The 57,671-nt window shown below is 55.1% G+C and carries 45 protein-coding genes and 7 tRNA genes (1 of these 52 only partly in view); 28 read left to right on the forward strand and 24 right to left on the reverse strand.

Translation table 11 applies throughout. The annotated features are described in order from the left end of the window. Positions 1-650: 650 nt before the first annotated feature. Together mngB and mngA are read right to left on the reverse strand one after the other, a co-directional pair. Positions 651-3,287, reverse strand: a complete 2,637-nt coding sequence (gene mngB, locus AC4OVS_RS15790; protein ID WP_320678668.1) for a mannosylglycerate hydrolase — start codon at positions 3,285-3,287, stop codon at positions 651-653. A 23-nt stretch (positions 3,288-3,310) separates the two neighbouring features. Beyond that, positions 3,311-5,227: a PTS 2-O-a-mannosyl-D-glycerate transporter subunit IIABC gene (gene mngA, locus AC4OVS_RS15795; protein WP_491922556.1), complete on the reverse strand. Its 1,917-nt coding sequence runs from the start codon at positions 5,225-5,227 to the stop codon at positions 3,311-3,313. Between the two features lie 171 nt (positions 5,228-5,398). Here mngA and AC4OVS_RS15800 point away from each other — a divergent pair, with 171 nt between their 5' ends. Then, positions 5,399-6,115, forward strand: coding sequence for a GntR family transcriptional regulator (locus AC4OVS_RS15800; RefSeq protein WP_491922557.1), 717 nt, complete (start codon positions 5,399-5,401; stop codon positions 6,113-6,115). Positions 6,116-6,201: 86 nt separating this feature from the next. Here AC4OVS_RS15800 and sucD read toward each other — a convergent pair whose 3' ends face one another. The 8 genes from sucD to sdhC form a co-directional block, all read right to left on the reverse strand. Further along, positions 6,202-7,071: a succinate--CoA ligase subunit alpha gene (sucD, locus tag AC4OVS_RS15805; protein ID WP_006809578.1), complete on the reverse strand. Its 870-nt coding sequence runs from the start codon at positions 7,069-7,071 to the stop codon at positions 6,202-6,204. Then, positions 7,071-8,237 (reverse strand): ADP-forming succinate--CoA ligase subunit beta, encoded by a 1,167-nt coding sequence (sucC, locus tag AC4OVS_RS15810; protein WP_046618869.1) that lies wholly within the window; start codon positions 8,235-8,237, stop codon positions 7,071-7,073. The genes sucD and sucC overlap by 1 nt, the downstream gene beginning before the upstream one ends. A gap of 96 nt (positions 8,238-8,333) precedes the next feature. After that, complete coding sequence (gene odhB, locus AC4OVS_RS15815) at positions 8,334-9,560, reverse strand: 2-oxoglutarate dehydrogenase complex dihydrolipoyllysine-residue succinyltransferase (RefSeq protein WP_023299612.1); 1,227 nt, start codon at positions 9,558-9,560, stop codon at positions 8,334-8,336. Between the two features lie 14 nt (positions 9,561-9,574). Continuing rightward, entirely contained in the window at positions 9,575-12,382 is a 2,808-nt protein-coding gene (sucA, locus tag AC4OVS_RS15820) for a 2-oxoglutarate dehydrogenase E1 component (protein WP_022647462.1), read from the reverse strand. A gap of 238 nt (positions 12,383-12,620) precedes the next feature. Then, a complete protein-coding gene (locus AC4OVS_RS15825) occupies positions 12,621-13,337 on the reverse strand; it encodes a succinate dehydrogenase iron-sulfur subunit (protein WP_022647461.1) in 717 nt (238 codons plus the stop codon). Positions 13,338-13,352: 15 nt separating this feature from the next. Continuing rightward, a complete protein-coding gene (gene sdhA, locus AC4OVS_RS15830; protein ID WP_023299611.1) occupies positions 13,353-15,119 on the reverse strand; it encodes a succinate dehydrogenase flavoprotein subunit in 1,767 nt (588 codons plus the stop codon). After that, positions 15,119-15,466 (reverse strand): succinate dehydrogenase membrane anchor subunit, encoded by a 348-nt coding sequence (gene sdhD, locus AC4OVS_RS15835; RefSeq protein WP_003858621.1) that lies wholly within the window; start codon positions 15,464-15,466, stop codon positions 15,119-15,121. Before sdhD ends, sdhA begins: the two co-directional genes overlap by 1 nt. Then, positions 15,460-15,864, reverse strand: coding sequence for a succinate dehydrogenase cytochrome b556 subunit (sdhC, locus tag AC4OVS_RS15840; RefSeq protein WP_026080740.1), 405 nt, complete (start codon positions 15,862-15,864; stop codon positions 15,460-15,462). Before sdhC ends, sdhD begins: the two co-directional genes overlap by 7 nt. Before the next feature lie 639 nt (positions 15,865-16,503). On the opposite strand from sdhC, the gene AC4OVS_RS15845 reads away from it, so the two are divergent. Then, the gene (locus tag AC4OVS_RS15845; protein WP_006809584.1) at positions 16,504-17,787 is read left to right on the forward strand and encodes a citrate synthase; all 1,284 of its coding nucleotides are present in this window, start codon (positions 16,504-16,506) and stop codon (positions 17,785-17,787) included. A gap of 84 nt (positions 17,788-17,871) precedes the next feature. On the opposite strand, the gene nei is transcribed toward AC4OVS_RS15845, so the two are convergent. The 7 genes from nei to AC4OVS_RS15880 all read right to left on the reverse strand — a co-directional run bounded on the left by nei (position 17,872) and on the right by AC4OVS_RS15880 (position 23,977). After that, the gene (gene nei / locus AC4OVS_RS15850) at positions 17,872-18,663 is read right to left on the reverse strand and encodes an endonuclease VIII (protein ID WP_491922558.1); all 792 of its coding nucleotides are present in this window, start codon (positions 18,661-18,663) and stop codon (positions 17,872-17,874) included. Between the two features lie 18 nt (positions 18,664-18,681). Continuing rightward, complete coding sequence (pxpA, locus tag AC4OVS_RS15855) at positions 18,682-19,422, reverse strand: 5-oxoprolinase subunit PxpA (protein WP_491922559.1); 741 nt, start codon at positions 19,420-19,422, stop codon at positions 18,682-18,684. Then, on the reverse strand, positions 19,409-20,341 hold the full coding sequence (gene pxpC, locus AC4OVS_RS15860; RefSeq protein ID WP_180256959.1) for a 5-oxoprolinase subunit PxpC: 933 nt from the start codon (positions 20,339-20,341) through the stop codon (positions 19,409-19,411). Before pxpC ends, pxpA begins: the two co-directional genes overlap by 14 nt. Beyond that, positions 20,335-20,991 carry a 5-oxoprolinase subunit PxpB gene (gene pxpB, locus AC4OVS_RS15865; RefSeq protein WP_022647457.1) on the reverse strand — a complete coding sequence of 219 codons (657 nt, stop codon included), beginning with the start codon at positions 20,989-20,991 and terminating at the stop codon, positions 20,335-20,337. Before pxpB ends, pxpC begins: the two co-directional genes overlap by 7 nt. Positions 20,992-21,005: 14 nt before the next feature. Further along, entirely contained in the window at positions 21,006-21,749 is a 744-nt protein-coding gene (locus AC4OVS_RS15870; protein ID WP_003858635.1) for a type 2 GTP cyclohydrolase I, read from the reverse strand. A 10-nt stretch (positions 21,750-21,759) separates the two neighbouring features. Next, positions 21,760-23,172: a deoxyribodipyrimidine photo-lyase gene (phrB, locus tag AC4OVS_RS15875; protein ID WP_126291950.1), complete on the reverse strand. Its 1,413-nt coding sequence runs from the start codon at positions 23,170-23,172 to the stop codon at positions 21,760-21,762. Positions 23,173-23,770: 598 nt separating this feature from the next. Continuing rightward, positions 23,771-23,977, reverse strand: coding sequence for a YbfA family protein (locus AC4OVS_RS15880; RefSeq protein WP_014069366.1), 207 nt, complete (start codon positions 23,975-23,977; stop codon positions 23,771-23,773). Between the two features lie 310 nt (positions 23,978-24,287). Between AC4OVS_RS15880 and kdpF the strand changes: the two genes are divergently transcribed. From kdpF to potE, 9 genes are all read left to right on the forward strand, one after another. After that, on the forward strand, positions 24,288-24,377 hold the full coding sequence (kdpF, locus tag AC4OVS_RS15885; RefSeq protein WP_100148835.1) for a K(+)-transporting ATPase subunit F: 90 nt from the start codon (positions 24,288-24,290) through the stop codon (positions 24,375-24,377). Then, positions 24,377-26,056: a potassium-transporting ATPase subunit KdpA gene (gene kdpA, locus AC4OVS_RS15890; protein ID WP_491922560.1), complete on the forward strand. Its 1,680-nt coding sequence runs from the start codon at positions 24,377-24,379 to the stop codon at positions 26,054-26,056. Before kdpF ends, kdpA begins: the two co-directional genes overlap by 1 nt. A gap of 18 nt (positions 26,057-26,074) precedes the next feature. After that, positions 26,075-28,123, forward strand: coding sequence for a potassium-transporting ATPase subunit KdpB (gene kdpB, locus AC4OVS_RS15895; protein ID WP_023305699.1), 2,049 nt, complete (start codon positions 26,075-26,077; stop codon positions 28,121-28,123). A 12-nt stretch (positions 28,124-28,135) separates the two neighbouring features. Next, positions 28,136-28,711, forward strand: a complete 576-nt coding sequence (kdpC, locus tag AC4OVS_RS15900; protein WP_022647452.1) for a potassium-transporting ATPase subunit KdpC — start codon at positions 28,136-28,138, stop codon at positions 28,709-28,711. After that, positions 28,712-31,399 carry a two-component system sensor histidine kinase KdpD gene (gene kdpD / locus AC4OVS_RS15905; RefSeq protein ID WP_069596364.1) on the forward strand — a complete coding sequence of 896 codons (2,688 nt, stop codon included), beginning with the start codon at positions 28,712-28,714 and terminating at the stop codon, positions 31,397-31,399. It begins immediately after the preceding gene. Then, positions 31,396-32,073 carry a two-component system response regulator KdpE gene (gene kdpE, locus AC4OVS_RS15910; RefSeq protein WP_022647450.1) on the forward strand — a complete coding sequence of 226 codons (678 nt, stop codon included), beginning with the start codon at positions 31,396-31,398 and terminating at the stop codon, positions 32,071-32,073. Before kdpD ends, kdpE begins: the two co-directional genes overlap by 4 nt. A gap of 278 nt (positions 32,074-32,351) precedes the next feature. Then, positions 32,352-32,456: a leader peptide SpeFL gene (gene speFL / locus AC4OVS_RS15915; RefSeq protein WP_003858645.1), complete on the forward strand. Its 105-nt coding sequence runs from the start codon at positions 32,352-32,354 to the stop codon at positions 32,454-32,456. A 255-nt stretch (positions 32,457-32,711) separates the two neighbouring features. Next, a complete protein-coding gene (speF, locus tag AC4OVS_RS15920; RefSeq protein ID WP_491922561.1) occupies positions 32,712-34,910 on the forward strand; it encodes an ornithine decarboxylase SpeF in 2,199 nt (732 codons plus the stop codon). Then, complete coding sequence (gene potE / locus AC4OVS_RS15925; protein WP_045268241.1) at positions 34,907-36,220, forward strand: putrescine-ornithine antiporter; 1,314 nt, start codon at positions 34,907-34,909, stop codon at positions 36,218-36,220. Before speF ends, potE begins: the two co-directional genes overlap by 4 nt. A 110-nt stretch (positions 36,221-36,330) precedes the next feature. Here potE and pgm read toward each other — a convergent pair whose 3' ends face one another. Together pgm and seqA are read right to left on the reverse strand one after the other, a co-directional pair. Next, a complete protein-coding gene (pgm, locus tag AC4OVS_RS15930) occupies positions 36,331-37,971 on the reverse strand; it encodes a phosphoglucomutase (alpha-D-glucose-1,6-bisphosphate-dependent) (protein WP_045621787.1) in 1,641 nt (546 codons plus the stop codon). Positions 37,972-37,995: 24 nt separating this feature from the next. Beyond that, positions 37,996-38,541 carry a replication initiation negative regulator SeqA gene (seqA, locus tag AC4OVS_RS15935; RefSeq protein ID WP_003858650.1) on the reverse strand — a complete coding sequence of 182 codons (546 nt, stop codon included), beginning with the start codon at positions 38,539-38,541 and terminating at the stop codon, positions 37,996-37,998. A 183-nt stretch (positions 38,542-38,724) separates the two neighbouring features. On the opposite strand from seqA, the gene ybfF reads away from it, so the two are divergent. The 4 genes from ybfF (at position 38,725) to fur (ending at position 41,338) form a co-directional block, all read left to right on the forward strand. Beyond that, entirely contained in the window at positions 38,725-39,498 is a 774-nt protein-coding gene (gene ybfF, locus AC4OVS_RS15940; protein ID WP_022647446.1) for an esterase, read from the forward strand. A gap of 128 nt (positions 39,499-39,626) precedes the next feature. Continuing rightward, a complete protein-coding gene (ybfE, locus tag AC4OVS_RS15945; protein WP_003858652.1) occupies positions 39,627-39,914 on the forward strand; it encodes a LexA regulated protein in 288 nt (95 codons plus the stop codon). Positions 39,915-40,069: 155 nt separating this feature from the next. Further along, entirely contained in the window at positions 40,070-40,600 is a 531-nt protein-coding gene (gene fldA / locus AC4OVS_RS15950; protein WP_003858653.1) for a flavodoxin FldA, read from the forward strand. Positions 40,601-40,891: 291 nt separating this feature from the next. Then, positions 40,892-41,338, forward strand: a complete 447-nt coding sequence (fur, locus tag AC4OVS_RS15955; RefSeq protein WP_003858655.1) for a ferric iron uptake transcriptional regulator — start codon at positions 40,892-40,894, stop codon at positions 41,336-41,338. Between the two features lie 92 nt (positions 41,339-41,430). Here the strand turns inward: fur and chiQ are convergent, their stop codons facing one another. The 4 genes from chiQ to nagE all read right to left on the reverse strand — a co-directional run bounded on the left by chiQ (position 41,431) and on the right by nagE (position 47,436). Further along, positions 41,431-41,757 carry a ChiQ/YbfN family lipoprotein gene (chiQ, locus tag AC4OVS_RS15960; protein WP_023299602.1) on the reverse strand — a complete coding sequence of 109 codons (327 nt, stop codon included), beginning with the start codon at positions 41,755-41,757 and terminating at the stop codon, positions 41,431-41,433. Between the two features lie 47 nt (positions 41,758-41,804). Next, entirely contained in the window at positions 41,805-43,202 is a 1,398-nt protein-coding gene (chiP, locus tag AC4OVS_RS15965) for a chitoporin ChiP (protein WP_017694280.1), read from the reverse strand. A 447-nt stretch (positions 43,203-43,649) separates the two neighbouring features. Further along, positions 43,650-45,317 carry a glutamine--tRNA ligase gene (gene glnS, locus AC4OVS_RS15970; RefSeq protein WP_015571127.1) on the reverse strand — a complete coding sequence of 556 codons (1,668 nt, stop codon included), beginning with the start codon at positions 45,315-45,317 and terminating at the stop codon, positions 43,650-43,652. A 169-nt stretch (positions 45,318-45,486) separates the two neighbouring features. Next, entirely contained in the window at positions 45,487-47,436 is a 1,950-nt protein-coding gene (gene nagE / locus AC4OVS_RS15975) for a PTS N-acetyl glucosamine transporter subunit IIABC (protein ID WP_022647444.1), read from the reverse strand. 325 nt (positions 47,437-47,761) lie between these two features. Here nagE and nagB point away from each other — a divergent pair, with 325 nt between their 5' ends. The 12 genes from nagB to AC4OVS_RS16035 all read left to right on the forward strand — a co-directional run bounded on the left by nagB (position 47,762) and on the right by AC4OVS_RS16035 (position 54,627). Further along, positions 47,762-48,562: a glucosamine-6-phosphate deaminase gene (nagB, locus tag AC4OVS_RS15980; RefSeq protein ID WP_003858663.1), complete on the forward strand. Its 801-nt coding sequence runs from the start codon at positions 47,762-47,764 to the stop codon at positions 48,560-48,562. A gap of 55 nt (positions 48,563-48,617) precedes the next feature. Next, on the forward strand, positions 48,618-49,766 hold the full coding sequence (nagA, locus tag AC4OVS_RS15985; protein ID WP_023299598.1) for an N-acetylglucosamine-6-phosphate deacetylase: 1,149 nt from the start codon (positions 48,618-48,620) through the stop codon (positions 49,764-49,766). Between the two features lie 8 nt (positions 49,767-49,774). Then, complete coding sequence (gene nagC, locus AC4OVS_RS15990; protein WP_022647442.1) at positions 49,775-50,995, forward strand: DNA-binding transcriptional regulator NagC; 1,221 nt, start codon at positions 49,775-49,777, stop codon at positions 50,993-50,995. 45 nt (positions 50,996-51,040) lie between these two features. After that, a complete protein-coding gene (nagD, locus tag AC4OVS_RS15995; protein ID WP_003858667.1) occupies positions 51,041-51,793 on the forward strand; it encodes a ribonucleotide monophosphatase NagD in 753 nt (250 codons plus the stop codon). A 250-nt stretch (positions 51,794-52,043) separates the two neighbouring features. Then, positions 52,044-53,708 carry an asparagine synthase B gene (asnB, locus tag AC4OVS_RS16000; protein ID WP_015571128.1) on the forward strand — a complete coding sequence of 555 codons (1,665 nt, stop codon included), beginning with the start codon at positions 52,044-52,046 and terminating at the stop codon, positions 53,706-53,708. 225 nt (positions 53,709-53,933) lie between these two features. Next, positions 53,934-54,010 (forward strand) — tRNA-Met (locus AC4OVS_RS16005). Between the two features lie 8 nt (positions 54,011-54,018). Then, positions 54,019-54,103 (forward strand) — tRNA-Leu (locus AC4OVS_RS16010). A gap of 23 nt (positions 54,104-54,126) precedes the next feature. Continuing rightward, a tRNA-Gln gene (locus tag AC4OVS_RS16015) sits at positions 54,127-54,201 on the forward strand. A 32-nt stretch (positions 54,202-54,233) separates the two neighbouring features. Beyond that, a tRNA-Gln gene (locus AC4OVS_RS16020) sits at positions 54,234-54,308 on the forward strand. Positions 54,309-54,325: 17 nt separating this feature from the next. After that, a tRNA-Met gene (locus AC4OVS_RS16025) sits at positions 54,326-54,402 on the forward strand. 41 nt (positions 54,403-54,443) lie between these two features. Continuing rightward, positions 54,444-54,518, forward strand: a tRNA-Gln gene (locus AC4OVS_RS16030). 34 nt (positions 54,519-54,552) lie between these two features. Next, a tRNA-Gln gene (locus AC4OVS_RS16035) sits at positions 54,553-54,627 on the forward strand. A 379-nt stretch (positions 54,628-55,006) separates the two neighbouring features. On the opposite strand, the gene ubiF is transcribed toward AC4OVS_RS16035, so the two are convergent. Further along, complete coding sequence (ubiF, locus tag AC4OVS_RS16040; protein WP_491922562.1) at positions 55,007-56,182, reverse strand: 3-demethoxyubiquinol 3-hydroxylase; 1,176 nt, start codon at positions 56,180-56,182, stop codon at positions 55,007-55,009. Between the two features lie 135 nt (positions 56,183-56,317). Between ubiF and miaB the strand changes: the two genes are divergently transcribed. After that, positions 56,318-57,671 carry the 5' portion of a tRNA (N6-isopentenyl adenosine(37)-C2)-methylthiotransferase MiaB gene (gene miaB, locus AC4OVS_RS16045; RefSeq protein WP_003858672.1) on the forward strand. 71 nt of this gene lie beyond the right edge of the window, so only the first 1,354 of its 1,425 coding nucleotides appear in the window; the start codon lies at positions 56,318-56,320; its stop codon lies off the right edge, out of view.

Below are 57,671 nucleotides of genomic sequence, written 5' to 3' on the forward strand. Positions count from 1 at the left end.
GAGAGTGAACCCCGTTAGATAAGGATCCACACGCATGCCCCAATACAAAGTTATCTGCTTCCCTTCTTCGTTGCTTATTCTCTACAGGAGGAAAAAGCAATGATGAAAGGTTACAAATACGTTAAGAAAAAACCAAATTGATCCCGTAAATATAATACGCTGCAAAACCCTTACAATAAACAGGTTTTTATTCGAACAGATTTACGTTTTTCGACGGCGATCAATTTATAGCAAAATTACCACTTTTCGGCCATTTTGATCGGGAACAATTTAACGCCTTTTGGAGCCTTTTTCCAAGGATTAAACATTGATTTAAATCAAAAACAGCCGGCACTGTTAATGATGTTTCTTTGTGACATGGATAGTAAAAACCTTGTTAATAACATGTATATTTAAAGGCATTAATGGTTATAAAAGCCAGAAGATAATATAAACAGTTGTGATTTTTATTAACGCGTGTGAAAAAAGACCTTTTTGCAGGGAGAGAAACATATAATGTTATCCGCTTCACAGTATTTTTCTTTCGTTTTACTACCCGCCTAAAAGATTACATTTCATTCACCTTCGCTAATCTTAAAATTAACACCCTTTAGTGACTATTTGATGAAATAAAGGCCGCAGGGGATGCGGCCTTGATATTGTTCTTGAGATTACCTTTCAATTTTTATGCTGAAGGTCCGTGACTGGCCTGGCCTGAAAGGCCCCGTAATGGCTGAGCCCTCCTCCCCTTGCGCTTTGCACACCTCATTCATGTCCGTTTCGCAACAGGCCTGGACCTCACGGTTCACAGACAAAGCCACGTCACAGGAGCGGGTCTCCGAAGGGTTGTACAGACGAAGAATCATCTCGTCACGATCCTCCGCTTTTTTCAGCGCACTGAGTACACATCCGTTAGGCGCCAGCGTTAGCAGGCTATAGCTACAGGGTGTGGTGAAAGAGGCACGGTTAAGCTTCATCGCATCCCACGGAATTTTGTTATAACAGTGCACTGGCGTTAACCACGACTTCGCCTGCTGCGCAACGCCAGCACTGACGGGCGTACCATTAAAACTGAACAGGCTAAAGCGACAGGTTAACTGGCCCCGCATCTGCGAATCAGGCACCGGCATTTTGATCCCGGACGGTCTGCCAGGGCGCAGAAGTAAGTCTTCCTTCCCAAGCAACCCGACGCCGCGAAGCAACGTCAGGGCAAACGTGTTTTGACGCTCACCTGTTACTTCAAATTCGCGCAACCCTTCGGTAAATAGCGCCATCCCGTTACGCCGTTCCTGGAGCACCGCGTAGTTGAGCAGATTCCACACCGGCAGCGGCGCTTCCTTCCATCCCTCCTCCTGCCAGTCTGCCATCGCTTCATCCTGTACAGGGCGCGTCAGCGAACCAAACTGGGTATCGGCTAAGACCGTCTCTGTGGTGAATGGTGTCGGGATCAGCACCCGCACACGGTGGTCATCCGCGTGATTTCCGAGACGTGCCTCAACGTCGATACGTCGGCTGTTATGGCTGAGCGTGACCGTGAGTTCTGCCTCAAGCGTTCCCGTCTGCTGACGCGCAGAACGTTCAACGAGATCCGCTGGCACCGCCATTCGATGGCGGATCACCGCCCTGCTCTGCCAGGCCTCGTGGATCACCTCAACCTCATGTTCGCCCTGCGCGGAAGAGAGTCTCCACTCTTCCCGTGAAGGCGAGTAGTCGTACTCATCGCCGTCATCCGAGCTCTCTTCAATTTCCAGCGCGCGGTCATAGATAAGCCCGGACGCTTTATCGAGCAGACGCAAAGTACCGTCCTCGTTTAACGTTACTTCCCAGAAAGCATTTTCCAGTAACGCCTCCGGCGATTTATCTGGCGTCTGCAGTTTGCCGGCCACGTGCGGCTCGATATAGAGCGTGCGGTAACCCATAGATGGCAGGATCTGGTTGAGCTGGATGTCAAACTCCATGAAGGGATCGTAGTTGCCGTAATGCACTATCTGCCGGTCAATCAGCCCGGGGTCTATCTCACGCGCGCTGCGGAGATAATAAGGGATTTCATTTCCCTTTTCGTCCAACAGGCGGAACTGGCTGGCGCGCAGACGTATCGTGGTGTTAATCACTTCCTCACGCGGCCAGGGCGTGAGGTTAAACATCACCAGTTTGTCTTCCTCGCTCTGCGGCATGTTGTCGACAATCTTGCGCATATAGAAGCACGTCAGGTTATCAGCCATGTCTTCCGCCAGCTCAAAGCGTGACATCACCTCGCGATGCACTTTATCGCTGCAGCAGCAGCCGATACTGTCGTGGGCGTGATTCTTGAGGATCTCTTTCCACATTTTTTCCAGCAAGCCGTGGTGATAGTCAAAGCCCAGCGTCCAGGCAAGCGTAGCCAGCGGCTCAAGGACGTTGACGATTTTATTCTCTATCCGGGCGTGGGCGATTTTGATGTCCATCCGCGTGGAGCCGATCGTCCGGTGCACCCGCATATATTTACCGTCAATAAATTCCCCTTTCAGCGTCGCCAGTTCATCGCGGTGCGCATCGATATGGTCAAACACCTCCTCGAAGCGGCTCATCACAAACTGACGCTGCGGATAGATTTTGCGCAGCTTATCCATCACCGCAAATATGTTCTGCTGGAGCGGCATCTGATCATGGCCGTTAGGCAGCAAAATTTCTTTCGTCACGGAGGCTTTTTCGAGCACCTCGAAGTAGTTGTCGAGCCGTTTGCGCAGTCCGGCTTCATCCTCCGGTAAGTACTTACCAATCGCGTAGCCCAGCGGCAGCACCTGTGCCGTCACTTCGCTGCCGTCCTGGCTTTGCCAGAGAAATTCGGTTTTATCGGTACCGTGCCGCTCGGAACACCCGCGCCAGAACATGGTGCGCGTGATGCCAAAACCGTTGTAAATGTGTGGCAGCTGGGAAGACATGCCGAAGGAGTCCGGCAGATAGCCAATTTTCATCGGCTCGCCAAAGGCCAGACAGTCGCGCATGCCGTACATCAGATTGCGCACAATCGACTCGCCGGAGACAAGGGTGGTGTCCGTCTGGGTATACCACGGCCCGATAATCAGCTTCCCGGCCGCCACCAGCGCCTTCACGCGTGGCCTGTTTTCCGGTTTCACGGCAAAATAATCTTCCAGCACCGCCGTCTGGCCGTCGAGAACGTAGTATTTATACTCTGCGTCCTGCTCAAGACGGGTGAGGATCTCTTCCATATTATTGACCAGAAGAATACGTGACGCTTCGGTGGTGAAGTACCACTCCCGGTCCCAGTGCATATGTGGCGTGATATGAACGCGAGATACAGCTTTCATCTTCGTTTCCTGTCAGTGCGTGTTTAGGATGGTATGTCTTCAGTCACGTAGGTACCGCTCTTCACGGCCTGGCGTCGCCAGAGCAGTAAAATGAGCGTAGAGATTGCGGCGCCCACCAGCGCGGCGCCAAACCAGCCGGCAGCGGCTATCACGCCGCCCAGCCCGGCATCATGCAGTAAGAAGAGAGAGAAAATGCCCGCGCCCGGGGTGGAGAGCCCAATACCCATCGCTCCGACAATCGCTCCGGTCGCCATTGACCCCAGAACAAATGAGCCGATGACTCGCAACGGATCCTCGATAGCCATCGGAATTGCCCCTTCGGTGATGCCCGCCAGCCCCAGCAGCCAGGTGGATTTGCCGGTCTCAATTTCGAACTGTTTAAACAGATTCGGAGCCAGCATCGTTGATGCCGTCACGGTAAAGGCCGAAACCATTTTGACGGAGGCGAAGATCGCATAAGGCCCGTATACGCCGTTGGCCATCGCGCCCAGACAGAACGCGTAAGAGGCTTTGTTGACCGGACCGCCCAGATCGAACGAGCACATAAAGCCCAGGATCGCCCCCAGCAGCAGCGCGTTCGCGCCGGAGAGACCATTAAGCCAGGCGGTCAGAGCGTTATTGATCCAGGCCACCGGTTCGCCGATCACAAACAGCATCAGGCTGCCTGCGCCCAGTACGCCAATCACCGGATAGAGATAAAAGGTCAGAAAGCCGTTGCAGCGGCTACTCAGCCGGATGTGGTTTTTCACCCAGCGCATCAGGTAGCCCGCAATCAGCCCGCCGACGATGGCCCCCAGAAAGCCGGAGCCGATCATATTGGCGGCAAGGCCCGCCGCAAAGCCCGGCGTAAGCGCAGGTTTATCCGCCAGCGAGTAAGCGGTATAGGCCGCCAGAACAGGGACCATCAGAATGCCGAGCATCCCACCGCCCAGTTTGCGGTACATCCACAGCCACGAGTTTTCCTGATCGAACAGGTGCTGCAAGCCCAGAATTTGCGCCAGCAGTACCGACACGGCCAGCACCGTGCCGCCAGCGACAATCAGCGGCACCGCAAAGGAGATACCGCTGAGCAGCGCTTGCTTGAGTTCGGTTTTAACGGACTTTTTCGCGTCCGTGTCGACGTGCGCAGGACGCGCATCGGATACAGGCTGTAGCGCCAGCGCACGCTCAATGAGCGCTTCCGCATGGCGCAAGGGTTCCGCGACGGGCACGGAAATGGCGGGGATCCCCTGAAAACGCTCACGCTCTTTGATCGCCACTTCCGCCGCGAAGATACACGCTTTTGCCTCCTGCAAATGCTGCGCGGTGATGCGCCCCTCAATACCGTTTGCCCCCTGCTTTTCGACCACTACATTGACGCCGAGCTTACGTCCCGCTTTTTCGAGATATTCCGCTGCCATGTAGGTATGGGCGATCCCGGCCGGACAGGCGGTAACGCAGACGATCGTCGGGGCATTCTCTGCGACGGCGGTTTCTTGCGCCTCAGGCGCCGTTTCCAGCGCAGCAAGCACCGCTTCCGCGCTGGTCGCCGTCATCACGTGCGCCCTGAGATCGTCATCCGCCAGGCGGGACGTCAGTTCCGTCAGCACCTGAATATGCGTTGATCCCGCTTGTGCGGGAGGAATGGCGAGCAAAAAAATCAGCTCGACCTCCTCCGGTCCGTCCACGCCTTCCCAGACCAGCGGCTCGCGCAGTGTTGCCACGGCAAAAGCCGCTTCCTTTACTGCCGCTGATTTACCATGGGGTACGGCCAGCCCCTCGCCCAGCGCCGTCGGGCCAAGCGATTCGCGATGGAAAACCTCTGCCAGAAACGTATCGGCGTCGGCTATTTTGCCCAACGCTACCAGCCGCGTCGCAAGCTGACGGATTGCCTCATCACGGCTGGTAAACTGCGCCTGCACGCAGACAGCACGGGGGTCGGTCAGAGTCGTCAGGTTCATAAGATCCTCACCTATCCAAAGTTATTGTCTGGGGAGGATTGTGGCAGACTGGATAATACATTTATGTGATCATTTTCACTAACAACGATATTTGTATTTAATTTGTATTATTTACAAATCAGTCACTGAAGGCATAATTCCCCTAAAAAGGTATTAAAAAGGCGTAACACAATGGGCAATAAACCGATGTACCGGCAGATCGCCGATGCGTTCCGCGAGAAGATTAACGCCGGGGAATTAAAACCCGGAGACGCGCTGCCGACGGAATCCAGCCTTCAGGAGGCATTTAACGTTAGCCGTGTCACCGTGCGGCAGGCTTTGAAGCTGCTCGCCGACGAGCAGATCATCGAAAGCATTCAGGGCAGCGGCTCGTATGTAAAAGAGGAGCGGGTGAATTACGATATTTATCAGCTTACCGGCTTTTACGAAAAACTGGCGGATCGCAACGTTGATACGCACAGCGACGTCAGCGTCTTCGAAGTGGTGAAAGCCGATGAGCGGCTCGCGGCAAAACTGGCGCTCAATCCGGATGATAAGGTCTGGCACGTCAAGCGCGTACGCTTCATCAGGGAAAAGCCGGTGAATCTGGAAGAGACATGGATGCCGCTGGCGATATTCCCCGACCTCACCTGGGAAGTGATGGAACAGTCGAAATACCATTACATTGAGCAGGTCAAAAAGCTGGTTATCGATCGCAGCGAGCAGGAGCTGGTGCCAGTCATGCCATCGGACGAGGCGATTGCCGCCCTGGCGCTCGATCCGGCAAAACCAATTCTTGAAAAAGTTTCCCGCGGCTTCCTGAAAGACGGCCGGGTATTTGAATACAGTCGCAACGTGTTTAATACCGACGACTATAAATTCACTCTGGTGGCTAAACGCAGACAATAAAAAAAGGCCGCTTTACAGCGGCCAACCATGTCGAAACGGACATTTTTTTATACTTCAACGCGCCCCATTCGGGGAGCAGAGAGGACTTACTTAATGATGGATTTCAGTGCTTCACCGATATCCGCCAGGCTGCGAACGGTTTTCACGCCTGCGGCTTCCAGTGCTGCGAATTTCTCATCAGCCGTACCTTTACCGCCAGCGATAATCGCACCCGCGTGACCCATACGTTTGCCTTTCGGCGCGGTCACACCCGCGATGTAACCCACCACCGGCTTGGTCACATGATCTTTGATGTAAGCAGCCGCTTCTTCTTCCGCGCTACCACCGATCTCACCGATCATCACGATCGCTTCGGTCTGTGGATCTTCCTGGAACAGCTTCAGGATGTCGATAAAGTTAGAGCCTGGGATCGGGTCACCGCCGATGCCCACGCAGGTGGACTGGCCGAAGCCGTAATCGGTGGTCTGCTTAACCGCTTCATAGGTCAGGGTACCGGAACGGGACACGATGCCCACTTTGCCCGGTTTGTGAATGTGGCCCGGCATGATGCCGATTTTGCATTCGCCCGGGGTGATAACGCCTGGGCAGTTCGGGCCGATCATGCGCACGCCTGCTTCGTCCAGCTTCACCTTCACGGTCAGCATATCCAGCGTCGGGATGCCTTCGGTGATGGTGATGATCAGCTTAATGCCTGCGTCGATCGCTTCCAGAATAGAGTCTTTGCAGAACGGCGCTGGAACGTAGATCACGGTCGCGGTTGCGCCCGTCGCTTCTACTGCTTCACGCACGGTGTTGAACACCGGCAGGCCCAGGTGCGTGGTGCCGCCTTTACCTGGCGTTACGCCGCCAACCATCTGCGTACCGTAGGCAATCGCCTGTTCGGAGTGGAAAGTCCCCTGGCTACCGGTGAAGCCCTGGCAGATAACCTTGGTATCTTTATTAATTAAAACGGACATTATTTCCCCTCCACTGCGGCAACAACCTGCTGAGCTGCATCCGTCAGACTTTTCGCTGCAATAATATTCAGGCCGCTGTCAGCCAGTTTTTTCGCGCCGAGTTCAGCGTTATTCCCTTCCAGACGTACAACAACCGGAACGTTAACGCCCACTTCTCCTACCGCGCCGATGATACCGTCGGCGATCAGGTCGCAACGTACGATACCGCCGAAGATGTTCACCAGAACCGCTTTTACGTTGTTGTCAGAGAGAATGATTTTGAACGCTTCGGTTACGCGCTCTTTGGTTGCGCCACCGCCCACGTCGAGGAAGTTCGCTGGCTCACCGCCGTGCAGCTTAACGATGTCCATGGTGCCCATTGCCAGGCCCGCACCGTTAACCATGCAGCCGATGTTGCCATCCAGCGCCACGTAGTTCAGCTCCCACTGGGCAGCCTGCGCTTCACGCGGATCTTCCTGAGACTGGTCGCGCATTTCGCGCAGATCCGCCTGGCGGAACAGCGCGTTGCCGTCAGCGCCCAGCTTGCCGTCGAGGCAGATCAGGTCGCCCTGGGTGGTGATCACCAGCGGGTTGATCTCGATCAGCGCCAGATCGCGCTCCAGGAAGATGGTCGCCAGCCCCATGAAGATCTTGGTGAACTGCTGAACCAGCTTGCCTTCCAGACCCAGTTTGAACGCCAGCTCACGTCCCTGGTAAGGCATTGGGCCCGCCAGCGGATCGATTGCCACTTTGTGGATCAGGTGCGGGGTCTCTTCCGCCACTTTTTCGATTTCCACGCCGCCTTCGGTAGATGCCATGAACACCACGCGACGGGAGCTACGGTCTACGACTGCGCCGAGGTACAATTCTTTCGCGATGTCGGTTGCCGCTTCAACCAGGATCTGGTTGACCGGCTGGCCATTCGCATCTGTCTGGTAGGTTACCAGACGCTTGCCGAGCCAATGTTCAGCAAACGCACGGATCTCTTCTTTGCTCTTAACAACCTTCACACCGCCCGCTTTACCACGGCCACCAGCGTGAACCTGACATTTAACTACCCACGGGCCGGAACCGATTTTAGATGCGGCTTCTTCTGCTTCACGCGGGGTAGTACAGGCATAACCCACCGGAGCCGGTAAGCCTGACCTGGCAAACAGCTGTTTGGCCTGATATTCATGTAAGTTCATGTGTTCTATCCATCCTTCAGGGTAATCGTTATCTTCAAACCTGTAGACCGGCGCTACGCTTATCCGGCCTACAGGGCAGGTGATGCTAAATAGTTACTAAACGTCCAGCAGCAGACGCGTTGGATCTTCCAGCAGCTCTTTAATGGCAACCAGGAAGCCTACGGACTCGCGGCCGTCGATCAGGCGGTGATCGTATGAGAGCGCCAGGTACATCATCGGCAGGATCTCAACTTTACCGTCTACCGCCATTGGACGATCTTTAATGGCGTGCATACCCAGGATCGCGCTCTGCGGCGGGTTGATGATCGGGGTAGACATCAGCGAGCCGAACACGCCACCGTTGGTAATGGTGAAGTTACCGCCAGTCAGGTCTTCAACGGTCAGCTTGCCGTCGCGGCCTTTCACGGCCAGCTCTTTGATTTTCTTCTCAATGTCAGCCATACCCAGGGTGTCCACATCACGCAGAACCGGGGTGACCAGGCCGCGTGGGGTAGAAACCGCCATGCTGACGTCGAAGTAGTTGTGGTAAACCACGTCATCGCCATCGATAGACGCGTTCACTTCCGGGTAGCGTTTCAGCGCTTCAACTACCGCTTTCACGTAGAAGGACATGAAGCCCAGACGGATACCGTGACGTTTTTCAAACGCGTCACCGTACTGCTTGCGCAGGTCCATGATTGGCTTCATGTTGACTTCGTTGAAGGTGGTCAGCATCGCGGTGGAGTTTTTCGCTTCCAGCAGACGCTCGGCCACGCGCTTGCGCAGGCGGGTCATCGGCACGCGTTTTTCGCTACGTGCACCCAGAGCTGGCTGTGCCGCTGGTGCTGCCGCAGGGGCTTTCGCTTCCGCTTTCGCCTCTGAAGGCGCTTTTGCCAGATGCTTGTCGATATCTTCGCGAGTCAGACGGCCACCCACGCCGGTACCTTTGATGGCTGCCGGATCGAGGCTGTGCTCAGCCAGCAGGCGACGGATCGCCGGGCTGAGCGCGTCATTGGTTTGCTCTTCCAGAGACGCCTGCTGGCGCTGGGCTGGGGTAGACGCTTTCTCTTCAGATTTCGCGCTGGACTCTTTGCCCGCGCTGTTGCCTTCACGCAGGCGACCCAGGATCTGGCGAGAAGTCACGGTCGTACCTTCGTCTTCCAGGACTGCATCCAGAATGCCATCCGCTGAAGCCGGTACTTCCAGTACCACTTTGTCAGTTTCGATTTCTACCAGCACTTCGTCACGGGTTACCGCGTCGCCTGGTTTTTTGTGCCAGGTGGCGACGGTTGCATCTGCTACGGACTCAGGCAGGTCGGGAACAAGAATATCTACGCTACTCATTATGTATCCTTTAATTAATCGACGTTCAGCGCGTCATTGACCAGATCTTGTTGCTGCTTCTGGTGAACGGACATATACCCTACCGCCGGAGAGGCGGAGGCCGGGCGACCTGCATAACGCAGGGCAGACCCAAATGGAATCACTTCACGGAAATGATGCTGGCTGCAATACCATGCGCCCTGGTTGAGCGGCTCTTCCTGGCACCAGACAAAATCATGAACGTGAGCGTACTGTTTCAGCACTTCCTGCATCGCCTGATGCGGGAACGGATAAAGCTGCTCGATACGCACGATGGCGACATCTTTCTGATCGTTCTTACGGCGCTGTTCCAGCAGGTCGTAATAAACCTTACCAGAACACATTACGACACGCTTAACGGCCTGCGGATCCAGCTCGTCAATTTCACCGATGGCTGGCAGGAAGGTGCCGTTAGCCAGTTCATCCAGGCTCGAAACCGCCAGCGGATGACGCAGCAGGGATTTTGGCGACATGACCACCAGCGGACGGCGCATACCGCGCAGCGCCTGACGACGCAGCATGTGGTACACCTGAGCCGGGGTGGACGGCACGCAGACCTGCATGTTCTGCTCGGCGCAGAGTTGCAGATAACGCTCCAGACGCGCGGAGGAGTGCTCCGGCCCTTGTCCTTCATAGCCGTGCGGCAGCAACATCACCAGACCACACATACGGCCCCACTTCTGCTCACCGGAGGAGATGAACTGGTCGATGACGACCTGCGCACCGTTGGCGAAGTCACCGAACTGCGCTTCCCAGATAGTCAGGGTGCGAGGTTCTGCGGTGGCGTAGCCGTATTCGAAGGCCAGAACCGCTTCTTCTGACAGCACGGAGTCCCAGACCTTGAACTGGCCCTGACCGTTATGCACGTGCTGAAGCGGAGTATAGGTTGAACCGTTAGACTGGTTGTGTACAACCGCATGACGGTGGAAGAAGGTGCCACGACCCGCATCTTCACCGGACAGACGAACCGGAATACCTTCGTCAACCAGCGTCGCATAGGCCAGCGTTTCCGCGCCGCCCCAGTCGAACAGCTTCTCACCCGCCGCCATGGCCTGGCGGTCGCCATAGATCTTGGCCACGCGGGATTGCATCTCGATCGCTTCCGGCACGGTGCTGATGCGTTTAGCCAGCTCCTGCAAACGCTTCATCTCAACCTTGTTCGGGTAGCTCTCGTCCCACTCGTGGTTGAGGTACGGCGACCAGGTAAAGGAGTGCATGTTCATTGGGCGCAGCTCTTTGACCACGCATTCACCCGCGTCCAGCGCGTCGCGATAAAGATTGACCATTTCGGTCGCATCCTCCAGCGTCGCCACTTTTTCGCTTTCCAGCTTGTCAGCATAGATTTTACGCGGCGTCGGGTGTTTTTTGATTTTCTGGTACATCAGCGGCTGGGTTGCACTTGGCTCATCCGCTTCGTTGTGGCCGTGACGGCGGTAGCAGAAGAGGTCAATGAACACGTCGCGCTTAAAGGTGTTACGGAAGTCCAGCGCCAGACGGGTAACGAAAGCAACGGCTTCCGGGTCATCCGCGTTTACGTGGAAGATTGGCGCCTGAACCATTTTACCGATGTCGGTGCAGTACGGGGTAGAACGCGCATCCAGCGGGTTAGAGGTGGTGAAGCCCACCTGGTTGTTGATTACGATGCGAACGGTACCGCCCACTTCATAACCACGCGCTTTCGACATGTTCAGGGTTTCCTGAACCACGCCCTGCCCTGTGACTGCCGCATCACCGTGAATGGTGATTGGCAGCACTTTATTGCTGCTCGGCTCGTCCAGACGATCCAGACGCGCACGCACGGAACCGATAACCACCGGGCTGACGATTTCCAGGTGCGACGGGTTAAACGCCAGCGCCAGGTGAACCTGACCGCCCTCGGTTTCGATATCCGACGAGAAACCCATGTGGTACTTCACGTCACCGGTGCCGAGGTGCTCTTTATGTTTACCCGCAAATTCGTCGAACAGATCCTGCGGTTTTTTACCCAGCACGTTAACCAGCACGTTCAGACGGCCACGGTGCGCCATGCCCAGCACCACTTCGCGCGTGCCGCTCTTACCGGCATGACGAATCAGCTCTTTCAGCATCGGGACTAACGCATCGCCGCCCTCCAGTGAGAAGCGTTTTGCGCCCGGGAATTTCGCGCCCAGATAGCGCTCAAGGCCTTCCGCTGCCGTCAGTTCGCTCAGGAAACGTTTTTTCTCGTCTGCTGAGAAATTCGCGTGACCCGCCACGGATTCGATACGCTGCTGGATCCAGCGTTTCTCTTCGGTGGAGGTAATGTGCATATATTCCGCGCCGATGGAGCCGCAGTAGGTTTGCTTGAGCGCATCAATCAGATCGCCCAGCTTCATCGTGTCTTTGCCGATGGCAAAGGAACCTACGTTAAAGCTTTCCTGGAAATCGGCCTCGGTCAGATCGTGATAAGCCGGATCGAGATCCGCTACACGTTCCTGCTGCCACAGTCCCAGCGGATCGAGATTCGCATGCTGGTGACCACGGAAGCGATAAGCGTTGATAAGCTGCAGGACTTTTACCTGCTTCGCATTGGTGTCAGGGTCGGAAATCGCAGAAGAGTAACGTGAGGCATCCTTCGCCAGACGACGGAAATAATCACGTGTTTTTGAATGGAATTGATCCGGTTTGACCCCTGTACCAGGCAACTGCTGGAACATGGAACGCCAGTTTGCGTCCACTGAGTCAGGATCGGTTAAGAAGTCTTCATAGAGCTGTTCTATCCAGCTCTGGTTTGAACCAGAGAGGTAAGAAGAGTCCAGCCAGGCTTTCATTGCGCCGTTCTGCATCGTGATCCCTTAAGCATTTTTATGCTTACTTTCGCCGTAGAAACTACCACGCACACCACGTGTACGTGCCGGGGTTCACCTGCGAGCTCTTTTCATTTGGCCCGCGAAGGAACCTTTAGAAACTGTCTAAACTTCAGGGCAGTTTTTAAAGGTTTCTGCAATTTGCCCGGTGGCGCTACGCTTACCGGGCCTACTGTTACGTAGGCCGGATAAGCGCAGCGCCATCCGGCGTTGTTACTTACGCACTGCGCTGCAACAACATCGACTTAATATGGCCGATGGCGCGCGTCGGGTTCAGCCCCTTAGGACACACACTGACGCAGTTCATGATGCTATGGCAGCGGAATACGCTGAAAGCGTCACTTAACCCTTCCAGACGATTCTCGGTTTCGGTATCGCGGCTGTCGATCAGGAAGCGATAGGCAGCCAGCAGACCCGCAGGGCCGATAAATTTATCCGGGTTCCACCAGAATGACGGGCATGACGTTGAACAGCATGCACAGAGAATACACTCGTACAACCCATCGAGTTTTTCACGCTGCTCAGGCGACTGTAAGTGCTCGCGAGCGGGTGGATTTTGCCCATTATTCAATAAGTAAGGCTTAATCTTCTCATATTGTGCATAGAATTGCCCCATGTCCACCACCAAATCACGCACGACCGGCAGGCCAGGCAGAGGACGGATGACAATTTTCTGGCCTGCACGCTGTAGCGCTGAAATTGGCGTGATACAGGCCAGACCGTTTTTGCCGTTCATGTTTACACCGTCAGAGCCACATACCCCTTCACGGCAGGAGCGGCGGAACGACAGCGTAGGATCTTTTTCTTTCAGCTGGATTAAAGCATCCAGCAGCATCATGTCACGACCTTCTTCCGCTTCGAGGGTGTAATCCTGCATACGCGGAGCATCGTCTACATCCGGGTTATAACGATAAACTGAGAATTCGAGTTTCATTATCCTGTCTCCGCATTAGTAAGTACGAATCTTCGGCGGGAACGCCGGACGCAGTTTCGGTTCCATGTTAACGCTACGACGCGTCATGGTTTCCGACTCTGGCAGATACAGGGAATGGCACAGCCAGTTTTCGTCATCACGATCCGGGAAGTCGAAGCGGCTATGGGCGCCACGGCTTTCGGTACGGAAGTTTGCCGACATCGCAGTGGCGAACGCGGTTTCCATCAGGTTATCCAGCTCCAGGCACTCAACGCGCTGGGTGTTGAACTCGCTCGAGGTATCGTCCAGACGGGCATTCTTCAGACGCTCGCGGATCGTTTTCAGTTGCTCAAGCCCTTTGGCCATCGCGTCACCTTCACGGAATACCGAGAAGTTGTGCTGCATACACTCTTGCAGCGCTTTACGGATTTCAACCGGATCTTCGCCGTTACGGTTGCCGTTCCAGCGGTTGAGGCGCTCAAGAGAGGCATCAATTTCGTCGTCGGTCGCATCACGCAACGCACCCTGCTCGGCAATAGATTCCTGGAGATGCAGCCCCACCGCACGGCCAAATACCACCAGGTCCAGCAGGGAGTTGCCGCCCAGACGGTTTGCGCCGTGCACGGATACGCAGGCAATTTCGCCTACCGCGAACAGACCAGGGATGACCACGTCTTCACCCTGCTCGTTCACGGTCAGGGCCTGACCGGTCACTTTGGTCGGAATACCGCCCATCATGTAGTGACAGGTTGGGATAACCGGAATCGGCTCTTTTACCGGGTCGACGTGGGCGAAGGTGCGGGACAGTTCCAGAATGCCCGGCAGACGGGATTCCAGCACTTCTTTACCCAGATGGTCGAGTTTCAGCTTCGCGTGCGGGCCCCAAGGGCCGTCGCAGCCGCGGCCTTCACGGATTTCGATCATGATGGAACGCGCCACCACGTCACGACCCGCCAGGTCTTTCGCATTCGGGGCATAACGCTCCATAAAGCGCTCGCCATGTTTGTTCAGCAGATAGCCACCTTCACCACGGCAGCCTTCTGTCACCAGCACGCCCGCACCGGCGATACCGGTTGGGTGGAACTGCCACATCTCCATGTCCTGCACCGGCACGCCAGCGCGGATAGCCATCCCAACGCCGTCACCGGTGTTGATGTGGGCGTTGGTAGTGGACTGATAGATACGGCCTGCGCCGCCGGTGGCCAGCACGGTTGCGCGCGCTTTGAAATAGACCACTTCACCGGTTTCAATGCACAGTGCGGTACAACCCACCACCGCGCCATCGGCGTTTTTCACCAGATCCAACGCATACCACTCGGAGAAGATGGTGGTGTGGTTTTTCAGGTTTTGCTGATAAAGGGTATGCAGCAAAGCGTGACCGGTACGGTCAGCCGCTGCTGCGGTACGTGCCGCCTGTTCGCCGCCGAAGTTTTTCGACTGGCCGCCAAACGGACGCTGATAGATGGTGCCATTTTCCAGACGGGAGAACGGCAGACCCATGTGGTCCAGCTCCAGAATCGCTTCCGGGCCGGTTTTACACATATATTCGATGGCATCCTGGTCGCCGATGTAGTCGGAACCTTTTACCGTATCGTACATGTGCCATTCCCAGTTATCTTCATGGGAATTACCCAGCGCAACGGTGATACCGCCCTGCGCAGACACAGTGTGGGAACGGGTCGGGAATACTTTAGAGAGCAGCGCACAGGTCTGGCCGCTCTGGGAAATTTGCAGTGCGGCACGCATACCTGCGCCACCCGCACCAATCACAACAGCATCAAATTCTCTGACTGGCAGTTTCATTACACACCCCACACCACAACAAATCCATAAATGACGTAAACCAGCAGAGCAACAACAATAATCAGTTGCAGCGGAAGGCGAATCGCCAGCGGTTTAACGTAATCGGTCAACACCTGCCACATGCCAATCCAGGCATGAATAAGGATGGAGAACAGGGCCAGCAGGGTGAACACTTTGGTGAAGGCCGATCCGAAGAAACCACTCCAGATTTCCCACGTCAGTGTGCCGCTAGTGGCGAAGAAACCGATCATATAGATGATGTAGAGCGTGAGGACGATGGCGGTAGCGCGGACCAGGATGAAGTCATGTACGCCGTTGCGTCCTAATGCGGAGGCGTTGCTTACCATACGAGAACTCCTGCGAGAAGTGAAAGCACGACAGTGATCACAAATGAAATGTTAGCGGTACGTTTACCGGCCTCGAACGTCTCTTCCAGGTAGCCAAAGTCCATCAGCATATGTCGAACGCCGCCAACCACGTGATAGGCCAGCGCGGTCAGAATGCCCCACATGATAAATTTCACGAAGAAGCTGTTCATGATGGCTGAGGCCTGGAGGAATCCTTCAGGAGATGAGAGGCTGGTTCCCAGTAACCACAGCAAGATACCAACCGCCACAAACGTAATCACACCAGAAACACGGTGCAGAATGGACGCTATTGCTGTTACAGGGAATCGGATCGTTTTGAGATCCAGATTGACAGGTCTTTGTTTTTTCACATTTCTTATCATGAATAACGCCCACATGCTGTTCTTATTGTTTCCTTCCTCCGGACTGCGATGCGGGTCAGACAGCGTTCCTTTTCTATAACTGCGCGTCATGCAAAACATTGCTTCCAAATGCTAAAACGACACGTTACAACGCTGGGTGGCTCGGGATTGCAGGGTGTTCCGGAGACCTGGCGGCAGTATAGGCCGTTCACAAAATCATTACAATTAACCTACATACAGTTTGTTGGGTTTTCTCTGGAACAGTGATCGGGGTCACGATAACAACATCTTTTTAATTTTTAATCATCTGATTTGACAAATGTTAAACAATATTGTTACAAACGTCATCAGAAAAGGCATATAATGCGCAAAAGTTATGAGGTCTCTCTTTCACCTGACAAATAGTTATGTAACAGTGTGATGGTATTGACCGAAGTTATCAGGACAGTTATTAGTGATATACAGGTTTGAATAATTCGGACTGCAAAAACGCTGATTTGCTGTTGTTTCACTGATATTTCATTCGTTTACCTGCAAGGCGCCATAGCTCTGTACCCTGGTTTCTCCTCGTGAGCTGAGCGGTAAGCCAAATAACAATCTGGTAACGATGATTAACAGCTGAAAGCAAATCCGGTAAAGCGCAGTCTTAAGCATAAGGCGCTAAGGAGACCGTAAATGGCTGATACAAAGGCAAAACTCACCCTAAATGGTGATGATGCTATTGAACTGGATGTGCTAAAAGGCACGCTCGGTCAGGATGTTATTGATATCCGTACGCTGGGTTCCAAAGGGGTATTCACCTTTGACCCTGGATTCACCTCCACCGCATCTTGCGAATCCAAAATCACCTACATTGACGGTGACGAAGGTATCCTGCTCCATCGCGGCTTCCCCATCGATCAGTTAGCCACCGAATCCAACTATCTGGAAGTGTGCTACATCCTGCTGAACGGCGAAAAACCGACGCAGGCCCAGTACGATGAATTTAAAACCACCGTGACCCGTCACACCATGATCCATGAGCAGATTACCCGTCTGTTCCATGCGTTCCGTCGTGACTCTCATCCGATGGCGGTCATGTGCGGTATTACCGGTGCGCTGGCGGCGTTCTACCACGATTCTCTGGACGTGAATAACCCACGTCACCGTGATATCGCGGCGTTCCGTCTGCTGTCCAAAATGCCTACTATGGCGGCGATGTGTTACAAATACTCTATCGGTCAGCCGTTTGTGTATCCACGCAACGACCTCTCCTACGCAGGTAACTTCCTGCGCATGATGTTCTCCACGCCGTGTGAAGAGTACGAAGTGAACCCGGTGCTGGAACGCGCGATGGACCGTATTCTGATCCTGCACGCTGACCACGAACAGAACGCCTCGACCTCTACCGTCCGTACCGCGGGCTCTTCCGGCGCGAACCCGTTCGCCTGTATCGCTGCGGGTATCGCCTCCCTGTGGGGACCGGCGCACGGCGGCGCGAACGAAGCAGCACTGAAGATGCTGGAAGAGATCAGCTCCGTTGAGCACATTCCTGAGTTCGTGCGCCGCGCGAAAGACAAGAATGACTCCTTCCGTCTGATGGGCTTCGGTCACCGTGTTTACAAAAACTACGACCCGCGGGCGACCGTCATGCGTGAGACCTGCCACGAAGTGCTGAAAGAGCTGGGCACCAAAGATGATCTGCTGGAAGTGGCGATGGAGCTGGAACACATCGCGCTGAACGACCCGTACTTCATCGAGAAGAAACTCTACCCGAACGTCGATTTCTACTCCGGTATCATCCTGAAAGCGATGGGTATTCCGTCTTCCATGTTCACCGTGATCTTCGCCATGGCGCGTACCGTGGGCTGGATTGCGCACTGGAACGAAATGCACAGCGAAGGCATGAAAATCGCCCGTCCTCGTCAGCTGTATACCGGCTACGAGCAGCGTGACTTTAAGTCTGATATTAAGCGCTAAAAAACACGCCCGGCGGCGCTTCGCTTGCCGGGCCTACAAGTGCGAGATGTAGGCCGGGTAAGGCGTAGCCGCCACCCGGCTTTTTTACATCTGGCACCCAGGACACCAGTAAAACGGTCTGGAAGAGATCGTCGCCTTCTCAATCACCCCGCCACACCGCTCACACTTTTTACCCGCCCGATGAAACACCTTGAAGCGAAACAACGCTCCGTGATGCTTGTTCTCATCCACCACGCCACGCGTGTTGTACGACAGCCGGGGAATGTCCAGCAACGCGTGGGACAGCGCCTCCAGCTGTTCATCGCTTAGCTGCGACGCTTTGCGCTGCGGCGCCAGCCCCACTTCCCAGAGGATCTCCACCCGCAGGTAGTTTCCCAGCCCCGCCAGAAATGCCTGATCGAGCAACAGCCCGGAAAACTGCCGGTTGCGGAATGTGGGCGATAACAGCCGGGCTTTCACATCGCTTGCCGTCAGGCGCATATCCAGCACGTCCGGCCCAACCCGCAGTAAGAACGGGTGCGTGAGCAACTGCTCCGGCGTTAACATTTCGATATCAGAAGCGCTGTAGAGCAGGATCGCCTTATCCGCCGTTTGTAGCCGCACGCGCAGCACGCGGGTCGTTTGTGGCTGCTCGTCCGCCTTTACCACCCGCCAGACGCCGTAAAGCTGATTGTGGCTATATAACGTCAGGTTATGGGAAAAGTGGGTGAGCAACGCTTTGCCGCGCGTTTCAATGTGGGTCACCGTCTGTCCCACCAGCTGCGATTCAAACGGTTTGAGTTGAGGAAAGGCAAACCAGACGTGTGTCAGAGGTTTGCCCTTTATCGCCGCCTCCAGGCTATCCGCCGCGCGGCGGATCTCCGGACCTTCTGGCATGTTATTGTCCTTTCATGATTATTCTGCGCTGACAACAATGCCCTCTTCCGAGAACGCCGCCCGCAGGCGTCGTGCAAACTGGAGCGCATGCTCGCCGTCACCGTGTAAGCACACCGTATCAGCCTGAACGTTTGCCGTTGTACCCTCCGTTGAGGTTACTCGCCCGAAGCGCACCATCTCCAGCGTCTGCGCCAGCGCTTTACCTTCGTCGGTGATCAGCGCACCGGCCTGCGTACGCGGAACCAGGCTACCGTCCGGCAGGTATCCCCGATCGGCAAACACTTCCTGCCGCGTAGTCAGCCCCAGCCGTTCGCCGGCACGGATAAGCTCGCTGCCCGCCAGGCCAACCAGAATCAGACGCGGATTGCAGTCCCGTACCGCGCGGGCAATGGCGTCTGCCAGCGCCGGAGCTTTCGCCGCCTGGTTATAGAGCATGCCGTGCGGCTTGACGTGGCGCATCTCGCCCTGCTCAGCGCGCACTATCGCCTCCAGGGCGCCGATCTGGTAGAGCATTTGCGCGTAAACCGTCTCAGGCGGCAGATCCATCGCCGTGCGACCAAAGTTTTCCCGGTCCGGAAAGCTGGGGTGAGCGCCTATCGCCACGCCGTTTTTCACGGCATTGCGCACGCTCGCCAGCATGGTCTGCGCATCGCCGGCATGAAACCCACAGGCGATGTTCACCGAGGAGACCAGCGTCATCAGCGCCGCATCGGCGCTGCTGCCCTCCCCCAGATCGGCGTTTAAATCAATCTTTACCATCGAGCCTCCACGCCAGCTGTTCGAGATAACGCTGCTGATCCTGACGGGCTTTCAGCGCCTCCTCCAGCGAACACTGCACAAAATGAATGGGCTGACCGAGAGGAATTTGCGCCAGATGGTAGCGATCCGCTTCAATAATGCAGGCAATACGCGGATATCCTCCCGTGGTTTGCGCATCGTTCATCAGTACGATAGGCTGTCCGTTGCCCGGCACCTGAATCACCCCCGGCAACAGACCATGGGAAAGCAGCTCCCGGTCAGTCGTGCGGGTCAGCGGCTGGCCCTGAAGCCGGTAACCCATGCGGTTACTCTGCGGGCTGATCTTCCATGGCGAGCGCCAGAAAGACTCTTTTGAGGCCTCATCGAACTCATGATATTCCGGCCCCGGCAGGGCGCGGATCAGGTTCCCCCACAACAGCTGCTTCACGCCCTGCGTGGTGGTGAAATGGCGCGCTGATGGCTTAATCGCCAGGCGATCGCCGTCGCGCAGCAGCCGTCCTTCATGTCCGCCCATTCCCGCTTTCTGGTCGGTGCTGGATGAGCCCAGCACCTCCGGCACGTCGATACCTCCCGCCACCGCAAGATAGCTGCGCACGCCGTGCAGAGGACGCTTGAGCGTCAGACGCTGTCCGGCTTTCGCCCGCAGGCGCCAGCCGGTCCACACCGCTTTGCCGTCCAGCGTCGCGTCACAGCCCGCGCCGGTTAAGGCAAACCAGGTTTCCTGACCAAACTCAATCACGCACTGACCCAGCGTAATTTCTAACGCCGCCGTGCTGGCGGCGTTGCCTACCAGCAGGTTGGCAATCTCCAGCGAGGGACGATCAAGCGCACCGCAGTAGCTCACGCCCGACTGACGCAGGCCAAAGCGCCCGGCATCCTGTACCGAGGTGTAAAGCCCTGCGCGAATAAGCGTTAACATATCCCCTCCTTTTGCGGGATAAAGCGCAGGGTATCCCCCGGACGCAGGAGTATGGGTGCGTCCTGGCCAGGTTCAAATAACGGCGTGGATGTGTGCCCGATAAGTTGCCAGCCTCCCGGCGAGGCGAGCGGATAAATTCCCGTCTGTTCGCCACCAATCGCCACGCTGCCCGCCGGTACGCTCAGGCGCGGCTCAGCCCGGCGCGGCGTATGCAACTGGGGCGATAACCCGCCCAGATAGGGGAAACCCGGCTGAAATCCCAAAAACCAGACAACATAGTCGACTGAGCTATGCAGCTCCACAACCTGCTTCTCCGTTAATCCACAGTGCTCGGCCACGACGCCAAGGTCGGGGCCTCCCTTGCCGCCATAGACAACCGGGATCTCAATCGTCCGCGATTCCGGCTCCAGCGCCTCGCTCTCCTCCCACCAGCGTTGCAGGCGCTCAATGGCATCCAGCGCCCCCGTGTGCGGATCACGCAGCACCACGGTGATATTATTCATACCCGGAATAGCTTCAACCACGCCAGGTAGCTCGGGCAGTCGTTGAGCCAGACGCCAGATACGCTTTTGCGTGGCAAGCGTCACCGGAGGCTCAAGTTCCAGAACCACTGCGGTTTCACCCAGAAGATAACAACGCGCTCGCTGCACTTAACTACCTCTCATCAGGCCGGATTAGGGATATCAATAAACGTCACATCCAGATCGGTATTTTCCGTCAGCCACTCGCTGAGGGCGCGGATGCCGCCACGCTCGGTGGCGTGATGGCCCGCCGCGTAAAAATGCAGGCCTTGTTCACGGGCTGAGTGAATGGTCTGCTCGGAGACTTCGCCGGTAATGAAGGCGTCGACACCAAAACGCGCCGCGCTGTCAATAAAGCCCTGGCCGCCGCCGGTGCACCATGCCACGCGCTTCACGGTATCCGGCCCGGTGTCGCCGCACCACAGCGGACGACGCCCCAGGCGTGCTTCGATCCACGATGCCAGCTCCAGACCCGGCACCGGCATCGACAGTTCACCCCACGGCACCAGGGGTTCAATTTCGCCCATCACGGTTATCCCCAGCAGCTGCGCAAGCTGAACGTTATTCCCCAGTTCAGGATGCGCATCGAGCGGCAGGTGATAGCCGTACAGGTTGATGTCATTCGCCAGCAGCGTTTTGAGACGGTTGCGCTTCATGCCGCGAATAATCGGTGATTCGTTTTTCCAGAAATAACCGTGATGGACAATCACCGCGTCGGCTTCCTGACGCACCGCCTCATCCAGCAGCGCCTGGCTTGCCGTTACGCCGGTGATGATTTTTTGCACCGTCTCGCGACCCTCCACCTGTAAGCCATTCGGACCGTAGTCGCTAAACGAGGCGGTGTTGAGTTTTTCGTTAATCAGGCGTTCCAGTTCACTGTTTTTCATCATCATTCTCTCAAACTTTTCGGGCTGCTTCATACGCCGCCAGCGTGGCGACGCGCGCCTGTTTATGGTCGACAATGGGACGGGGATAGTTCAGGGTAACACGCTGTTTATCCGCCCATGCCCAGGGTTCATGAATGGCTTTGGCGGGGACATCCTTAAGTTCAGGCAGCCAGCGACGGATAAACTCGCCGTCGACGTCAAATCGTTGTCCCTGCGTGGTCGGATTAAAGATCCGAAAATAGGGAGCCGCATCCGTGCCGGTGGAGGCCGCCCACTGCCAGCCGCCGTTATTTGCCGCCAGATCGCCATCGATCAGCTGAGAGATAAAATAACGCTCTCCGGTTCGCCAGTCGATAAGCAGATCCTTTACCAGGAAGCTGGCGGTAATCATACGCAGACGGTTATGCATCCACCCGGTTTCATTGAGCTGCCGCATAGCCGCATCAACAATCGGGAAGCCGGTGAGCCCACGCTGCCATGCCTTCAGCAGCTTATCATTCGACTGCCACTGTACCTTATCGGTCCAACGAATGAAGGGGCGATGTTTACATAAATCAGGATGATACGTCATCAGATGGCGATAAAACTCACGCCAGATCAGTTCGTTCAGCCACACTGCGCCCGCCCCCCCGTCTACCGCCTGAGGCTGTTCCGCCAGTAGCCGATGTAAACACTGGCGCGGGGAGAGCGCGCCCAGCGCTAAACAGGCCGACAGGCGGCTGGTGCCTTCAATCGCTGGAAAATCCCGCCGCGCCTCGTAATCCGCCGCCCCCTGCGCGCAGAACTGACGCAACCGGGCGATAGCCGCTTTCTCGCTGGCGGGGAATACTGTTTCATCAAACGACTGCTGGGGATAATTCAGCCTGATGTCCTGCAGATCCGTTATCGTTTCCCCTCTTATGGCCGGGGCGGGAACGCATTCTGGCAGCCCCTCTTTCAGGCGTTTGATAAAAGCATTTTTAAACGGCGTGAAAACTTTATACATTTCGTGACTGCCGGTCATCGCGCTGCCCGGTGCGAGCATCACGCTGTCATCAAAGCCTTCACAGACCACGCCCGTAAGGTTTTTCTCCAGCTGACGATCCCGCTGCTGCTCGTTAAATTCATACTGGTAGTTGTAAAAAAGACGCGTTACCGCGTGCTGCTTACAGATTGCCTGCACCATCTCAAGCTGTGCGGCAAAATCATGGGCCTCTTTATAGATCAGCGGAATGCCTTTTTCGGCCAGTGAATGTTGCAGGTCATTCAGATACGCGCTGAGTAATGCCGCTTGCCGGGGCGCCATGTCATGCTGCCGCCACTGTTCAGGCGTGGCGATAAACAGGGCCAGCACATTCGCGTCTTTAGCGCGGCAGGCGGCCGCGAGAGCGAAGTTGTCGTGAATGCGTAAATCCGCGCGAAACCAAACCAGATGGGTGGGCATAAAACTCCAGGCAATTGTCCATTATGTCCGTAAGGGCATGCCGTAAAAGGAAAAAGGCACGCATTGAACTACTTTGCCATGAAGTGTAGACGGGATGAAATAAAAAAGGCCGCCCGAGGCGGCCTTAACGCTACTTGTCCTGCGCTATCGGGGTAAAGGCAATAAACACATCCGGTTTATCACTCTTTACAACGAGTGCGCTGGCGACAATGAACGCGATGCATAAATAGCGTTTCACTATGCGGTCCCTGCTGCTAACCGCTCCACCTATCACCACCGGTGATAAATCGGTGGACACAAGCCCGGGTAGGCGCGCTGCTTTACGGCTATGGATACACCTTTCCCAGGACCGATGCCCATTTGCGAGATGGCGGAAAGGGACGTGGCATCATAATTAACACCAACGCCAAAAGTAAGTTATTTCAGTAAAATTAGGAATTTATAAAGGTGAAGTGGATTGCGAACTTTTTAAAGAAGGGTATGATAAAAATCCCGGGTAGGGGCTGCAAGATTACCCAACGGACCGCGAATCCCGAGGGACAAAAAAACCGCCACTTTGCTGTAGGCGGTTTTTTTATGGCTACGATGTCACACCGTATCAGTAGAAATCGCAGGTTGCTTTCTCGGCCTGATCCATCCACACCGGCTTTTCGCTGGTTTTCGCCCAGACGCGGTGCAGATAGCTGTAAAAACGTGCGCGATCTTTCCAGAACAGCATCACCGGCAGGGCCAGCACGCCAGCCACTACGGCGAAAGTGCGACGCATGAACACGATATGAGCCGGATACTCTTTATAAAGATCCATATTTTTCTCCCCTGTAGTTGGCCGGAAACCGTCTCCGGAAAATGTGAAATCTGTGACCTGGTTAAAATAATACCGCTTTGTTTGTAATTTTACTACTCATCCGACCACTTATTTTCATCCATTTCGTGAATATTTACATTCACGCCTGTAATTAAGTTACAAAAAAGTTAACAGTTTACTTAACAATAGTTAAATTGTGGTCTTTCCCATTTTTATACTTTTTTTACACCTGCCCTTCTGATTTTTGCGAAATCTTTGCGCCACAAATCCTACCGTTTGTACAACAACAAAAGTCACCCGGAGGTGGAGTGTGAGTGCAGGTCTGATTGCCGGCATCGTGCTGGTGTTCCTGTTATTGGGTTATCTGATTTATGCCCTGACTAATGCGGAGGCATTCTGATGGCTGCTCAGGCGTTTTTGCTTATTGCCAGCTTTTTACTGCTGCTGTTTGTGCTCGCCAGGCCGCTGGGAACAGCGCTGGCGCGGCTGATAAACAACGTGCCACTGCCGGGTACGCGAAAAATTGAAAACGTGCTCTGGCGCATTTCAGGTATCAGCGACCGCGAAATGAGCTGGGGCCAGTACCTGATGGCGATACTGCTTCTGAATATCGTGGGGCTTATTGCCCTCTTTACGCTGCTCATGCTCCAGGGCAATTTGCCGTTGAATCCGCAGCAGTTACCAGGTTTATCCTGGCATCTGGCGCTGAACACGGCGGTCAGCTTTGTCACCAATACCAACTGGCAGTCTTACGCCGGTGAAACCACGCTCAGCTACTTCAGCCAGATGGCCGGGTTAACCGTGCAAAACTTTCTGTCTGCAGCCAGCGGTATCGCGGTGATCTTCGCCCTGACGCGCGCGTTTGCCCGCCAGAATGTCAGCACGCTCGGCAACGCGTGGGTTGATGTCACGCGCATCACCCTTTGGATCCTGGTGCCTGTTGCGCTGATTATTGCCCTGTTCTTTATACAGCAAGGCACTCTGCAAAACCTGCTGCCTTATACCCCTTACACCTCGCTTGAAGGGGGCAGGGAACTCCTGCCAATGGGGCCAGTGGCGTCGCAGGAAGCAATCAAGATGCTGGGCACCAACGGGGGCGGCTTCTTCAACGCCAACTCATCGCATCCGTTTGAAAACCCAACGGCATTAACCAATTTTGTACAGATGCTGGCGATATTCCTGATCCCCGCCGCGCTCTGCTTCGCCTTTGGCGATGTGGTTAACGATCGCCGCCAGGGCCGTACGCTGCTGTGGGCCATGTCGTTAATCTTCGTGGTCTGCGTTGCACTGGTGATGTGGGCCGAATGGAACGGCAACAGCCATTTCATGCAGCTGGGGGCTAACAGCAATATCAACCTGGAAGGCAAAGAGAGCCGCTTCGGCATTCTTGCCAGCAGCCTCTACGCGGTGGTCACCACGGCGGCCTCCTGCGGGGCGGTGAACGCCATGCACGACTCTTTCACCGCGCTTGGCGGCATGATCCCGATGTGGCTGATGCAGATTGGCGAGGTAGTCTTCGGTGGGGTCGGTTCGGGGCTGTACGGCATGCTGTTGTTCGTTCTGCTCGCCGTGTTTATCGCCGGGCTGATGATCGGCCGCACGCCGGAATATCTCGGCAAAAAAATCGACGTCCGCGAAATGAAATTAACCGCGCTGGCAATCCTGGTCACCCCCACCCTTGTGCTGCTCGGTACCGCCCTGGCGCTGATGACCGACGCCGGGCGCAGCGGCATCTTTAACCCGGGCATTCACGGCTTTAGCGAAGTGCTTTACGCCGTTTCGTCTGCCGCAAACAACAACGGCAGCGCCTTTGCAGGGTTAAGTGCCAACTCACCGTTCTGGAACTGTCTGCTGGCGTTCTGCATGTTCTTCGGTCGTTTCGGCGTGATTATTCCCGTCATGGCGATCGCCGGAACACTGGTGAATAAGAAGATCCAGCCGACCACTACCGGTACGTTACCGACTCACGGCGCGCTGTTCGTCGGCCTGCTGATTGGCACCGTTCTGCTGGTAGGTGCCTTGACCTTTATCCCCGCCCTCGCGTTAGGCCCGGTTGCGGAATATCTCACTTTACGCTGATTTTGCGGAGAATTTGTCATGAGTCGTAAACAACTGGCCCTGCTCGAACCGACGTTAGTTCGTCAGGCCCTCATGGATGCGGTAAAAAAACTGAGCCCGCGAGTGCAGTGGCACAACCCGGTGATGTTTATTGTCTGGACTGGAAGTTTACTCACCACCGCACTGGCGATTGCCATGGGAACGGGACACCTTTCAGGAAATGCAACCTTTACCGGCGCCATCAGCCTGTGGCTGTGGTTTACCGTGCTGTTCGCCAACTTTGCCGAAGCGCTGGCGGAAGGCCGCAGTAAGGCGCAGGCCAACAGTCTGAAAGGGGTCAAAAAAACCGCCTTTGCGCGCAAATTACGCGAACCTAAATACGGCGCGCAGATGGACCACGTTCCGGCGGATGAACTGCGCAAAGGTGACGTGGTGCTGGTGGAAGCCGGGGACATCATCCCCTGCGACGGGGAGGTAATTGAGGGCGGCGCGTCGGTAGACGAAAGCGCTATTACCGGGGAATCCGCGCCCGTGATCCGTGAGTCGGGCGGAGATTTCGCCTCAGTTACCGGCGGAACGCGCATTCTTTCCGACTGGCTGGTGATCCAGTGCAGCGTTAACCCGGGCGAAACCTTTCTCGACCGGATGATCGCCATGGTGGAAGGCGCACAGCGTCGTAAAACGCCGAACGAGATCGCCCTGACCATTCTGCTGGTGGCGCTCACCATTGTGTTCCTGCTGGCAACGGCGACCCTGTGGCCCTTCTCCGCCTACGGCGGTACAGCGGTCAGCATCACCGTACTGATCGCCCTGCTGGTCTGTCTGATCCCCACCACTATCGGCGGCCTGCTTTCCGCGATTGGCGTGGCGGGGATGAGCCGTATGCTGGGCGCGAACGTCATCGCCACCAGCGGACGCGCCGTTGAAGCGGCGGGTGACGTAGACGTACTGCTGCTGGATAAAACCGGGACCATCACCCTGGGTAATCGTCAGGCCTCTGACTTTTTACCTGCTCCCGGCGTGGATGAAAAAACGCTGGCCGACGCGGCACAGCTTTCTTCGCTGGCCGATGAGACGCCGGAAGGTCGCAGTATCGTGATCCTCGCCAAGCAGCGCTTTAACCTGCGCCAGCGCGACGTACAAAGCCTGCACGCCACGTTCGTGCCCTTTACGGCGCAAACCCGCATGAGTGGAATTAACATTCAGGACCGGATGATCCGTAAAGGCTCCGTTGATGCCATTCGCCGTCATATTGAAGCCAATAATGGACATTTCCCTCCGGAAGTCGACCACCTGGTGGAAAGCGTGGCGCGTCAGGGGGCAACCCCGCTGGTGGTGGCGGAAGGTGCAAGCGTTCTGGGGGTTATCGCCCTGAAGGATATCGTTAAAGGCGGTATAAAAGAGCGTTTCGCCCAGATGCGTAAGATGGGCATTAAAACGGTGATGATCACCGGGGATAACCGTCTGACTGCGGCGGCCATTGCCGCCGAAGCGGGCGTGGATGATTTCCTTTCCGAAGCGACACCGGAAGCAAAGCTGGCGCTCATTCGCCAGTATCAGGCGGAAGGTCGTCTGGTGGCGATGACCGGCGACGGCACCAACGACGCCCCGGCGCTGGCGCAGGCTGACGTGGCGGTGGCGATGAACTCCGGTACCCAGGCGGCAAAAGAGGCGGGCAACATGGTGGATCTCGACTCGAACCCGACCAAGCTGATCGAAGTGGTGCATATCGGGAAGCAGATGCTGATGACGCGCGGCTCGCTGACCACGTTCAGTATCGCCAACGACGTGGCGAAGTATTTCGCCATAATCCCGGCGGCCTTTGCGGCAACCTATCCGCAGCTGAATGCCCTGAACGTAATGCACCTGCACTCTCCAGCCTCGGCCATTTTGAGCGCGGTGATCTTCAACGCGCTGATTATTGTCTTTCTTATTCCTCTGGCGCTGAAAGGGGTGAGCTATAAGCCACTGACGGCCGCCGCCATGCTGCGCCGTAACCTGTGGATTTACGGTCTGGGTGGGCTGGTGGTGCCCTTTATTGGGATCAAGGTTATCGACATGTTGTTAACGCTGTTCGGGCTGGTTTAAAAGGTGAATCTCATGACGATGTTACGTCCCGCTATACTGTTGTTTATTCTGCTGTCTCTGATTACCGGCGGGCTTTACCCGCTGATGACAACCGCGCTGGGCCAGTGGTGGTTTGAGGACCAGGCCAACGGCTCGCTGATTATCCAGAACGGTGAAAACCGCGGCTCGCGTCTGATTGGGCAAAACTTTACGGACCCGCGCTACTTCCAGGGACGCCCTTCCGCCACTGCGGAAAGCCCGTATAATCCAATGGCCTCCGGCGGCAGCAATCTGGCTGGCAGTAATCCTGACCTGGACAAAGCCGTTGCTGAACGCGTTGCCGCCCTGCGCGCCGCGAATCCGCAGGCCAGCCGTGAGGTGCCGGTTGAGCTGGTCACCGCCTCCGCGAGCGGGCTGGATTACAGCCTGACGCCGGACGCAGCGGCGTGGCAGATCCCACGCGTGGCCGCCGCCCGTCAGCTGACCGTCGAGCAGGTGAGCCAGCTGGTTGCAGAACATACGCAAAAGCCGCTGGTCAGCTTCATCGGCATGCCGGTAGTGAACATTGTTGAGCTGAATCTGGCGCTGGATGCGCTAAGGAAGAACTAAATGACCGATGAGCCCATGCGCCCGGATCCGGACAGGCTGCTTGAACAAACGGCTGAAGCCCACCGCGGCAAGCTGAAAATTTTCTTCGGCGCCTGCGCGGGCGTCGGGAAAACCTTCGCCATGCTGACGGAAGCCCAGCGGCTTCGGGCGCAGGGGCTTGATATTCTCATCGGCGTGGTGGAAACCCACGGTCGCAAAGAGACGGCTGCGCTGCTGACGGGGCTGGCGACGCAGCCGCCCCAGCGTATCAGCCATCGCGGGCGGCTGGTCACGGAGTTCGATCTTGATGCCGCCCTCGCCCGCCGCCCCGCGCTGATCCTGATGGACGAACTGGCGCACAGCAACGCGCCTGGTTCACGCCACCCGAAGCGCTGGCAGGATGTTGAGGAGCTGCTTGAAGCCGGCATCGACGTCTTCACTACGGTGAATGTTCAGCATCTGGAAAGCCTGAACGACGTGGTAAGCGGGGTAACCGGTATCCAGGTGCGGGAAACCGTCCCCGATCCGTTTTTTGATTCTGCCGATGAAGTCGTACTGGTTGACCTGCCGCCGGACGATCTGCGCCAGCGCCTGCACGAAGGCAAGGTGTATATTGCCGGCCAGGCCGAACGCGCCATCGAACATTTTTTCCGCAAAGGAAACCTGATTGCCCTGCGCGAGCTGGCCCTGCGCCGCACCGCCGATCGCGTGGATGACCAGATGCGCGCCTGGCGAGACCTGCAGGGGCGGGAGCGCGTCTGGCACACGCGTGACGCCATTCTGTTATGCATTGGTCACGGCAGCGGCAATGAAAAACTGGTCCGCACCGCCGCCCGGCTTGCGGCGAAGTTTGGCAGCGTCTGGCACGCGGTGTATGTCGAAACGCCACAGCTTCACGGCCTGCCGGAAAATCAGCGTCGCGCCATTTTGAGCGCGCTGCGGCTGGCGCAGGAGCTGGGTGCCGAAACCGCAACCCTGTCCGATCCGCAAGAAGATAAAGCCATTCTGCGCTACGCGCGCGAGCATAACCTGGGCAAGATTGTCATTGGACGTCGCCAGCATCGCCGCTGGTTTAGCCGCGAATCTTTTGCCGACAGGCTGGCACGCCGCGCGCCGGATCTGGATTTAGTCATCGTCGCGCTGGATGACAAGCCCGCCCCCCTGCCCGGCCGTACGCCGGACGCACGCACCTTTGGCGATAAATGGCGCGTCCAGATCCGGGGCTGCCTGGTGGCCGTGGTCCTTTGCGCCCTGATTACGGTGATTGCCAGCCAGTGGCTAATCGCCTTCGATGCCGCCAATCTGGTCATGATTTATCTGCTGGGCGTCGTTGTGGTCGCGCTCTTTTATGGCCGCTGGCCGTCGGTGCTGGCAACGGTGATCAACGTCATCAGCTTCGACCTCTTTTTTATCGCTCCGCGCGGGACGCTTGCTGTCTCGGACGTGCAGTACATTCTGACCTTTGCCGTGATGCTTACCGTCGGGCTGGTGATCGGGAATCTGACGGCAGGCGTGCGCTACCAGGCACGCATTGCCCGCTATCGCGAGCAGCGCACCCGCCATCTGTATGAGATGTCAAAATCGCTGGCGGTCGGCCGCACGCAGCAGGATATCGTCCAGACCAGCGAGCAGTTTATCCGTTCGACCTTTCATGCCAGTAACCTGATTTTGCTCCCCGACGAGCAGGGGCGCCTTCGCCCGCTGACCTCCCCTTCGGGGATGACGCCCTGGGATGAAGCGATTGCCCGCTGGAGCTTTGATAAGGGTTTACCTGCCGGTGCCGGCACCGACACTCTGCCCGGGGTGCCTTACCAGATCCTGCCGCTGCGCAGCGCGGATAAAAATCACGGGCTGGTCATCGTCGAGCCGTCTAACCTGCGTCAGCTGATGATCCCTGAGCAGCAGCGCCTGCTGGAAACCTTCACCCTGCTGGTCGCCAGCGCCCTTGAACGGCTGGCGCTCACCGCCAGCGAAGAGCAGGCGCGGCTGGCAAGCGAGCGCGAAAGTATTCGCAATTCGCTGCTGGCAGCGCTGTCTCACGATTTGCGCACCCCGCTTACCGTGCTGTTTGGCCAGTCCGAAATTCTGACGCTGGATCTGGCGGCGGAAGGATCAAAACATGCGATGCAGGCCAGCGAAATTCGTCAGCACGTGCTAAATACCACGCGTCTGGTGAACAACCTGCTGGACATGGCGCGCATTCAGTCCGGCGGGTTTAACCTCAAAAAAGAGTGGCTCACCCTTGAGGAGGTTGTCGGCAGTGCGCTGAAGATGCTGGAGCCGGGTCTCGGCGGGCGCCATATCGAGCTGGACATGCCGGAACCCCTGACGTTAATCCATGTGGATGGCCCGCTGTTTGAGCGCGTGCTGATTAATCTTCTGGAAAATGCCGCTAAATACGCCGGGGCAAAGGCCCGGCTGGGGATTGCTGCCAGGGTGGATAAACGTGTGCTGCGGCTCGATGTCTGGGATACCGGGCCGGGTATTCCGGCCGGCCAGGAGCGCGCCATATTCGAAAAATTTGCGCGCGGTAATAAGGAATCTGCCATTCCGGGCGTCGGGCTGGGGCTGGCGATCTGCCAGGCGATTGTTGACGTGCATGGCGGCACCATTTCCGCAGAGAACCGCCCGGAAGGTGGGGCACGCTTTTGTGTTACACTTCCTCTTGAAACTCCACCAGAACTTGATGAATTACCAGAGGATTTGTGATTAACGTTCTGATTGTTGAAGATGAGCTCGCTATCAGCCGATTTCTGCGTACCGCGCTGGAAGGCGACGGTTTGCGCGTTCATGAAGCCGGAACGCTTCAACGGGGGTTAATTGAAGCCGCCACCCGCAAGCCAGATCTGGTGATCCTGGATCTGGGACTCCCGGATGGCGATGGCATCGATTTTATTCGTGAGGTGCGTCAGTGGAGCCAGATGCCCATTCTGGTGCTCTCTGCCCGCACCGAAGAGACGGATAAAATCGCCGCGCTGGATGCCGGAGCGGATGATTATCTGATCAAACCGTTTGGCATTGGCGAGTTACAGGCCCGGCTGCGTGTGGCGCTGCGTCGACACAGTGCCACCACTCCTTCTGAACCGGTGTACGTCTTTGGCGATATCCGCGTCGATCTTGCCGCCCGCCGCATCGTGCGAGGGGAAGAAGAGATCCACCTTACGCCTATCGAGTTTCGTCTGCTGGCCGTGTTGCTCAGTAACCATGGAAAAGTGTTAACGCAGCGACAGCTGTTAAGCCAGGTCTGGGGACCGAATGCTGTCGAACATAGTCACTATTTACGCATTTATATGGGACACCTTCGCCAGAAACTTGAAGCCGATCCCGCGCGTCCTCGTCATTTATTAACAGAAACCGGTATCGGATATCGGTTTATGATCTGAATAAGTATTCACTTTAATTTTAAATAAAGAACACACCAGCCTGAATATAGCCATGAAAATAACGCCGAGATTATTTTCATGCCTATATTCGCCCTCACTAAACATAATTAGAACACCAATTTAACACCAAACCAACAAAACAGCATTTTGATCTGCGTTATTCACTCATAACGACTAATTATTTCTGAAATGATCGGTTATTGGTGATCTGTTTCACAGTTAATCCCTTTTTCCTGGATAAAATGACCGTGCTTTCAATTACTGAAAGGAAAATGAACATGGAAAACAATAATCGTTTAATGCCCCATATAAGGCGGACAACACATATCATGATGTTTGCCCACCGAAACTGTTTTGACTTTCATCTCTTTAACGCCCGGTAGTCCTTCGACTTCTGGCGCATCTGCTTACAGGTTATCCTGAAAAACGCTATTTTACAGGCTGTTGCCTGTGAACACCTGCGCTCATTCCTTGTGATTCAGATTCTCCGCAACCGGGCGGACTGAATTCTACTCAGCAAAAAAGCAATTAACTGATTTCGTATCAGCGGACACGCTTTGCTTTTTTTCCCGGAAAAAATCGATTTCTTTACCGCAAGAAGTCGAGGGACCCATATTGCCTGAAATAAAGAGATAAAGATGAAAACGTTAAAAATTGCCGTCAGCCGTGCCTGCCCTGAATGCTTTACCACTTCGCGCGAGATCGTGGATATCACCGCATCGGATTATATTGATGTGGCAGCCGTGGTTCTGGCCGTCAGTGATATTTTCAATGGCGCCATAGAAGAAATAGAAGCCACGGGATTCGGTATTCCGGTGTTTATTGCCACGCATAAAGAAGAAAGGGTTCCGGCTGAATTTTTGTCGCGTATTCACGGCGTTTTTGAGTACTCCGACACCAGCAATGCGTACTACGGACGCCAGCTTGAAGCGGCTGCGCAGAAGTACGAAACCCAGCTCCGTCCGCCGTTCTTCCGCGCGCTGGTCGATTACGTCCAGCAGGGGAACAGCGCGTTTGACTGCCCCGGACATCAGGGAGGTCAGTTCTTCCGCCGCCATCCGGCCGGAAACCAGTTTGTCGATTTCTTTGGCGAAACGCTTTTCCGCGCCGATCTGTGCAATGCCGACGTGGCAATGGGCGATCTGCTGATCCATGAAGGTGCGCCATGCATCGCCCAACAGCATGCGGCAAAAGTCTTTAATGCGGATAAAACCTACTTCGTGCTGAACGGCACCTCCTCTTCCAATAAGGTGGTGCTCAATGCCCTGCTCACGCCAAGCGATCTGGTGCTGTTCGATCGCAATAACCATAAATCTAATCACCACGGAGCACTGTTACAGGCGGGAGCGACGCCGGTGTATCTGGAAACAGCGCGCAACCCGTACGGGTTTATCGGCGGTATTGACGCACACTGTTTCGACGAGAGTTACCTGCGGGAACTGGTGTCAGAGGTCGCGCCTGGTCGCGCGCGGGATGAACGTCCCTTCCGTCTGGCGGTGATCCAGCTGGGCACCTACGACGGTACCATTTATAACGCCCGTCAGGTGGTGGATAAGATTGGTCACCTGTGCGATTACATCCTGTTTGACTCCGCCTGGGTGGGTTACGAGCAGTTTATCCCGATGATGGCCGACTGCTCGCCGCTGCTGCTGGAGCTGAACGAAAACGATCCGGGCATTCTGGTTACCCAGTCGGTGCATAAGCAGCAGGCGGGCTTCTCGCAAACCTCGCAAATCCATAAGAAGGACAGCCACATAAAAGGCCAGCCGCGCTATGTCCCGCATAAGCGCCTCAACAACGCCTTTATGATGCACGCCTCCACCAGCCCGTTTTATCCGCTGTTTGCCGCCCTGGATATCAACGCCCGCATGCACGAGGGGCAAAGTGGGCGCAACATGTGGATGGACTGCGTGGTGACGGGTATCGAAGCGCGAAAACTGATCCTTCAGAACTGTCAGTTTATTCGCCCGTTCGTGCCGGAGACGGTGGATGGCCGTCCGTGGGAAAGCTGGGATACGGCGGAGATCGCCACCGATCTGCGCTTCTTCCATTTCGTTCCGGGCGAACGCTGGCACGCCTTTGAGGGATATGCCGAGCATCAGTATTTTATCGATCCCTGCAAACTGCTGCTGACCACGCCAGGCATCAACGCCCGCACCGGCGAGTATGATGATTTCGGCGTGCCCGCCACCATCCTCGCCAACTTCCTGCGTGAAAACGGCATCGTGCCGGAAAAATGCGACCTCAATTCCATTCTGTTCCTGCTCACCCCGGCGGAGGACATGGGCAAATTGCAGCAGCTCGTCGCCCAGCTGGTGCGCTTCGAAAAACTGCTCCAGAGCGATGTGCCGCTGAAAGAGGTTCTGCCCTCTCTTTATAAGCAACATCCGGAACGTTATGCGGATTATACCCTGCGTCAGATTTGTCAGGAGATGCACGACCTCTACGCCCGCCATAACGTGAAGCAGTTGCAGAAAGAGATGTTCCGCAAGTCTCACTTCCCGCGCGTCATGATGAACCCGCAGGAGGCGAACTATGCCTATCTGCGCGGTGAGGTCGAGCTGGTGTCACTGCGCGACGCGGAAGGCCGTATCGCCGCGGAAGGCGCGCTGCCTTACCCACCGGGGGTGTTGTGCGTGGTTCCGGGGGAAGTCTGGGGCGGTTCCGTGCTGCGCTATTTCGCAGCGCTGGAAGACGGGATCAATCTGCTGCCGGGCTTTGCGCCGGAGTTACAGGGGGTTTACGTCGAGGAGTGTGACGGGCGCAAACAGGTGCGCTGCTACGTCATTAAACAACCCGCCGCTCAGCCGTCTCTGCTGAAAGGAGAAAAATTATGAGTAAGTCCAACAAGATGGGCGTGGTACAACTCACTATCCTCACCATGGTGAATATGATGGGGTCCGGGATCATCATGCTGCCCACTAAGCTCGCTGAAGTGGGGACGATTTCGATTATCTCCTGGCTGGTAACGGCAGTCGGCTCAATGGCGCTGGCGTGGGCGTTTGCCAAGTGCGGGATGTTCAGCCGTAAGTCTGGCGGCATGGGCGGCTATGCCGAATATGCGTTTGGTAAGTCCGGTAACTTTATGGCCAACTATACCTACGGCGTGTCGCTGCTGATCGCCAACGTGGCGATTGCCATCTCCGCTGTCGGTTACGGTACGGAGCTGTTTGGCGCGACGCTGACCCCGGTGCAGATTGGGCTGGCGACCATCGGCGTGCTGTGGATCTGCACCGTCGCCAACTTTGGCGGCGCGCGCATCACCGGACAGCTCAGCAGCATCACCGTCTGGGGCGTGATCATTCCGGTAGTCGGTCTGTGCATCATCGGCTGGTTCTGGTTCAGCCCGACGCTGTACACCAATTCCTGGAACCCGCACCACGTGCCGTTCTTTACCGCCGTGGGATCGTCCATCGCCATGACGCTATGGGCTTTCCTCGGGCTGGAGTCAGCCTGTGCGAATGCGGAAGTGGTGGAAAACCCGGAGAAAAATGTGCCGATCGCGGTACTCGGCGGGACGCTGGGGGCGGCGGTGATCTATATCGTCTCAACCAACGTGATTGCGGGAATTGTGCCCAACATGGATCTCGCCAACTCCACGGCGCCGTTCGGGCTGGCGTTTGCGCAGATGTTTACGCCAGAGGTAGGGAAAGTGATCATGGGACTGATGGTGATGTCCTGCTGCGGCTCGCTGCTGGGCTGGCAGTTCACCATCGCCCAGGTATTCAAATCCTCCGCTGACGAAGGTTATTTCCCGAAAATCTTCTCCCGCGTCACCAAAGCGGATGCGCCGGTACAGGGTATGCTGGCGATTGTGATTTTCCAGAGCGGTTTGTCGCTGATGACCATCAGCCCGTCACTGAACAGCCAGTTTAATGTACTGGTCAACCTGGCGGTGGTGACGAACATCATTCCGTACATTCTGTCGATGGCGGCACTGGTGATTATTCAGAAGGTGGCGAAGGTGGATCCGCGCAAAGCCCGGGCGGCCAATATCGTGGCGCTGATTGGGGCGATTTACAGCTTCTATGCGCTCTACTCGTCCGGTCAGGAGGCGATGCTGTATGGCGCGATGGTGACCTTTATGGGCTGGACGCTGTACGGTCTGGTATCGCCGAGATTTGAACTGAAGAATAAGCATAGTTAAAAAAGAAGCCCGGTGGCGCTAACGCTTACCGGGCCTACGAGATCAATGTTTTCTCCCTCTCCCTGTGGGAGAGGGCCGGGGTGAGGGCATCAGCCCGCACCAGACACTATTTACGCGTTTTTCAGCACTTCGCTGACAATCTCTACCGCTTCTTTCTCAATCTGCTGGCGGTGCTCAGCGCCGAGGAAGCTTTCGCAATAGATTTTATACGCATCTTCCGTACCGGATGGACGCGCGGCGAACCAGCCGTTTTCGGTCATCACCTTCAGGCCGCCGATGGATGCGCCGTTACCCGGTGCCGCCGTCAGACGCGCGGTGATCGGGTCACCTGCCAGGGTGCTGGCGCTGACCATCTCCGGAGAGAGTTTGGACAGAGCGGCTTTCTGAGCAGAGGTCGCGCCAGCCTGAATACGGTTATAGCTTGGCGCACCAAAGCGTGCTGCCAGGTCGTTGTAATGTTCCTGCGGGTTCTTACCGGTAACCGCGGTGATTTCCGCCGCCAGCAGGCACATGATGATGCCGTCTTTATCGGTTGACCATGGGGTGCCGTCGAAGCGCAGGAAGGATGCCCCCGCGCTCTCTTCACCACCAAAGCCGAAGCTGCCGTCGTGCAGACCGTCAACAAACCACTTGAAGCCCACCGGCACTTCCACCAGCTTGCGGCCTAGCGCATCGACCACACGGTCAATCATGGCGGAAGAGACCAGCGTTTTACCCACCGCAACCTCTTTGCCCCACTGCGGACGGTGCTGGAAGAGATAGTTAATCGCAACAGCCAGGTAGTGGTTCGGGTTCATCAGCCCAGCGGGGGTGACGATACCGTGGCGGTCGTAGTCCGGGTCGTTGGCAAACGCCAGGTCGAACTTGTCGCGCAGCGCCAGCAGGCCAGCCATTGCGCATTCGGAGGAGCAGTCCATACGGATCGCGCCGTCTTTGTCCAGGTGCATAAAGCGGAAGGTCTGATCGACGTGATCGTTCACGATGGTCAGATCCAGCTTGTAGTGATCGGCAATGCGTTTCCAGTATTCAATACCGGAGCCGCCCAGCGGATCCACGCCCAGCTTCAGACCGGCTTTCTGGATAGCGGCCATATCGACGATATCCGCCAGCCCTTCCACGAACGGCTGCACCAGATCCTGCTCTTTCACGTGGCCGGACGCCATGGCTTCATCCAGCGAGATGCGCTTCACGCCGTTCAGACCGTTAGCCAGTAACGCGTTGGCGCGATCTTCCACCACTTTCGTGACGTTGGTATCCGCCGGGCCACCGTTAGGTGGGTTGTACTTGATGCCGCCATCTTCCGGTGGGTTGTGGGACGGGGTGATCACAATACCGTCCGCCTGCGCGCCACCTTTTTTGTTATGTACCAGAATAGCGTTAGAAACCGCAGGCGTTGGCGTGAAACCGTTGTTCTCCTGAACAATCACGTCTACGCCGTTTGCCGCCAGTACTTCCAGCACGGAGATAAAGGCAGGTTCAGACAGGGCGTGGGTATCTTTCCCAACATAGCACGGACCGGTGACGCCATTTTTGGCGCGCTCTTCCGCGATGGCCTGAGCAATGGCCAGAATGTGCGGTTCGTTAAAGCTATGACGCGCCGCGCTGCCGCGGTGGCCAGATGTACCAAACTTCACTGCGTGTTCTGCGTTGCCCACCACCGGCTTCAGCACGTAGTACTGCGCGGTCAGTTGAGCGACGTTAATCAAATCGCGTTGTTGTGCAGGTTGTCCTGCACGGCTGTGATTTGCCATTGCCTGGTCCTTCTGATGCAAGGGTTAAATTGTACCGCAAACCTTTTCGATCAATTCCGCCGGGAACTGCATGGACTGCATGATATGTTCGATCATGCTGCACTTGCGGCCCGTATTGGTATTGGTGATCACCCAGTATGGCGTACCGGGAACATGTTTGGGTTTGGTTTGGTTGCCATTTTGCAGCAGGGTCTGCTCGTCACCTGCGAAGTAAACGCGCGTGCGACCGTGCAGCGACTCTGTCGCTTCTGCAAATGCGTTGTTATCCAGTGAATAAAGTGTAGACAGCACCAGCATAAAGCGGTTAACCGCCTTTTTCTGCTCTGCATATTCATCGGACAGCAGCAGCTCGCGCATCGCGCGCACTTTGTCTTTTGCCGGCATGACGGCAGGTTTTACTTGTGCAACAACGCTCGGCTGAGACACGACATCTTTAGTGACAGGAGTGGGCTGTGAGGCGGCGGAAATTTTAAGCATGCGCCGTAAAATGTCGGACGCGCTCTCCCCAATATGCCGCGTCTGGCTGGCAATATACTGATAGAGTTCGTCATCAACTTCGATTGTTTTCATCTTAATCCAGTGCGATATCTTATCTGAATACAAGTCGTTGAGATTATAAGGTCTAATCCCAACAGCGGATAGCGTCAAACCAGGTTGGCGGCAAAAGTCAGATTAAACTGGATCCTTGCCCCCGGGCGGCAGAATGGTCAACATGATACCCTAACCTGACAAACCTAAAAAAAGAACTTTGCCATGAAATTGAATACCCGAGCGCAAACTGCACAATCGCCGAACAATAATTCTCCCATCGTACTGGTTCACGGCCTGTTTGGTAGCCTGGATAACCTGGGCGTGCTGGCGCGCGATTTAGTGACCGATCACGAGATCCTCCAGGTTGATATGCGCAATCACGGTCTTTCAGGGCGCTCGGAGGAGATGACCTACGCAGCCATGGCGCAGGATCTGCGGGACACCCTCGATGCGAATAATATCCAGAAAGCGACGCTCATCGGGCATTCAATGGGCGGTAAAGCGGTGATGGCGCTTACAGCGCTGGCCCCTGAGCGAATTTCCGGTCTGGTGGTCATTGACGTTGCGCCCGTCAATTACGACGTTCGCCGTCACGATGAGATTTTCGCTGCGATCAATGCCGTGACAGAGTCAGGCGTCTCCACACGCCAGCAGGCGGCAGCCGTTATGCGCGAGCATCTCGATGAAGAAGGCGTAGTCCAGTTCCTGCTGAAATCCTTTGTTGACGGACAATGGCGCTTTAACGTCCCGGTACTGTGGGATCAGTATTCGCATATTGTGGGGTGGGAAAATGTCCCCGCCTGGCCGCACCCTACCCTCTTTATTCGCGGCGGCAACTCCCCTTACGTCACTGACGCGTACCGTGACACGCTGCTGGCGCAATTTCCGCAGGCTCGCGCTCACGTCATCGCCGGTGCCGGGCACTGGGTCCACGCGGAAAAACCGGATGCGGTCCTGCGCGCCATTCGCCGCTATCTTACTGATACAGCGAATTGATTAAAAAGCCAGCGACCGGAAGACGACGGGCTTCCAGTCGTTGGCGTGTGGATATGGGTGATGTATGATGGCGCGCTTATCGCCCGGGCATTAGCAGGGCGGCGTGTTTCCCCCGAAGTCTCAGAATCATGGCCAAAGAACAAACGGACCGTACGACACTAGATCTGTTCGCGAATGAGCGTCGACCGGGACGACCGAAAACGAATCCGCTTTCGCGCGATGAACAGCTGCGTATCAATAAACGCAACCAGCTTAAACGCGATAAAAATCGTGGGCTTAAGCGTGTCGAACTCAAGCTGAATGCCGATGCCGTCGATGCGCTTAACGAGTTAGCTGACGCGCGCAACATCAGCCGCAGCGAACTGATCGAAGAGATGCTGATCGCCCAGCTTGAGACGTTACGCGGCAAGGCGTGAGTCAGAAAATCCCCAATATTACCTTTTTCATGTAGCACAGAGTGCAGTCCTGCGTGATAGCTGTTTCCGCAGGGTTGCCTGTTCTGCTATTATTGCCCTTATCCGTGGACAATTTGCGCCACCATACCATTAAGTTTCAAGAGGTTATTTTACTCATGGCAATCATCGGCATTTTCTTTGGCAGTGATACCGGCAATACTGAAAATATCGCAAAAAACATTCAAAAACAGCTCGGTAAAGACGTTGCTGATGTGCATGACATCGCCAAGAGCAGCAAAGAAGATCTCGAGGGCTATGACATCCTGCTGTTGGGCATCCCGACCTGGTACTACGGTGAAGCACAGTGTGACTGGGACGATTTCTTCCCGACGCTGGAAGAAGTCGACTTCAACGGCAAGCTGGTTGCCCTGTTTGGCTGTGGCGATCAGGAAGACTACGCTGAGTATTTCTGTGATGCGCTGGGCACTATTCGCGACATCATTGAGCCGCGCGGTGCGGCGATCGTTGGTCACTGGCCAACAGCGGGTTACCACTTCGAAGCTTCCAAAGGTCTGGCAGATGACGATCACTTCGTTGGCCTTGCCATTGATGAAGACCGTCAGCCAGAGCTGACCGCAGAGCGTGTAGAAAAATGGGTTAAGCAGGTTCGTGAAGAGCTGAACCTGGACGATATCCTTAACGCCTGATATCCCTGCGGCGCAACTCCGGTTGCGCCCGTTGTCCAGGTAAAACCGATTAAATTAATTGCTACAAACTTTTAACTTTTTCGTCCAGACCTGTACAATATCCCCCTGGTAAAAAGTGGGTGCCATCGAACAAGTTTGTTGGTGATACCACGTTTTTATAAGCATACTTTGCTTGAGACTTGCAGTTTTCATTTAGCCATGGCAGTTCTATAATGAGACGCATTATCCCAAGTGCATTTTCTGTCACTTCTTCTTTTGAAGTGAATCGTTTAGCAACAGGACAGATTCCGCATGACTGACAACAATACCGCATTAAAGAAAGCTGGCCTGAAAGTAACGCTTCCTCGGTTAAAAATCCTTGAAGTGCTTCAGGGGCCAGACAATCACCATGTCAGTGCGGAAGACCTTTATAAGCGTCTTATCGATATGGGTGAAGAGATTGGGCTGGCAACCGTCTATCGTGTGCTGAACCAGTTTGATGACGCGGGCATTGTTACTCGTCATAATTTCGAAGGCGGTAAATCCGTGTTCGAGCTGACTCAGCAACACCACCACGATCACCTGATCTGCCTCGACTGTGGCAAGGTCATTGAATTTAGCGATGATTCCATTGAATCACGCCAGCGTGAAATCGCCGCCCGTCATGGCATCCGCCTGACCAACCACAGCCTGTACCTGTACGGTCACTGTGCTGAAGGGGATTGCCGCGAAAATGAACATGCTCACGACGCAAAATAAGTCAGTGTTAATACTCTGAGCCAACCGTGAGGTTGGCTTTTTTTTGCCTGGAAAAAGCCCGGTAAGCGCAGCGCCACCGGGCGTAAAGCAACTTATTTATTGTTATTGCGAATCTCGTCCCATATCTTATCGCAACGCTTCGCCACTTCCTGATCGTTACCGGTTTTACGCGCCTGAATACAGGCCTGGTAATCCATCACGCGAACGTTTTCCTGCGTGGCGAATTGCTCATGGGCTTTGTCTTTTTTTAGCTCGTTCAGCACGCTTTGACAGGCTTCAATCTTCTCAGGTGAACCTTGTGCGGTATTGATGCAAGCGCTATACGCCTCTTTCAGACGGGAGTCTTCTTTCGGCGCCTGATCCTGCGCGCACGCCACCAGCCCGAATGCCAGCAGCGCAACGATTACCCTTTTTTTCATCATGTTCAGTCTCCATAACGGCGGGACACAGCCCGCCGCAGCATTCATCAGAAGATGGTAAATGGCGCAATGACCATGAATTTCACGTCGCGCTCATCCTGGAAGATGTTGCCGTAACCGCCCGCGTAGCTCGGGATATCGGAGTGGTTGTCATACTGGGTGAAGTGCAGTTTGAACATCGTGCCTTTCGCACGGCCCTCCTGCAGGGTATAAATCGCATCCAGACTGTATGAAGACTCTTTCAGACGGTAGTTCGGATCGTAGTAGGCGTCTGGCGTAGCCATATCCGCTGGCTTCGCGTCCCAGGCATACGCGTAGGACGCGCCCACTGCCCAGCCAGGCAGGTTCCAGTTCTTCAGATCATACATTGCGCCGAAGAAGACTGCCTTTTCGCCGTCGGCGTTGAAGTCAGAGCGGTTATCCCACCAGATATCCAGACGACCGTTGGAAGAGGCGTAGGTTGGCGTCATACGTTGCAGGAAATAGCCCTGTTGCCCTTCTGCCTTGACCCATGTCCCCTCCAGACGCAAATCAACCTGACCCACCTTGTAGCCGAAGGTCAGCGCCTGTAACCACGCGGTGCCGTCATAAATATCATTTACGCTGCCATCGCTGACCTTGTCGCGCGTACCGTAGAACTGATAGCTGGTGCTCAGCGGGCTACCTGCGATATCAAATTTGTAGCTGGCTTTAGCAAAGTACTGATCAATATAACCTTCAGCCTGACCAAAAGCCGCTTCCAGCACCAGATCGTTTTTGAAGTCGTACTTCGCCCCCAGCGAGTGGAGATAATCAACTTTGGTTTTTTTATCGTTTTGATAGAACTTGTCCATCTCAATGTGCCACGGCGCTTTGTACTCGTTGGTCCACATATAGGAGAAGCTCAACGCCCCCGCATCGCCGTAGTCAAAATTAGCACCGGCTTCCGCGCCCTGATAGGTACCTGGCATAAAGCTCCAGTGCGGCGCTAACAGCGTCTGACCGGTTGGCTGGATATAACCACCACGCGCCCAGACCGGGCCATATTTGAATTTTGCAGCCGCTTTATACAGGCTGATTCCGCTTTTATCGCCGGACCAGTCTTCGTCGTAAGCTTTATTGCTGGAGGAGAACGCAATTTCGTTCGGATGGCCGCTGTCGCCATTTTCGGCCATTTCAATTGCGGTGAACGCTGCAATATCGATCCCGAACATATCGGCGGCATATCCCGACTGGAAATCCAGGTTGGCGTTCCAGGTCGAGTGAGAGAGGTTAGTTTTGTATTTATCTTCAGTGACGTCTTTACGGTCACGCTCACGTTGCCAGTAATAAATACCGCCCGTAAGGGTGGAATCTTCAATGAAACCTGCTGCTTTTGCCTCTGGCGCAACCACCAGGCCCGACATTGCTGTCACACCGGCGATAGCCAGCGCCAGCGCACTACGTTTGCCACTGAACGTACGCATAGATTATTCCTCTTTGACGAATTAAAACGCCTTAAACGGCGAAAAACAGAAAAGACCAAATGGTCAGGGGTAGTCAGAAATACCCTCGAATTAACTACCGTCTTTAGGTTATTTTTCGCGACGCGAATTATCAATGCTTTTAATCAGGCAAAAGTCAGGATTATGACGAAGAGCACATATTTCGTAGTGCTTTGTAACATTTACCGTGAAGCGAGTACTGGCGGGGGAATACGCTAATTTTCAGCAAGTAACATTGAGATTGAGAATATATTTTTCAGCGTTTCTGTTTTTGGAAAACAACAAACTTTTTTTAAATAAAATAAGTAGCACCACATTGACCTGGAATGTTGGCTTTAAAAGATTATCCCGATGCTTAACGACATGATCGTTAAATAAAAAAACGCCGCATTACGCGGCGTTTGTTTCTCATTGACCAGAGCAGCGTTATTATTCGCCGATCTTAGTCCAGGTATCACGCAGACCCACGGTACGGTTAAATACCGGTTTTTCTGCCGTGCTGTAACGACTGTCCAGGCAGAAATAACCCTCACGTTCGAACTGGAACGCTTTACCGGCTTCAGCGGCTTTTAGAGACGGCTCGGCATACCCCTGCTTGATAATCAGCGACTCAGGGTTAATAACCGCCAGGAAGTCTTCCGCTGCGCCTGGGTTAGGCACGCTGAACAGACGGTCGTAGAGACGGATCTCAACCGGCAGCGCATGCTGCGCGCTCACCCAGTGGATTACACCTTTCACTTTACGGCCATCCGCCGGATCTTTGCTCAGCGTCTCTGCGTCGTACGTACAGAAGATGGTCGTGATGTTACCTTCCGCATCTTTCTCTACGCGCTCGGCTTTGATTACATAGGCGTTACGCAGACGTACTTCTTTGCCCAGCACCAGACGCTTGTACTGCTTGTTCGCTTCTTCGCGGAAGTCGGCACGATCGATCCAGATTTCACCGCTGAACGGCACGTCGCGGGTGCCCATTTCCGGTTTGTTCGGATGGTTAGGCATAGAGACCAGTTCGCTCCCGCCCTGCGGATAGTTTTCGATAACCAGTTTCACTGGATCGATCACCGCCATCGCGCGCGGCGCGTTTTCGTTCAGGTCTTCACGAATGCAGGATTCCAGAGACGCCATTTCGATGGTGTTGTCCTGCTTGGTGACGCCGATACGTTTGCAGAACTCACGAATGGACGCAGAGGTGTAGCCACGACGACGCAGGCCAGAAATGGTCGGCATACGTGGGTCGTCCCAGCCTTCAACGTGCTTGTCAGTGACCAGCAGATTCAGCTTACGCTTGGACATCACGGTGTATTCCAGGTTCAGACGAGAGAACTCGTACTGACGCGGATGCACAGGAATGGTGATGTTATCCAGCACCCAGTCGTACAGACGACGGTTGTCCTGGAATTCCAGCGTGCACAGAGAGTGCGTAATGCCTTCCAGCGCATCGCTGATACAGTGGGTGAAGTCGTACATCGGGTAGATGCACCACTTGTTACCGGTCTGGTGGTGTTCTGCGAACTTAATGCGGTACAGCACCGGATCGCGCATCACGATGAACGGAGACGCCATATCGATTTTGGCACGCAGACACGCTTTACCTTCTTCGAAGCCACCGGCACGCATTTTTTCAAACAGCGCCAGGTTCTCTTCCACGCTACGATCGCGGAACGGACTGTTCTTACCAGGCTGAGTCAGCGTACCACGGTATTCACGGATTTCGTCAGCAGAGAGCTCGTCGACGTATGCCAGACCCTTGTTAATCAGTTCAACCGCATAGGCATACAGCTGATCGAAATAGTCTGAGGAGTAGCAGATATCGCCAGACCAGTTGAAGCCCAGCCATTGCACGTCGTTTTTAATCGACTCAACGTATTCGATGTCTTCTTTTACTGGGTTGGTGTCATCGAAACGCAGGTTGCACTGCCCCTGGTAGTCTTGCGCAATACCAAAGTTCAGGCAGATCGATTTGGCGTGACCAATGTGCAGGTAGCCATTTGGCTCCGGCGGGAAACGCGTGTGGACTGTGGTGTGCTTACCACTGGCCAGATCTTCATCGATGATCTGACGAATAAAGTTACTCGGGCGGGCTTCTGCCTCACTCATCGTGGATTCCTCAAAGCGTAAACAACGTATAACGGCATATGATCTTATAAGCCGGACGTAGTGACAACCCTTAAAACGTCCCGGAAGAAAATAATGGGGGCAATTGCTGCAAAAAAAAGCGGCGGAGGATATCCCCCGCCGCTAAAGGCATAACTCTACTCAGGAGCGATTACTTGCCTTTAATCTCATACAGTGGCGTTTGGCCTGCAACTACCTGCCCCTGCGCCTGGATCACCAGACCGCTGAAGTCGTCGATGTTGCTGCACACTACCGGGCTTATCATGGAGCGCGCGTTGGCGTTCAGGAACTCCAGATCCATTTCCAGAATCGGCTGGCCTGCCGCCACTTCAGCGCCCTCTTCCACCAGGCGAGTAAAGCCCTGACCGTTCAGCGCAACGGTATCGATACCCATATGGACAACGATCTCCGCGCCTTTTTCCGTTTCCAGGCAGAACGCGTGGTTGGTGTTGAAGATTTTCACGATAGTACCGGCTGCCGGAGAGACCACGGTTTTGTCCGTTGGTTTCACCGCCACGCCATCACCGACCGCTTTGCTGGCGAACGCTTCGTCAGGCACCTGCTCAAGCGCAACAACGTCACCTGTCACCGGAGAAACCAGCGCAGCGATGGTCACCGCATTTGGCACAGCCTGCGGTTTTGCAACCGGCGCGTCAGCCACTGGCGCGTTATCCGTTGAGGCGGCAGCGACCGGCCCACGGGCAACCACTTTTTTCATTTCATCGCCGATAGATTCGGCTTTCGCACCCACGATAACCTGGATGGTTTGTTTGTTCAGCTTCACCACACCAGACGCACCAAGGCGTTTGCACATTGCATCGCTCACGCGTGCGGAGTCGCCCACGGTCAGACGCAGACGGGTAATACAGGCATCGATCGCTTTCAGGTTGTCGGTGCCACCCACAGCGGCAATATAGCTGGTTGCCAGCTGGGTTAAACCCTCTTCGGTATTGCTGTTGGCTTCACTGGTCACAACATCATCTTTCGTATCTTCGCGGCCCGGCGTCTTCAGGTTAAACATACGAATAACCGCGCTGAACAGAACGAAGTAGATTACGAAGAAGATCAGGCCCATCACCACCAGCATCCAGACGTTGCTGCTTGCCGCTGGCAGGTTGTACATCAACACATAGTCGATAGCGCCTGCGGAGAAGGAGAAGCCTGCATGGATACCCAGAAGGGTGGCAACGAACAGGCTGATACCGGTCAGGATCGCGTGCATCAGATACAGCAGCGGAGCCAGGAACATGAACAGGAATTCCAGCGGCTCGGTCACGCCGGTCAGGAAGGCGGTGATCGCAACGGACAGCAGCATCCCGCCAACCATTGGGCGACGCGCTTTCGGCGCAGCCAGGTACATTGCCAGCGCGGCGCCAGGCAGACCAAACATCATGATTGGGAAGAAGCCGGACATGAACATGCCCGCGGTGCCGTCGCCTGCGTAGAAGCGGTTGATATCACCGTGGAATACCGCGCCAGCCGCGTTGGTGAACTCACCAATCTGGAACCAGGCGATGGTGTTCAGTACCTGATGCAGACCGGTGGGGATCAGCAGACGGTTAATGAAACCGAAGATGCCCGCGCCCATTGCGCCCGCAGATACGATCCACTCGCCACCCGCATGGATAGCATGCTGAACCGGTGGCCAAACGTAGCCAAAGATGGCGGCGAGGATCAGACAGAAAAAGCCCGTCGCAATCGGCACAAAACGTTTACCGCCGAAGAAGCTCAGGAAGTCAGGCAGTTTGATACCCGCCCAGCGGTTGTACACGGCGCCACCGACCAGACCGGTAATGATACCCGCCAGTACACCCATGTTGATTTCCGGGTTGATGGTTACCATCGCTTTCGTGAGGATGAAGTAACCTACCGCCCCTGCCAGTGCCGCAGCACCGGCGCTGTCTTTTGACCAGCTTGACGCCACGCCGATGGCGAAAATCAGCGCAAGGTTGTCAAAAATGGCGCCGCCTGCCTGGGCAATAAACGGCACATTAAGAAGATCGGGTTGCCCGAATCGCAGCAGCAATGCTGCAACCGGTAGCACGGCGATAGGGAGCTGCAAAGCCCTACCGAGGCGCTGGAAAAAACCTAAAATATTCATCCTATTCCCCCTACGAGACCCTTTGTTAAGACTCGCGCATAAACTATGTTTTTATTGTGTCACGAACGATAGATACTGTTGATGATTCACTGGCAGTGTGAGTGTGTGAAAAATTAATTCGTATCGCAAATTAAACACCTATTTTTTGTGATTATTGTCACCAAATATCGTATTAAACCCTCCCTTTAACTGGCTAACCACGAAAACTTATTTTATCATTCAAAAAATCAAGACGGATTGATCCGGCCTGAAAGGTTCCAGGTTACGCTTAGTTCAGGTTGCACTAATCATCCGCCCACTTTTACTTAAACTTTAGAGGTGAATAATGAGACTGATTCCCCTGGCAACAGCTGAACAAGTCGGAAAATGGGCTGCTCGTCATATCGTTAACCGCATCAACGCGTTCAAACCAACAGCCGATCGTCCTTTCGTACTCGGTCTTCCAACCGGTGGTACTCCCCTGACCGCGTATAAGGCTTTGGTTGAAATGCACAAAGCGGGCCAGGTTAGCTTTAAACATGTTGTGACCTTCAACATGGACGAATATGTCGGCCTGCCAAAGGAACATCCGGAAAGTTACCACAGCTTTATGCACCGTAATTTCTTCGATCACGTTGATATTCCGGCTGAAAACATTAACCTGCTGAATGGAAACGCGCCTGATATTGACGCAGAATGCCGTCAGTATGAAGAAAAAATCCGTTCCTACGGTAAAATCCACCTGTTTATGGGCGGCGTAGGCAACGATGGTCATATCGCGTTCAACGAACCGGCATCTTCACTGGCTTCCCGTACCCGTATTAAAACGTTGACCCATGACACGCGTGTGGCTAACTCCCGCTTCTTTGACGGCGACGTCAATCAGGTGCCGAAATACGCGCTGACCGTGGGTGTGGGTACACTGCTGGATGCCGAAGAAGTGATGATTCTGGTGCTGGGCGCAGTGAAAGCGCAAGCGCTTCAGGCTGCCGTTGAAGGCAACGTGAACCATATGTGGACGATCAGCTGCTTACAGTTGCATCCAAAAGCGGTTGTCGTGTGTGACGAACCGTCCACCATGGAGCTGAAAGTGAAAACGCTGAAATACTTCAACGAGCTGGAAGCTGAGAACATTAAAGGTCTGTAATTGAATAACCGCCTCTTTATATCAGGGGCGGTCGCTTTTTTAACCGGGGGTCGATATGTACGCTTTAACCCACGGTCGGATTTATACCGGCCATGAAATTCTGGATGACCATGCGATTGTAATCGCCAATGGCCTGATTGAACGTGTTTGCCCGCTGGCGGAACTGCCGCCGGAGATCGAACAACGTTCCCTCAATGGAGCAGTAATCTCCCCCGGTTTCATCGACGTACAGCTTAACGGCTGCGGCGGTGTCCAGTTTAACGATACCGCAGAGGCGGTAACGGTTGAAACGCTGGAAATCATGCAAAACGCCAACGAGAAATCGGGCTGCACCAGCTATCTGCCAACGCTGATTACCAGCAGCGATGACCTGATGAAACAGGGTATCCGCGTCATGCGTGAATACCTGGCAAAACATCCGAATCAGGCGCTGGGTCTGCACCTGGAAGGACCATGGCTGAATATGGTCAAGAAAGGCACCCATAACCCGAACTACGTGCGCAAACCGGATGCCGAGCTGGTGGATTACATGTGCGCCAATGCCGATGTGATCACCAAAGTGACGCTGGCACCGGAAATGACCGGCACGGACGTTATCAGCAAACTGGCCGCCGCCGGGATTGTGGTATCTGCGGGCCATTCGAACGCGACGCTTAAAGAGGCGAAGGCCGGTTTCCGCGCAGGTATTACATTTGCCACACACCTTTATAACGCGATGCCGTATATTACCGGTCGCGAACCGGGACTCGTTGGCGCAATTCTGGATGAACCAGACGTCTACTGCGGCATTATCGCCGACGGCTTGCATGTCGATTACACCAACATCCGCAACGCCAAGCGCCTTAAAGGCGACAAGCTCTGCCTGGTCACGGATGCAACCGCTCCGGCAGGAGCGAATATTGACCAGTTCATTTTTGCTGGTAAAACAATATACTACCGGAATGGACTGTGTGTGGATGAGAACGGCACGCTGAGCGGTTCTTCTCTGACGATGATCGAAGGGGTACGTAACCTCGTTGAACATTGCGGCATTGCGCTTGAGGAAGTGCTGCGCATGGCCACGCTTTATCCGGCGCGCGCTATTGGCGTCGATAAACAGCTCGGCGGTATTGCGCCAGGTATGGTTGCAAACCTGACGGCGTTCACACACGATTATAAAATTATTAAGACCATCGTTAATGGTAACGAGGTCGTCACTGAGTAAGTAAAAGTATGACACCAGGCGGACAAGCTCAAATCGGTAATGTCGATCTCGTTAAACAACTTAACAGCGCGGCAGTTTATCGCCTGATTGACCAGCACGGGCCAATCTCACGCATTCAGATAGCCGAACAAAGCCAGCTTGCTCCCGCCAGCGTGACAAAAATTACACGTCAGCTTATTGAGCGCGGCCTGATCAAAGAAGTGGATCAGCAGGCCTCCACCGGCGGCCGCCGCGCGATTTCCATCGTCACTGAAACCCGCAATTTTCAGGCCATTGGCGTTCGCTTAGGCCGTCATGACACCACGCTTACGCTCTACGATCTGAGCAGCAAGGCCATTGCCGAAGAGCACTACCCCCTTCCTGAGCGCACACAGGAGACGCTCGAACACGCGTTACTGAATACCATCGCGCAGTTTATCGAAAGCTGTCAGCGCAAGATCCGTGAACTCATCGCCATCTCGGTGATTTTACCCGGTCTGGTTGACCCGGAAAGCGGCGTTATTCGCTACATGCCGCACATTAAGGTAGAGAACTGGGGGCTGGTTGAGGCGCTGGAAAAGCGCTTCAAGCTGACCTGCTTTGTTGGTCACGATATCCGCTCGCTGGCGCTGGCGGAGCACTACTTTGGTGCGAGCCAGGACTGCGAAGACTCTATTCTGGTGCGCGTTCACCGTGGTACAGGTGCGGGTATCATCTCGAATGGCCGCATTTTTATTGGTCGTAACGGTAACGTAGGCGAGATCGGTCATATCCAGGTGGAACCGCTTGGCGAGCGCTGCCACTGCGGTAACTTTGGCTGTCTTGAAACCGTTGCCGCCAATGCCGCCATTGAACATCGCGTCCGCCACCTGCTGGAGCAGGGTTATCAGAGCCGCGTCACGCTGGGCGACTGTAAGATCGGTGCCATCTGCAAAGCGGCAAACAAAGGCGATGCGCTGGCCTGCGAAGTGATCGAACAGGTAGGACGCCACCTGGGTAAGACCATCGCCATTGCCATCAACCTGTTTAATCCGCAAAAAGTGGTGATTGCCGGCGAGATCGTTGAAGCCGAAAAAGTATTACTGCCTGCCATTGAAGGCTGCATCAATACCCAGGCGCTGAAGGCATTTCGCCAGAATTTGCCGGTGGTGCGATCTACGCTCGATCACCGCTCGGCAATTGGCGCATTCGCCCTGGTAAAACGTGCCATGCTCAACGGGATCCTGCTGCAACATTTGCTGGAATCCTGATCGGACCTTATAGTAACGCCTTCTTTTTTTGATGTCGGATTGTCCATGACCATTAAGAATGTAATTTGTGATATCGACGGCGTGCTGATGCACGACAACGTTGCCGTGCCAGGTGCTGCGGAGTTTCTTCACCGCATCATCGACAAAGGAATGCCACTGGTTCTTCTCACGAACTACCCTTCACAGACTGGTCAGGATCTGGCAAATCGCTTTGCTACCGCGGGTGTCAACGTCCCGGACAGCGTGTTTTATACCTCTGCGATGGCGACCGCGGATTTCCTGAAGCGTCAGGAAGGCAAAAAAGCCTACGTGGTTGGCGAAGGCGCGCTGATCCACGAGCTGTATAAAGCGGGCTTCACCATCACCGACGTGAATCCGGACTTTGTCATCGTGGGCGAAACGCGCTCCTTTAACTGGGAGATGATGCATAAAGCAGCCTACTTTGTCGCCAATGGTGCACGTTTTATCGCCACTAACCCGGATACGCATGGTCGTGGTTTTTATCCCGCCTGCGGTGCGCTGTGCGCCGGTATCGAAAAAATCTCAGGCCGTAAGCCGTTTGTTGTCGGCAAACCGAGCCCGTGGATCATCCGCGCTGCACTGAATACAATGCAGGCACACTCAGAAGAAACCGTCATTGTTGGCGACAACCTGCGCACCGATATTTTGGCCGGCTTCCAGGCCGGGCTTGAAACCATCCTGGTGCTTTCTGGCGTTTCACAGCTTGATGACATTGATACGATGCCGTTCCGGCCAAGCTGGATTTACCCCTCTGTCGACGAAATCGACGTTATTTGATTCAGAACCACGCCTCAGGGCGTGGTTTTTCATTTCTGCTGCCTGAAAATATCACTTCATCTAACGAAATCAGCTCTTCATTGAGAAATCATCAATAGAATGGCTTAATGCATACTCTTTTTTTAAGATTCGGCAATTGCCATTGCACTTTTTACGTTTTCATCGGTAAAACGCTTGCGCCCCCTCCCCTTTTTGCGGCATTTTCATAAGCAAGCAACATCACAACGCAACAGGGTTAACGGAGAAGGTTATGTGTTCTATTTTTGGCGTACTGGATATTAAAACTGACGCGGGCGAACTGCGTAAAAAAGCACTCGAATTGTCCCGCCTGATGCGCCACCGCGGTCCGGACTGGTCAGGCGTTTACGCCAGCGATAAAGCGATTCTGGCTCACGAACGTCTTTCCATTGTTGATGTCAACGCTGGCGCACAGCCGCTGTATAACGAGAAAAAAACGCACGCGCTGGCTGTTAACGGTGAAATTTACAACCATCAGGCGCTGCGCGCTGAGTACGGCGATCGCTACGCGTTTCAGACCGGCTCAGACTGCGAAGTGATCCTGGCGCTGTATCAGGAGAAAGGCCCGGAGTTCCTCGACGACCTGCAAGGTATGTTCGCCTTCGCGCTGTACGACAGCGAAAAAGACGCTTACCTGATTGGCCGCGACCATATTGGTATTATCCCGCTGTACATGGGACACGATGAACACGGTAACTTCTACGTTGCCTCAGAGATGAAAGCCCTGGTACCGGTGTGCCGCACCATCAAAGAGTTCCCGGCAGGTAGCTACCTGTGGAGTAAAGACGGCGAGATCCGCCCGTACTACCAGCGCGACTGGTTTGATTATGAGGCGGTGAAAGACAACGTGACGGACAAAGCCGAACTGCGTCAGGCACTAGAGGAGTCAGTGAAAAGCCACCTGATGTCAGACGTACCCTACGGCGTACTGCTCTCCGGCGGTCTGGACTCCTCCGTGATCTCCGCGATCACCAAGAAATTCGCCGCACGTCGCGTGGAAGATCAGGAGCGCTCTGAAGCCTGGTGGCCGCAGCTGCACTCCTTTGCCGTGGGTCTGGAAGGGGCACCTGACCTGAAAGCCGCCCAGGAAGTGGCGAACCATCTCGGCACGGTGCACCATGAAATTCACTTCACCGTACAGGAAGGTCTGGATGCGATCCGCGATGTGATCTATCACATTGAAACCTATGATGTGACCACCATTCGCGCCTCCACGCCGATGTATTTGATGTCGCGTAAGATCAAAGCGATGGGCATCAAGATGGTGCTCTCCGGCGAAGGTTCTGACGAAGTGTTTGGCGGTTATCTCTATTTCCACAAAGCACCGAACGCCAAAGAGCTGCATGAAGAAACGGTGCGTAAGCTACAGGCGCTGCACATGTTTGACTGCGCGCGCGCCAACAAAGCGATGTCCGCCTGGGGTGTGGAAGCCCGCGTGCCGTTCCTCGATAAGAAATTCCTCGATGTGGCGATGCGCATTAACCCGCAGGACAAAATGTGCGGCAACGGCAAAATGGAGAAACATATCCTGCGTGAATGTTTTGAATCCTACCTGCCGGCGAGCGTGGCGTGGCGTCAGAAAGAGCAGTTCTCCGATGGCGTGGGTTACAGCTGGATCGACACCCTGAAAGAGGTAGCGGCAAAACAGGTTTCTGATCAACAACTGGAAACTGCGAGCTTCCGCTTCCCGTACAACACGCCAGCCTCGAAAGAAGCGTATTTGTACCGTGAGATCTTTGAGGAGCTGTTCCCGGTTCCAAGTGCAGCCGAGTGCGTACCGGGTGGTCCATCGGTCGCCTGCTCTTCTGCTAAAGCCATTGAATGGGATGAATCCTTCAAAGCCATGAACGATCCGTCAGGACGCGCAGTGGGCGTTCACCAGTCTGCCTATAAATAATGTTCAGAGTATCATCAGGCCCTCCGGGGCCTGATTTTTTTGCCTCTCTTTTCCCCGCATAAAATCGATTAATAACCAATAATTGTCGAATATTCGGCCTCGCTGTTCGCAACCTAACCAAACAGTCACATTCCGGCTATTTTCATTGAAAAAGGTGTTGACGCTGCAAGGGTCTATACGCATAATGCGCCCCGCAACGCCGATAAGGTAACGCGAAAAAAAGATGGCTACGTAGCTCAGTTGGTTAGAGCACATCACTCATAATGATGGGGTCACAGGTTCGAATCCCGTCGTAGCCACCATCTTTTTTGCGGGAGTGGCGAAATTGGTAGACGCACCAGATTTAGGTTCTGGCGCCGCAAGGTGTGCGAGTTCAAGTCTCGCCTCCCGCACCATTCCCAGGTAAGCGTTGCACGGATGGGGTATCGCCAAGCGGTAAGGCACCGGTTTTTGATACCGGCATTCCCTGGTTCGAATCCAGGTACCCCAGCCATATTTCTTCGATCATGCGGTTCTCCGCGGTATTGGGGTATCGCCAAGCGGTAAGGCACCGGTTTTTGATACCGGCATTCCCTGGTTCGAATCCAGGTACCCCAGCCATCGAAGATTGCAGTACTGGCTACGTAGCTCAGTTGGTTAGAGCACATCACTCATAATGATGGGGTCACAGGTTCGAATCCCGTCGTAGCCACCATATTTATGTTATCGAATACGATTCGGTAAACTGAACATTGTTGGGGTATCGCCAAGCGGTAAGGCACCGGATTCTGATTCCGGCATTCCGAGGTTCGAATCCTCGTACCCCAGCCACTTTAAAGTCGTTAAGCAGTTTGTTTAACGCAATTGGGGTGTCGCCAAGCGGTAAGGCTCTGGTTTCTGATACCAGCATTCCGGGGTTCGAATCCCTGCACCCCAGCCACTTAAAACAAACAAGCCCGCTCTGCGGGCTTGTTTGTTTTTGTTGCTCAGAATAGTGCGGCCTGATGCCCTCACCCTAACCCTCTCCCACGGGGCTGAGGGATCCCCAGTAATTTTTTTATGCAGAAGCAATAAAGTTGCTTTCTAAATGACTGAGGGCTGTCAGCGATGCCCTGGTCCGGCTGTAAATCGCTGAGCCACCCTGGCACGTTCACCGGTCATGTCGTTACAGAGTAGCAAGGAACATAAAGTGAACGGAATGACCACCACCGCCGTATGTTCCCCTCACCCTAACCCTCTCCCCGGAGGGGCGAGGGGATTGCTCAGTGCTCGCATTAATTTGTGGGGAACCCTCAGCCCACGGGGAGAGGGAATAAAGATTAGAGTCCGAGGGCGTATTTCAGTGCCTGACGCTTCAGACCACCGGCACGTTCCGCTGCCATCAATCCAATATTGCGCAGTATCCGCACCGGACCCACGTCATTGCTGAACCCGGCATAGAACAGATCCATCCCCGACTGCATAATGAAGTTATCCGCCATACGGCGCGTCTGGTAGCGCTTCAGTATCTCATGGCTGGCCCAGGCTTCCGCGTGGGCGCGAGCGTTACCCAGCACATCCAGTAACGCATCGACGTCACGGTATCCCAGGTTAACCCCCTGCCCCGCCAGCGGATGAATGGTGTGCGCCGCGTCTCCCACCAGGGCCAGCCCTTCACGGGCATACTGCAACGCATGGCGTCGCATCAGCGGGAATGCGCCAGCGGCAACCGGGGTCACGTTACCCAGACGGCGCGGGAAGTGCTGGCGGATTTCGCGCTGCAACTGATCCATGGACAGCCCCTGCAACTGTCGAATGCGGGCCGGCTTGTCGTACCACACCAGCGAAGCCCAGTTATCAAACAACGGTAAGAATGCATGCGGGCCGTTCGGCGTAAAATGCTGCCAGGTGCTTTCGCCCGGCGCGTTTTCTGACTGCACGGTGATCAGCATGCAGGACTGGTGATACTGCCAGGCATGGATCCCAATGCCTGCCATCTGCCTGACCTGCGAGTTCGCGCCATCCGCCCCCACCACCAGCTTTACGGCCAGCTCATCGTCGTTATCCAGCGTCAGGAGATATCCACCTTCATGACGATGCAGGGCTTTCAGCGAGTCCGGAACGCGCAGCGTCACCTTCGGGTGCACCTCCAGCGCCTGCCAGAGCGCCTGCTGGAGCACGTTGTTTTCCACCATATAGCCCAGACGCGGCAGTTTCAGCTCGGCGGCGTCAAACGAGACGTGAGCATTTTCCCACTCCCAGGTTTCAAGACGGCTGTAGGGGTGCGCGCGCATCGCCAGCACCGCCTCCCAGACGCCCAGCCCGCGAAGCAGATCAACAGAGGACGCGCTGATGGCGGAAATACGCACGTCCGGTTGGCTGGAAGGATCGAATACCGGCGGAGCCGCCTGTTCAATAACGGTTACGTCAAATCCCTGCTGCGCCAGCCCCAGCGCCAGTGCGCCGCCGACCATACCGCCGCCAACAACGGCAACTTCGGTGTTCAGGAGTGTCATGGTCACTATTCCTTATTGGAGAATACCTTAAGTTTACCGGATTTTTGCGGCCCTGAGGTTGACAACCTTCATACTGGTCACAACCGCACCAAAGCATTACAATACGCGGCTTGCAATCCTGAGCTGAGCAAGTCGATGACTAAAAAACTCCATATAAAAACCTGGGGCTGTCAGATGAACGAATACGATTCATCGAAGATGGCCGATCTGCTGGATACCACCCACGGATACCAGCTGACTGAAAATGCGAAAGAAGCCGATGTGCTGCTGCTGAACACCTGTTCAATTCGTGAAAAAGCACAGGAAAAAGTCTTTCATGTGTTAGGCCGCTGGAAGCTTCTCAAACGGAAAAATCCGGACCTGATCATTGGCGTGGGTGGCTGCGTCGCATCGCAGGAAGGTAAGCTGATCCGCCAGAGAGCCCCCTATGTGGATATCGTTTTTGGCCCTCAGACCCTTCACCGCCTGCCAGAGATGATTAATCAGGTTCGCGGCAGCCGTAGCCCGGTGGTTGACGTGAGTTTCCCGGAGATCGAGAAATTTGACCGTCTGCCAGAGCCGCGCGCTGATGGCCCGACCGCCTTCGTCTCCATCATGGAAGGCTGCAACAAATACTGTACTTACTGCGTGGTACCTTACACCCGTGGTGAAGAAGTGAGCCGCCCGGCAGACGATATCCTGTTTGAAATCGCGCAGCTTGCCGCGCAGGGCGTTCGCGAAGTGAACCTGCTGGGCCAGAATGTGAACGCCTGGCGCGGGGAAAACTACGACGGCACCACCGGCAGCTTTGCTGAACTGCTGCGTCTGGTGGCGGCGATTGACGGCATTGACCGCATTCGCTTTACCACCAGCCATCCGATGGAATTTACCGACGACATTATTGACGTCTATCGCGATACGCCAGAGCTGGTGAGCTTCCTGCACCTGCCGATCCAGTGCGGCTCTGACCGCGTGCTGAACCTGATGGGTCGTCCACATACGGTGCTGGAGTATAAGTCCACCATCCGCAAGCTGCGTGAAGCGCGCCCGGATATCCAGATTAGCTCCGACTTTATCGTCGGCTTCCCTGGCGAAACCGCTGATGACTTCGAGCGCACCATGAAGCTCATCGGCGAGGTGAATTTCGACGTCAGCTACAGCTTCATCTTCTCAGCACGCCCGGGCACCCCAGCGGCCGATATGGTTGACGATGTGCCGGAAGAAGAGAAAAAGCAGCGTCTGTATATTTTGCAGGAGCGTATCAACCAGCAGGCCAACGCCTGGAGCCGTCGTATGCTCGGCACTGTCCAGCGTATTCTGGTGGAAGGCACTTCCCGTAAGAGCATCATGGAACTGTCTGGTCGAACCGAAAATAACCGCGTGGTGAATTTTGAAGGCACCCCGGACATGATTGGTAAGTTTGTGGACGTCGAGATTGTCGAAGTGCTCACGAACTCGCTGCGCGGGAAGGTGGTACGCACTGAGGACGAAATGGGTCTGCGTATTGCAC

The sequence above is a fragment of the Enterobacter sp. 4974935 genome, assembly GCF_058661735.1.

Coding starts and splice junctions, on each gene's coding strand:
- mngB (WP_320678668.1), bottom strand. CDS start 3,287: ATGAAAGCTGTATCTCGCGTTCATATCACGCCACATATGCACTGGGAC.
- mngA (WP_491922556.1), bottom strand. CDS start 5,227: ATGAACCTGACGACTCTGACCGACCCCCGTGCTGTCTGCGTGCAGGCG.
- AC4OVS_RS15800 (WP_491922557.1), top strand. CDS start 5,399: ATGGGCAATAAACCGATGTACCGGCAGATCGCCGATGCGTTCCGCGAG.
- sucD (WP_006809578.1), bottom strand. CDS start 7,071: ATGTCCGTTTTAATTAATAAAGATACCAAGGTTATCTGCCAGGGCTTC.
- sucC (WP_046618869.1), bottom strand. CDS start 8,237: ATGAACTTACATGAATATCAGGCCAAACAGCTGTTTGCCAGGTCAGGC.
- odhB (WP_023299612.1), bottom strand. CDS start 9,560: ATGAGTAGCGTAGATATTCTTGTTCCCGACCTGCCTGAGTCCGTAGCA.
- sucA (WP_022647462.1), bottom strand. CDS start 12,382: ATGCAGAACGGCGCAATGAAAGCCTGGCTGGACTCTTCTTACCTCTCT.
- AC4OVS_RS15825 (WP_022647461.1), bottom strand. CDS start 13,337: ATGAAACTCGAATTCTCAGTTTATCGTTATAACCCGGATGTAGACGAT.
- sdhA (WP_023299611.1), bottom strand. CDS start 15,119: ATGAAACTGCCAGTCAGAGAATTTGATGCTGTTGTGATTGGTGCGGGT.
- sdhD (WP_003858621.1), bottom strand. CDS start 15,466: ATGGTAAGCAACGCCTCCGCATTAGGACGCAACGGCGTACATGACTTC.
- sdhC (WP_026080740.1), bottom strand. CDS start 15,864: ATGTGGGCGTTATTCATGATAAGAAATGTGAAAAAACAAAGACCTGTC.
- AC4OVS_RS15845 (WP_006809584.1), top strand. CDS start 16,504: ATGGCTGATACAAAGGCAAAACTCACCCTAAATGGTGATGATGCTATT.
- nei (WP_491922558.1), bottom strand. CDS start 18,663: ATGCCAGAAGGTCCGGAGATCCGCCGCGCGGCGGATAGCCTGGAGGCG.
- pxpA (WP_491922559.1), bottom strand. CDS start 19,422: ATGGTAAAGATTGATTTAAACGCCGATCTGGGGGAGGGCAGCAGCGCC.
- pxpC (WP_180256959.1), bottom strand. CDS start 20,341: ATGTTAACGCTTATTCGCGCAGGGCTTTACACCTCGGTACAGGATGCC.
- AC4OVS_RS15870 (WP_003858635.1), bottom strand. CDS start 21,749: ATGAAAAACAGTGAACTGGAACGCCTGATTAACGAAAAACTCAACACC.
- phrB (WP_126291950.1), bottom strand. CDS start 23,172: ATGCCCACCCATCTGGTTTGGTTTCGCGCGGATTTACGCATTCACGAC.
- AC4OVS_RS15880 (WP_014069366.1), bottom strand. CDS start 23,977: ATGGATCTTTATAAAGAGTATCCGGCTCATATCGTGTTCATGCGTCGC.
- kdpA (WP_491922560.1), top strand. CDS start 24,377: ATGGCTGCTCAGGCGTTTTTGCTTATTGCCAGCTTTTTACTGCTGCTG.
- kdpB (WP_023305699.1), top strand. CDS start 26,075: ATGAGTCGTAAACAACTGGCCCTGCTCGAACCGACGTTAGTTCGTCAG.
- kdpC (WP_022647452.1), top strand. CDS start 28,136: ATGACGATGTTACGTCCCGCTATACTGTTGTTTATTCTGCTGTCTCTG.
- kdpD (WP_069596364.1), top strand. CDS start 28,712: ATGACCGATGAGCCCATGCGCCCGGATCCGGACAGGCTGCTTGAACAA.
- speFL (WP_003858645.1), top strand. CDS start 32,352: ATGGAAAACAATAATCGTTTAATGCCCCATATAAGGCGGACAACACAT.
- speF (WP_491922561.1), top strand. CDS start 32,712: ATGAAAACGTTAAAAATTGCCGTCAGCCGTGCCTGCCCTGAATGCTTT.
- potE (WP_045268241.1), top strand. CDS start 34,907: ATGAGTAAGTCCAACAAGATGGGCGTGGTACAACTCACTATCCTCACC.
- pgm (WP_045621787.1), bottom strand. CDS start 37,971: ATGGCAAATCACAGCCGTGCAGGACAACCTGCACAACAACGCGATTTG.
- seqA (WP_003858650.1), bottom strand. CDS start 38,541: ATGAAAACAATCGAAGTTGATGACGAACTCTATCAGTATATTGCCAGC.
- ybfF (WP_022647446.1), top strand. CDS start 38,725: ATGAAATTGAATACCCGAGCGCAAACTGCACAATCGCCGAACAATAAT.
- ybfE (WP_003858652.1), top strand. CDS start 39,627: ATGGCCAAAGAACAAACGGACCGTACGACACTAGATCTGTTCGCGAAT.
- fldA (WP_003858653.1), top strand. CDS start 40,070: ATGGCAATCATCGGCATTTTCTTTGGCAGTGATACCGGCAATACTGAA.
- fur (WP_003858655.1), top strand. CDS start 40,892: ATGACTGACAACAATACCGCATTAAAGAAAGCTGGCCTGAAAGTAACG.
- chiQ (WP_023299602.1), bottom strand. CDS start 41,757: ATGAAAAAAAGGGTAATCGTTGCGCTGCTGGCATTCGGGCTGGTGGCG.
- chiP (WP_017694280.1), bottom strand. CDS start 43,202: ATGCGTACGTTCAGTGGCAAACGTAGTGCGCTGGCGCTGGCTATCGCC.
- glnS (WP_015571127.1), bottom strand. CDS start 45,317: ATGAGTGAGGCAGAAGCCCGCCCGAGTAACTTTATTCGTCAGATCATC.
- nagE (WP_022647444.1), bottom strand. CDS start 47,436: ATGAATATTTTAGGTTTTTTCCAGCGCCTCGGTAGGGCTTTGCAGCTC.
- nagB (WP_003858663.1), top strand. CDS start 47,762: ATGAGACTGATTCCCCTGGCAACAGCTGAACAAGTCGGAAAATGGGCT.
- nagA (WP_023299598.1), top strand. CDS start 48,618: ATGTACGCTTTAACCCACGGTCGGATTTATACCGGCCATGAAATTCTG.
- nagC (WP_022647442.1), top strand. CDS start 49,775: ATGACACCAGGCGGACAAGCTCAAATCGGTAATGTCGATCTCGTTAAA.
- nagD (WP_003858667.1), top strand. CDS start 51,041: ATGACCATTAAGAATGTAATTTGTGATATCGACGGCGTGCTGATGCAC.
- asnB (WP_015571128.1), top strand. CDS start 52,044: ATGTGTTCTATTTTTGGCGTACTGGATATTAAAACTGACGCGGGCGAA.
- ubiF (WP_491922562.1), bottom strand. CDS start 56,182: ATGACACTCCTGAACACCGAAGTTGCCGTTGTTGGCGGCGGTATGGTC.